This is a genomic window from Marinospirillum celere (assembly GCF_900112235.1).
Classification (GTDB): Bacteria; Pseudomonadota; Gammaproteobacteria; order Pseudomonadales; family Halomonadaceae; genus Marinospirillum; species Marinospirillum celere.
Genome location: NZ_FOLH01000001.1, coordinates 115,344 through 173,014, shown reverse-complemented (window position 1 = coordinate 173,014; position 57,671 = coordinate 115,344). Strand labels below are relative to the sequence as shown.

Here is a 57,671-nt window from a genome sequence, read left to right as displayed (position 1 = left end):
TGCCTTGACGGGTACGGCCACACCCTTGGATTTACCCACGGTACCGGAGGTGAACATCTGCAAGAAGGGGGCTTCAGCATCTAAAATAGGAGCTTCGCAATTGGATGACTGGTCAACGAGCAGACTGGCATAGTGAAGGTCACCCCATTGGCTGGCATCCGCATCGGAGCCCAGCATGACCATTTGCGGCAGATCTTTAATGGGCTTAAATTTCTCGCGGTTCTCCGCATCAGTGAAGACCAATTTGGTCTTGGCCTGAGTCAGGCGGTATTCGATGGCTTCATAACCAAAAGCAGTAAACAGCGGCTGGTAGACAGCACCCAAGCGCCAGGCCGCCAGAATCAGCGCCAGCAAATCAGGTGTCCGAGAGAGCATTGCAGCTACTCGATCACCCTGACCCACACCCTGGCTTTTCATCAGATTGGCTAATTTACCCGACAAGGCATCCAACTCAGCAAAAGTCAGTTGTGTGACCTTACCCTGAGTATCTTCATGAATCAGTGCTGGCTGGTTGGCCTTGCTGCCCTGGGCATGGCGGCCACAGCATTCAACATAGGCATTGAAGCCTGTAGCCAAACTGCCATCTAGCTGCTTTTCCACTTCAGCCAACTGAAAAGACTTCATAAAGGCAGCGTAATCCTGTGCTTCTTGTACTTCGGCCATGGGTCACCTCCAAAGGTCACTTGTTGTTTTTGTATAACCTTGACGTAAACGTCAACTTATCTTTCCAAATAAAGGCGACCCTCAGGTCACCTCTTTTTATAGTTTCCGAGCAAGCGCTCGGTTTTATTTCTTAAGCCTACTCGACTCTTTTATTTCCCGCAAGCGTCTTCACGTAAAACCATGGCGACCAGTTCAGCCGCCAGGTCATCCGGCTCCAATCCGACTCCAGGGCGATACCATTGCACCGTCCAGTTAAGCGCCCCTAGGGCCAGGCGTCTTTGTAAACCCTGGTTACCTTGAATGAGTCCAGCACCATGACATTCTGCGATTACCTGGCTCCAGATACTTTCATAGGCATCACGTAATTTGACCAACTCCTGGCGAGAGGCTTCGGTCAGGCTGCGCCATTCATAGATGGCGACGACGTGGGCATCTCTATCTTCCAGGAGGGTGGAAAGGTGAGCACGAGCCAGGGCCATCAAACGCTCACGAGGCTGTTCCAGCTCACAAATAGCCTGGGTCGCAATTTGCATGGCATGCTGCATTCCCGCTTCTATGACTGAAAACAGGATTTCCTGTTTATCATTAAAGTGGTGAAAGAGGCTGCCGGATTTAATCCCCATGGCATCAGCAAGCATACGCACGGTGGTTGATTCGTAGCCTTGGTCGCAAAAAAGGCGGGCAGCGATCGCAACCAGCTCCTTGCGTCTTTTAGAATTCTTGTTTAAGTTCATCTGCGTTAACTAGCGCTTGCTCGGTTTTATGACTTGCGAGTCACAAACTAACCCTAGCCTTTCGCCAGGTCAAGCGGCACTCTATAGCCATAATAAAATTTAGATCGATAAAGAGGTATTACCATGCAACAAGATCCTATCGTCCTCGTTTCGGGTGCCCGTACTGCCATGGGCGGTCTTCAAGGCTCTTTTGCCAGCCTGACCGCACCTGAATTGGGTGGCTTTGCCATTGCAGATGCAGTTCAGCGCGCTGGCCTGCAGCCTACTGATATTCAAGAAGTTATTATGGGCTGCGTACTCCCTGCCGGTGTCAAACAAGGGCCTGCCCGCCAAGCCATGATGAACGCAGGAATTCCTGTCGCCACGGGTGCAACCACCATCAACAAACTCTGCGGTTCAGGTATGAAAGCAGTCATGCTGGCCCATGATCTTATCAAGGCAGGAACCAATGACATTATGGTTGCTGGCGGTATGGAGAGCATGTCCAATGCGCCGCATATTTTAACCAAGGCACGTAGCGGCTACCGTTTAGGGCATGGTGAGATCAAGGATCACATGTTCCTGGATGGCCTGGAAGATGCCCGTACCGGCAAGTTGATGGGTGTATTTGCTCAGGATATTGCTGATGAAAAAGGCTACACCCGTGAAACCCTAGATAATTTTGCAATCAGTTCCCTCAAAAGGGCCATGACCGCCATTGAGCAGGGTAAATTGAAAGCTGAAACCGTGGCCGTGACTGTTAAAACCCGTAAGGGCGAAGTTGTTATTGAAGATGATGAACAGCCCCATCAGGCCAATATCGAAAAAATTCCCTCACTGCGTCCGGCCTTCAAAAAAGATGGCACCGTGACAGCCGCCAATTCCAGCTCCATCTCTGATGGTGCTTCAGCACTGGTGTTGATGCGTGAATCAGAAGCGCAAAAGCGTGGCTTGAAACCCAAAGCACGTATTGTCGCTCACGCCACCAACTCCCGCGAACCCAGTGAGTTCACTCTGGCGCCTATCGGCTCCATTGAAAAGGTTTTGGAAAAAGCCGGCTGGAAGCTGGATGAAGTGGATCTGTTTGAAATCAATGAAGCCTTTGCTGTGGTCACCCTGCTGGCAATGGATGGCTTGGGCATTCCCCATGAGAAAACCAATATCTATGGGGGTGCCTGTGCCCAGGGTCATCCCATTGGCTCGACCGGCTCACGCATCCTGGTCACCCTTATGCATGCCCTGGAGCAGGAAGGCAAGAAAAAAGGGGTTGCCAGCTTGTGTATTGGTGGCGGTGAAGCTACAGCTGTGGCTATTGAACTCATCTAAGTTGAGCTGAAAGTTCTACTGCCCGGTGATTGGCTACCGGGCAGTTTTTACTTCTCTTGAATCCTGGGTTTAGCTAAGATGCACCTAGCACGACCAAGTAATCCTGGGGCACGAACAAGATGGCAGCTTTGCTTTTCCAAATTCAGTCAGTGATCAGCAAGCGTTTTAGGCCGCTGCTTCTGGCAACAGGTGCAAGCCTGCTGCTTTTTTTCTCCATTGCCTCCAGCACGTCTGCTTTTTTTCCGCCAAAAGATCCAGGATTCCAACCTGACCCCGAAGCAAGGCAAGTATTCACTGAAACCTACCAACAGCTCAAACAAGGTCAACTCCTTGATTTGAGCGAGGTTCTCAACCAGCTTCAACACTATCCTTTAGCCCCCTACCTTGAATATCAGCTGTTTAGAAACCAAATTGCTTATCGTCTTGTTGATAAAGATCAGCTAACCGCTTTCCTGAAACGGCATCCAGATACAGCCTTTGAATCCCGCTTAAAACAGGAATGGCTGGACTATCTGGCCAGTCAAGAAAGCTGGGAAAGTTTTTACGCCTTAACGGGTTCCGAGCCCTTACAAACATCACGCTTGGAGTGTCATCGCCTCCAAGCAGAAGCTGAACTTCATGGGCGTAGTCTCAGCTGGTTGGAAGCCGCTGCTGACTTTTGGCGCCAGCATCAACCCCTGCCTTCGGCCTGTGATCCTTTTAGCCAGTCCTTAAAAGACTTGGGTTTCCTTAATTCAGAAGATTATTGGCAGGTTGCTCTGCAACTGATGCGCGACGAAGAAACCTCTTCGGCTTGGGAGTTACGCCAACACCTTGAAGATGAACAGCGCCAATTTCTTGACTACTGGAGGCGTGGACGCCTAAACCCAGCAAACCGCCTGCAATCTGTGTTAAATGGCCATACAGCCAGCCTGAAGCTTTTTCCGGAGCTTCAGCAAGAAGTTCTCAATGACCTGCTAGTGCAGCATGCTAGAACGCATCCCAGTCAAACACGCCAGTTCAGTCAACAGCTGGCTGACCAAGAACTCATCACCTCAAGCACCTATTACAACGTCTTGGAAACCCTTGCCCTACGTGCAGCCTGGCGCTCAGCAGAAAATACTCTGAGTTATTTTGCCGAAGTCCCTAGTGAACAACGCTCTGCTGAAGGAAAAGAGTGGTATGCACGCACTCACCTGCGACTAGGGAACTGGTCACGCCTGGATTCAGCTATTCATGCACTTCCTGAAGAAATACAGCAAGCCAATGAATGGCGTTACTGGTTGGCTCAGGCGCTGATCAAAACCGACCAACAGTCAGCCGCTCGCGAACTTCTGCAATCCCTGGCCAAGAAACGCAATTATTATGGTTTTTTAGCCGCTCAAGAGTTGGGCAAGCCACCCAGAATGAATGCCAGCCCTGCCCCTTTAATGGCTAAGGATATGGCTGCATTAACCGATCAACCGGGCATTCTGCGAGCTGGTGAGCTTTTTTTTACCGGCTTTCATGAAGATGCACGTCGGGAATGGCACTACAACTTAAGTGGCGCTTCTTCAGCAACCTGGCAGCAGGCTGCTTGGCTGGCCCAGCAGTGGGGATGGTATGATCGCAGTATTAATGCCATCCATAACGCAGGCCATCAGGATGCGCTGGAACTGCGTTTTCCTCTGGCCCATATTGATGCCTTGCAGCCCCTTGCCGAGGAAGCTGGCCTTGACCTGGCTCTGGTTTTAGCACTAATCCGTAAAGAAAGCCTGTTCAATCCTGAAGCTCGCTCCAGTGTAGGCGCTCTGGGCCTGATGCAAGTGATGCCTGCCACAGGCAATCAGGTTTCCAGGCAACTGCAACTGACCATGCATCCAGAGCGGGACTTGCTAAATCCTCAGTATAATCTGCCTGTTGGGGTTCATTACCTTTCGCAACTGATGCAGCGTTACCAAAACGATATTATTCTGGCAGCTGCTGCTTATAATGCTGGCCCAAGCAGAGCCAATGCCTGGCAAACCCGTCTTGGCAAGAACACCGACCCCCAATGGGTTGAGCAAATCACCTTTGCTGAAACCCGCGATTATGTCAAAAGTGTCCTCGCCTTTCGGGAAGTTTATGCTTGGCGCCTTGAGCAGGAATCCAGGTTACAGCTAGCCAGTGATACCCCTAACCAACCCGAAGGTTGATTTAATTTTTAGAGAAAGTCATGTTTCCTCAAGTTCGAATTGTGCTGGTCCAAACCTTCCATCCGGGCAATATAGGCTCAGCCGCCCGAGCCATGAAAACCATGGGGCTGGAAAACCTTTATCTGGTTAATCCGGTTAGTTTTCCTGATCCAGAAGCAACCCAAATGGCTGCTGGTGCCAGTGATTTATTAGAGAAGGCACAGGTTTGCACCAGCCTGGAAGAAGCCGTTGCCGATTGCTCCTTAATCATCGGTGCCAGCGCCCGCGTGCGTAATCAATTATTAAGTGAGCTAACACCCCATCAACTGGGTATCCAGGTTTGTGAGGAAAGTCGCCAGTCTGAAGTTGCGCTGGTATTTGGACGAGAACGCACCGGACTTCATAATGAGGAGTTGGCTTGCTGCACCCATCAGGTTTGTATTCCTGGCAACCCAGAATACAGCATTCTGAATTTGGCGCAGGCCGTACAGGTACTCTGCTATGAGGTTTTTCAAGCCAGTCAGCAGCTTCCTCAAACTTGTGAGCAAGAAGTCCGTCAGTATCCCAGCCTGGAAGAAATACGTGGTTTTGAACAGCATCTGGAAAAGGCTTTGGAAGCCAGTGGCATGCTCAGAGGCGCATCCAGCAAATCCCTAACCCGCCTCAATACCCTATTTCGCAGAGCCAGACCTGATGTTCAGGAGTTGGGGCTTTTGCGCTCGATGGTCAGTCGTATGGAAAAACAGGGGCTGGCCTTACAAGAAAGCCAGAATAAAGATCACTGAGGCTGAATAGTCACCACCCGGTCTTCACCAAAACGACTCAGAGCGCTGACTACAGCTTTTTCAATATCAACACCACCTGGGCAGAGCATGGTGCAGCTACCATGCACCATCTCTATACGAAAGATAGTTGCCTTCTCAGCCAGATCACGGGTCTGGCTGATGGTTTGAAGTATTTGATTTTTTTTAGCGTCAGAAACCAACATGCTGCTTATCTCAAGTATTGGACGTTGTTAAAGATCCACATTCTAACAGGCTTGATGCATCAAAAACTAATGACTCCTATGCAAACTCAGCTTGCCAGCCAACTTCAATCGGCCTATCTGCGCGATTTGCTATGGCTGCTGGAAGCACCGGATTTGATCACCAGTCACTTTGCAGGCAAACCTGATCTAACTTTCCTGGGTTTAGGTGAAATTGAACTGCCCAAGTGGTTTCAGGATCTGGAAAATCGACTTGATGACCTGGAAGCCGGGTTAAAAACAGCTGGCAGTAAACGCCTGGGTGTCTACCATGAAGCCCTATGGGAACTGCTATTGAATGCGGCGCCCAATATTCAGTTATTAGGCCATCACCTGTCTATCAGGGAAAACAAACGGACCCTTGGTGAACTGGACTTTATTTATCGCCAAAAATCGACTGGCGAGATTTATCATCTTGAAGTAGCCATCAAATACTATCTGGGGCTTCCCCAGGGACCAGGAGAGCCTCAGGATTTAGCCCGCTGGATAGGACCCGCAGGCTTGGACAGTCTAGCCATCAAAGTCCAGCATAGTGAGCAAAGGCAGCTGCCACTAAGCGACCTACCCTTGGCAAGACAACAATTGGAATCCGTGATCGCGGCAAGTAAAAAACAAGGCTCCACCCTAGAACCCATCAAAAAACAACTGGCTCTTCCGGGAGTACTTTTTTACCCCTGGCACTCACCCTTGCAACCGCCACTAAGAGCCTCTCAGCATCATTGGCGTGGCTGGTGGCTTTACATCACTGACTGGCCTGATTTTGCCAATCAATTCAACGGAAAGCTTCAGGGTCAGCTACTCAGCAAGCCCCACTGGCTGGCCGCTCCCTTACACTCTGATTTGCTCGATCAGCAACAACTTGAAGCCTTGCTCAACAACCACTTTCAACAACACGGCTGGCCGCTGCAACTAGCACTTTTCTCACCGCAACAAGGCTGGCAGAGAGTCTTTCTGGTCAAGGCCGGATGGCCTCAACTAATCCCCCTATCTCCTTCAGCTCATTCGCAAGCTATCACCAGGGAATAGGTTGCCCATCCCATGCAAAAAAACCGCCAGTTGCCTCAGATTTCAATTGATCTAGAACAGCGAGTAGATAAGCAGCAGACTGATCTGCTGAAAAAAGCTGGCCGGCTGGAACATTTTTTTGGAAGGGCTTCGACAAGTCAGTGGCTGTAGTTCCCGGATGCAAAGCGACACAAACACTCGAAGGATTAAAACGCCTCATTTCAATAGCAAGCGTATGCAACAACTGATTCAATGCCGCCTTACTAGCGCGATAGCCATACCAACCTCCCAGACGATTATCGCCAATACTGGCAACCCGTGCCGATAAAGAAGCCAACTTTAACTCACCTTTTTTATTCAAGAGTGGCTGCAACTGCTTGAGAAGCAGTAAGTGGTTAATTGCATTGGTTTGGAAACTAGTGATTAGCGAGTGGCGATCCAACTGCTCCAGGGACTTTTCAGGCGCAAGATTCAAAGCTTTTGAATGCAAAAGACCCGTGGTATTAATAATCCAATGAATAGGCACTTCCAATTGCTGCGGAAGAGCTTGTAAATCATCATCAGAGCTCAAGTCTACCCTTAACAGCTGCAAGCGCGAATCGCCTACAACCAAGTCTGATAAACCCTGTGATGAGCTGCGATACAAAGCATAAATACGTGTCCAGCGCTCATCACTAAGCAGCCGCTTGGTCAATGCCAGACCGATACCTTGACCTGCACCAGCAATCAAAGCCTGCATAAGCCCCTCCTTTTTAATAAACCTTGAATAACTATACACAAATGATACATTAGTTATCCAATATTTTATTGAGAAAGTGCTATGACAGATTTGCAGCCACGTCTTTATTACGATGCATCCTGCGGTTTTTGCCGTAAAGAAATCGATCACTTGCGCCCTAAGCTCGAGCCTGACGTTAAGCTAATTGATATCAGTGCCAGTCAATTTCAGCCACCTGAAGGCTATTCATTGGATGACCTAATGACCCGAATTCATTATTTTGATGGCCAGCAAATGCAGGTTGGCTTTGCAGCCACTTTGAGTTACTGGCGCCAAGCTGGACTGATAAAAACCGCCCGCCTTTTGAGCTTGCCCGGTATTTTTCATAGCGGTAACTTTGTTTATAACTGCTGGGCGAAGTGGCGCAGGAAACATTCCAGTCAATGCAGGCTGCCCTAATAAGCAAAAAAACCCTGCAACCACCGACTCAAAGCACCTTTCCGGTGCAGGCCTATGGCAGTATCGATTTCACTGGTGATATGCCCGTGACTCTTGGCCCTGGTGGCCCCTCTCTAGGTGGCTTTGTATGCCCCGTCACCGTAGCTAGAGTAAGTTGGTTAACAGGGTTATTGCTTCAAACATAAAAACCTATACATTTTCCAGTGCAGATACTGTACAGTTATTGTTAACCGTGCAAACTGGAAGGCTAAAGATGGCAAAAACTGGGCTTTACCTTTTCACACAGGATTTACGCCTAAGCGATAACCCTTTATTGCTCCGAGCAGCTCAAGAAAATGACTACTTGCTGCTGGTGTATGCAGTGGATCCAAATCATTTTAAGCCCAAGGCCTTTTCACTCAAACGCCTTGGCCAGCATCGTTGGCGCTTTCTATTGGATGCACTGGATGAACTTAACCACCGACTTCGGGGCCTCAACCAGCACCTACAGCTTCTTTTTGATCAACCCTTAAGGGGGCTCAGCCAATTAATTGATCAGCACCAAGTCGGCAGCTTTTATATTAGTGAGCAAGTTGGCTACTATGAAAATCAGCTTATCAAGCACCTGCAAGCTAGGTTCACAGACCTTTCTATACAGCAACTGAATACCCAACGCATTTGGGATCTCGACGAAATTCCTTTCTCCCTTTCGCAGCTTCCAGGTACTTTTACACAATTTCGTAAGCAGGTTGAGCAACTCAAGATTGAGTCCGCTTTTGAACCTATTACTGAATTGCCACCATCACCCAAACAGGGCTCACTAGGTCTACAGGAGTTACCCAACTCCAGCCAGGCAACTCAACCTCTGACCACGGGCGGTGAAGTGTCAGCTCAAGCACATCTTGCCGAGTATTTTTCCACTGATCAGCCTTCAACTTACAAGCAAACGCGCAACGCTCTTCAAGGGCGGTTTCAATCGACCGGCTTTTCACCCTGGTTAGCCCAGGGGTGCTTATCACCTCGCCAAATCCTTCAAGAGCTTGCGAATTATGAAGCTTCTAAAAAAGCTAATGAATCCACCTATTGGATTTTCTTTGAGCTCATGTGGCGGGAATACTTCCAACTCTATGCACTAACATACGGAGCTCGCCTCTTTCATTTTCAGGGTATTCAAGGCCGTAAACCACTCACCAGCTTTTACCCGCAAAGGTTCAAAGCTTGGTGTGAAGGCGAAACACAGTGGCCCTTGATTAACGCCTGCATGAAACAACTCAAAGCAACGGGCTGGATGTCAAACCGCGGGCGCCAACTGGTTGCCAGCTGCCTGGTCAACGAATTACAGCTTGACTGGCGATATGGTGCAGCCTGGTTTGAGCAAGAGCTGATTGACTATGATGTCGGCAGCAATTGGGGCAATTGGCAATACTTGGCAGGCGTGGGTGCTGATCCACGCGGCTCCAGGCATTTTAATCTGGAAAAACAGGCTGCCCTCTATGACCCTGATGGTGACTTCACCCGACTTTGGCAAGGCGACGCAACTTCGGGCGTTCCCCTTTACTCCGTCGATGCGGCTGACTGGCCTTTTCTGAGTAGCGGCTCTGAGTAGCGGCTATGCAAAAATGTTTTTTTGCGCTAAATTAGGTAACCAAAGAGTAACATCTAGCCAATCAATACTTAATTTCATGGGCAGCTCTTAATGCTGACACTATCTCCCCGAAACAAGCTTTCAGTGGCTTATACGCTGATAGCACTCTGGCTAGCCTCCACAGTTTTTGCGTTCTGGTGGTTTCAGTTTCGCCATCAGTTTGCTTTCAATGAAAACACTCAAGTCCTGGAAATTCCTGATGACTTCAAAGAAAAGCTGCACCTAAGTTCTGAAGAACAGCATGCTTTAGTCGTTCATTTCTTCGACAAGGACTGTTTGTGTAGTCGCTTTAATCAAGCCCATGTCCAGGAAATTATCAATAATTACTCGACTCTCGGCGTAGATTTCAGAATTGCTGTTCCAGATGCATCGCAAATTAAGATTGCCGAAGAAACCTTTGGCCAACCGGCATTTGTTGCAAATAATCTGGAGTTCGCAGGCAGCCCCCTCGCTTTGGTTTTTAATCAACAGATAGAACCTGCCTATCTAGGGGCTTACAGCGAAAGCATCTACTGCTCATCCACCCCCGGCCAAAATGTGGAAACAGTACTGGATCAGCTCATCAAACAGGGCAGGCTTTCGACCCAGCTATCCTCCTCAAGAGGATGTTTTTGTCCCTGGGAAGCTGGCCAAAAAACTTAATGACTTTCTATATCGAACAAGAGTACTAAAACCATGCTCAAACCCAGCTTAAAAAATACCGAAGCCTTCAGCATGCATGGCCTCCACAGCTCCGGCGATTATTTAATGGTCTGGGTACAGTGGCTGCTTTTCTTGATTGCTTTGAGTCTGGCAAGTTGGTATGGAACCTGGACAGAAGCCCTGATTATTGGCTTGCCTGCTGCACTGGTTCCCAGTGTTTTGACCTGGATGCTGCCAGGTAACAGAATTACACGTGTTAGCCAAGGCTTAGCTTTCATGGTGTGGGCGGCTCTCCACATTCATCAAGCACATGGTTTGATTGAAATGCACTTTGGAATTTTTGTGTTACTTGCTTTCCTTCTTTATTATCGCGATTGGCTACCCATAGTTGCTGCTGCTGCTTTAATCGCTATCCATCATTTAAGCTTTAACTTCTTGCAGGAAGCAGATGCCGGCGTTTATGTTTTTGAGCACCATACAGGCCTTGGCATAGGATGCTTCACGCAGGCTTCGTCGTCTTCGAAACCTTTATACTCGTCATCATGGCCATCAAAGGCCAGCGTGACGGCAAACAGGCTGAAGAAATTGCGCAGCTAACTAATCAGATGGATGTGATTGACGGTAAAGTTTATTTACAGACTTCCACTACCCAGGCACATAGCCGAACAGGTCAGGGTATTAGCTCTTTTATTCAACAGCTGCACTCGACGCTTTTTCAAACCCAGTCAGCCAACCAACAGTTAACGCTTGCACTACCTGACAACCTGAAAAACCTGGAAAAATCTGCTGAACTGACCCAGCGGCAACAAGCCGAATTGAATCAACTGATTTCAGCAGTGAATGAGATGACCGCTTCCTTCCGTGAAGTTTCACAAAATGCCCAAGAAGCGGCAGATAATGCCAGTCAATCCGAAGAGCAAGCCCAACAAGGGCAAGAAAACCTCAATCTAACCATTGCTGCCATCCGGCAACTGGCTGAGCAAATCAGCCATACCGGCCTCTCTATCGGTGAACTCAAACAGGATTCAGAACAAATTGGCAGTGTGCTAGATGTCATCAAACAAATTGCCGAACAAACCAACCTGCTCGCCTTAAATGCCGCCATAGAAGCTGCCAGGGCTGGTGATAGCGGACGTGGTTTTGCGGTGGTTGCTGATGAAGTGCGCACCCTGGCATCCAATACCCATCAATCAATTGAAGAGATCAGTCAGATTATTTCAGGCCTTCAAACACGCAGCCAGGATGCCGTAAAAGAAATGCAAACCAGCCAACAGGAAATGGCTGAAGTTCTGAATCGCATTGAAACCACTAGCCAAGCACTAGCCGAAATCCTTGAAGGAATCAGTAATATCAATGGCATGAATGTGCAGATTGCCAGCGCAACAGAAGAACAAAGTGCCGTTGCTGAAGAGATCAACCGCAACATCACTCAAATAGGACAGTTGGCGACGGAAGCAGGTGAAAAAATGCAGATGACTGTTGAGTCCAGCCATCAAATGCAAGCTTTAACTGAAGACCTGGACCATGCGATCAAAAACTTTATTCTTAAATAAACCTTGACGGGAGTATTTAAAAGGCGCACTGTGGGTCTTGTAGGTAGCAAGTCAGTGTTTGGAACAGTTCTGTAGTGATGACCCTTCGGTTTTTCAGCGCTTTATATAGACCTTGCTTGATTCTTGCGACAATGGGCTTGGAAAATATTTTCTAAAAGTTCTGATAAATTTTAAACCAAAGGTATTACGATATGGAAACTGGTACAGTTAAGTGGTTCAACGATGCTAAAGGCTTCGGCTTCATTACTCCTGAAAATGGTGGCAGCGACCTGTTTGCTCACTTTTCAGAGATTCTTGCTGATGGCTTTAAATCTCTGGCTGAAAATCAAAGGGTTTCCTTTGATGTGACTACCGGCCCCAAAGGCCAGCAAGCTGCAAAAATTCAAGTTATCTAATAACTTGTAATTTAGCTTGAACAAAAACCCACCCCTTTTGGTGGGTTTTTTTTGTGCTTGGCATTCAACCCTGTTCCCCCTCCCCATCACACTACCAGTCTCTACCAACTCATCGATCTATCCAGTAGCTATTAATTATAATGCCCGTACCACTACTGAATTTAAACCGATCTTAAAGTAGTGCCAATTCTGCAAAATTTGATTACAATCAACAACAGTAAACCTTTACTTCTCTGGAGGCCGGATGTGACTTCTCTTGAAAAAATACTTTATGTTGAAGATGATCAAGATATCAGGGAAATCTCTTCGATAGCCCTTCAAGATATTGGAGGCTTCAATCTCAAGATCTGTGAGTCTGGCGCCAAGGCACTAGAAGAAGTGGATGACTTTTTACCCCAGTTGATTTTACTTGATGTCATGATGCCGGGCATGGATGGGCCTACCACTCTGGAAGCCCTTAGAAATCAAGGATCAGTTTCAAGCGCTACAGTTGTTGTCTTTATGACTGCTAAAGTTCACTCTGAAGACCTTCAGCGTTATCGTGAGATCGGAGTAAATCACGTCATTTCAAAGCCTTTTGATCCCATGACTCTAGCTGACAAAATCCGCGAAATATGGAGTAAGCATCATGGTTAACTCAAATCCTATCGGCACCCCCAAGGATCGACTAGAAGCATTAAAAGAATCCTACTTATCTAGACTTGAATCAAATCTTAACCATCTGGAGTTACTTGCCGGACGACTGTTGGAGAAAGCCCAGTCTGATGAATATCTAGAGGAGCTTCACTCAACACTGCACTCAATTTCTGGATCCGCAGGCTCTTTTGGGTTTAATCAGGTGGGCCAGCAGGCTAGAAGATTTGAGCAGGCAACCGCAAAAATATTAAACCAAGCAAACGCCCCCGATGAACCCCTTCCAGCAAGAGAGTGGATTGCTCAACTACGCGCTTCGCTTGAATCCGATAAAAAACAAAAAGCTTCTGCTAGCATTGAGTCCAGTTCAACAAGCAAGGCAGATGGCAATACCTGCATTTGGCTGATCGAGAGAGACGCCATTCTCGCTGAGTTTACTGCGCAGCAGCTGAAAAGTTTTGGTTTTGAAGTTCACCATATTACTGACCTTCAAGAGTTAAACAACCCTTCCAAACCTGCACCAGATTTATTACTCATCGACCATCGCGCCAATCAAACATTATCAGCCAAACCTGAACACTTAGGTTCCTGGAAGACCCTTCTGAAAGACTTCACTTGTCCTAAGTATTTTTTTGGAGCAGAGGATACATTTGATGCCAGACTGCAGGCTCTACGCAATGACGGCAAAGGCTACTTTGTCAAGCCGCTAAACATGATTAGCTTGACAAGACATATATCAGAACTATTTCAAGTAGAAAGCTCTGAGCCGGGACGGGTTATGATTCTTGAAACAAATTCCCGTCTCTCACAAACACTTCAAACTGCCCTTGAACAAGCGGACATGCTGGTCTATTCACTCAGTGAACCCCAGCAATTATTTGAGTCATTGAATGAATTTAATCCTGAATTGATCTTGCTAGACCTTTGGCTCACCGAGGTGAATGGTCAGGAATTAACTGCTCTACTTAGCCAAGTAGAACGCTGGGCCCATTTACCTATCATTTACATTGCGAATGAGTCCAACAGCAGCTTGAAAAACCAAGCGCTGTTAATGGGTGGTGGTATTTTTTTAGAGCAGCCAATCGACACTGAGCTTTTGGCTCGCTTATGTAAATCACAAGTGCATAAATTACGCCAACTCGAGGCATCGCGCAGCAAAGATGCCCTGACAGGACTTTTGAAACACGCAAGTATCAAAGAAGCAATACAGAGCCACTGGAACTACGTTCAACGCCAACCACAAACATTCAGTTTAGTGATGCTTGATATTGATCATTTTAAACAAGTGAATGACACCTACGGTCATCCCGTTGGAGACTTAGTCATTTCTGCGGTGGGAACGCTACTTCGCCAGCATTTTCGAAGTACAGACAAGCTAGGGCGTTATGGCGGAGAAGAGTTCACTCTCTTGCTTGTTGATTGTGAAGCTGACGATGCCTTCAAAATGGTTGATAATCTGCGTGAAGCTTTTGAGGCAATCAAATTCTCCTCTGGCGATACCTACTTCTCCTGTACCCTTTCGGCCGGGGTGCTCGATAACAAGCAGTTTTCTGATGCAAGTGCTGATGCCTTGATAGAGCACGCCGACAAGGCACTTTATCAGGCAAAACAGAGTGGTCGAAATAGGGTTTGTCTGGCTTGTGCCTGAATGCAACAATCCACGTAACTCGGTAAAGCTCTAACACGGGAAAGCCTTGTATGCTAACACCACCGACTCCAAAGAATGAGCACGAGCGCCAAAGAGCACTGAATGAGAGCTGCCTTCTTGATTCTGGAGCTGAACCGAGGTTTGATCGGATTACACGTCTTGCTCGCCAAGCCTTCTCCATACCTATAGTGCTCGTTTCTCTAATTGACCGAGATCGCCAGTGGTTCAAATCCCGTCAAGGTCTTGATGCCGAAGAAACATCACGAAATATTTCCTTTTGTGGCCACACGATTCTTACCAGGAAGCCTTTCATCGTCGAAAATGCTTTGGAAGATTCTCGTTTTGCTGACAACCCCCTGGTAACTGGCGCCCCTAACATTCGCTTTTATGCTGGCGCAGCTATCTACACCTCTAGTGGTTACCCTATTGGCACCCTCTGCTTAATAGACACCAAACCAAGAAGCTTTTCTGATGATCAAACCGCAATACTGCTCGATTATGCTGCCATGGTGGAAGAGCTCGTCCAAGCAGATGAGTTTCGCCGGAGAGCTGCATCAGGCCTGGAAGCAGAGTTATTGGCTAGTCAGGATGAAATGGCATCCCTAATCGAAAACTTGCCCGGAGTCACCTTTCGCTGCCTGGCAGATGAGCACTGGAGTATGTTGTACATTGGTGGAAAGGTGAGCGAGATAACCGGTTACACTCCCGAGGATTTGATCGATAACAAACATATTACTTATGCCAGCTTAATACACCCGGACGATACCTCACGAGTTTATGAAACAGTCACTCAAGCGATGACAGACAATTTTGAATGGCGCCTGGAGTACCGCATTCAGCATCGTGACGGAGTATGGCGGTGGGTTGAGGAACACGGAAAGTGTGTAAACAGTAACACCGGCCTGCCCCAAGTACTTGAGGGCTTTATTGTTGATATTACGCGCGAACACAATACAGCCAGCCAATTGAGCCAACACCAGGATGCTTTGGTCTTACTCAATGAAGTCGCTTTTACCAAGCAAGAATCCCTGGACACTAAAATCGACTATGCCCTGTCTGTAGCCAGAGAATACATGCAATCAGATATGGCTATTCTCAGCCAGATTGATGGTGAAGTCTATATAGCTCGCTGGGTCAATTCCAAAGCAGGCACGGTAGTAGAAGCAGGACAACGTTTCTCTCTAGATCAGACCTGGTGCCAATTACTGGTTTCAAAGGAAAGAATTAAAGATAAAGAGCTGTATATAGCCAACACTGAAGATCCTCTTCATAGCGAACTTTTTAGCCATCCCTGTTATCAAGCCAATCCTCTGGGTAGCTATGCAGGCATAGTTATTGAAGTTGAAGGAAAACCTTTCGGCACTCTGAACTTTTCTTCTAGTCAAGCCCGCGCAGAAGCTTTTACTGAAAGCGAGCAACTCTTTGTGCGCCTATTGGCACACTGGTTGGCTGATACCCTCACTCAAAGCCTAGTGAATGAGCGGCTAACTAAGCTAATGGCTCAACTCCCTGGAGTTACTTATCAGTTTCGCAGATATCTTAACGGCCATATGACCTTCCCGTTTAGTTCACCTCAAATTCAATCATTATATGGCTTAACTCCAAAGCAGGCTGCTGAGGATGCTAGTCCTGCGCTTCAATGCATACACCCTGATGACATGGGATTCGTTGCTGAATCCATAGAGCACTCAGCCAATACACTCGAATACTGGCAAGCAACTTACCGAGTAAGGCAGGCGAATAAAGGCTATCGCTGGATTATTGGTCAAGCCAAGCCTGAAAGACTAGCTGATGGCAGCACTCTTTGGCATGGATACCTTCAGGATATTCATCAACAAGAAGAGTCCAGGCTTGCACTGGAGCAAAATGAAGCACGTTTACGAGGCTTATTCGAATTCTCTCCTATCGGCATCGCACTCAATGACTTTGAAACTGGAAAGTTTATTGACTTAAATGATGCACTGCTTGCACCTACTGGCTACACCCGCGATGAGTTTACATCTCTGAGTTATTGGGATGTTACGCCAAAAGAATATGCTCCAGAAGAAGAAAAAGCTTTGGCTAGCATGATAGCTAGAGGGCGTTATGGCCCTTTTGAAAAAGAGTATATCCGTAAAGATGGCAGCCGCTATCCAGTACGCTTACAAGGCATGGTCAGCCAGGAGAAAGATGGACGCAAAGTGATCTGGTCGCTGATAGAAGATATTAGCGAACGGCGCAAACTGGAAAAAATGAAAGATCAGTTTATTGCTACCGTCAGTCATGAACTGCGCACCCCATTAACCTCGATTAGCGGCTCACTACTGTTATTGATTGGTGGGGCAGCAGGTTCACTTCCAGATAAAGCAAAAACACTGCTCAGCACCGCTGATCGTAATGCACAGCGTTTAACTGCGCTTATTAATGATCTGCTGGATATGGAAAAACTGGTCGCTGGTAAAATGCCCATGCACCTTACTAGTCAGCCACTTGCACCTTTGATTGGCGAAGCTGTGGACTCCATGAATAGCTATGCTTTACAGCACCAGGTTGGCGTTAGATACTCTAAACCCTTACCAACTTGTCAGGTCAATGTTGATGGCCAACGCTTGATACAGGCCCTCACGAACCTCCTCTCTAATGCGATTAAGTTTTCACCTAAAACCGAGTTTGTTGAATTAAAGGTTCAACTAAAAGAAGCCCAGGTTGAAATAGCTGTGCGAGATAAAGGCCCTGGTGTCGACCCTCTCTTTCGCCACCAGCTATTTAAGCGTTTTTCTCAAGCTGATAGTAGTGATACCCGTAAGCTCCCAGGTAGCGGCTTGGGCTTAGCTATTACTCGCGAAATCTGTCAGCAACTTGACGGCAAAGTGGGTTATCGTGATGCCAAAGACGGTGGTGGTGAGTTTTTCATCCTCTTACCAAGGGAAGCTTCCTGATGAACCTGTCACTGAGTTTGCGCATTATGCTTCTCGTTCTGGTGACTAGCTGCACTTTGGTTGCTGGTATGCTGCTAACCGTCTATCAACTGGAAGTAGCTAACTACGAGCTGGTAGTTACTGAACGTAATCTTGCAGAAATAAATAGGCTGTCCACTGAGCTTGAGCTAACACAACAACATCGGGTACTTGGCTTAGAAGCTTTCGCAGCGCGCTTGCTAAACGCGAATGGAGAGCTGTTGAGCAAAGAGGCAATGCAACATCTTTTGCGTCAACCCTCTGTTGCCAAAGACCTCTTTCCTGATGGCTTAATTGTATTTGATTCCAAAGCTACGGCCATTGCTGAAAGCCAATTTGCTGAAGGCCGCTTAGGTACTAACTATGCAGATCGCCCACATTTTCGCCGCGCTAAAGAAACTAAAGAGTCTGTAATCTCTGAGCCAATTCTTGGCCGTGTAACTGGCTTACCACTCCTCTCTTATTTACATCCAGTGCTATCTGTCGATGGCGATATTCTTGCCTATGCAGGAGGCATACTAGATCTTGCTAACACCCCGCTTCTAGAAGAGGCAAAGGGCGTCGAAACCAAAACTAGTGCTACCACTTTAATTATCGACCCAGAACACCGTTTATTTGTCTCCATGCGTGAACGGTTTAATAAACCTCAACCTCTTCCTGAAGAGGGGAAAGACCCGTTAGTTGATGCGGCCTTGTCGCTTACACCACCTGGCTCCTTAGTTAACTATCAAGAACAACAATACCTGGTTGCCAGCATGCAGTTAGCTTCTCCCAAATGGATTGTATTACGTGCTCTTCCTTACAGCGAAGTTGTAGCACCAGCTCGCAAAGCTTTTCTTCAGTTTTTATCTATCGCCCTAACCTTAACACTTTTGATCGCAACGCTGGGTATCTGGGTTGCTCGCAGTTTGACTCAGCCACTGGTAGAAATGACAAAACGCATTGACGAAATGGCTGATGCGGGACGTATTGAAAATGACTTCAAGGAAGTAGGAAATACTGAAGTCTTTGCTTTGGCCCGGGCTATGAATCGTCTAGCAAGTGAACAAAAAGCAGCCAATCTTGCAGTGCGTCAAGCAGAACGCTTTTTGGCTAATGTGCTGGACTCAGCATCTGAAATATCCATAATCGCAACTGATACAGAGGGTTTGATCACTGCCTTCAATAGGGGTGCTGAAAGGATGCTGGGTTACAAAGAAAGCGAAATGGTAGGGAAACAAACCCCTGCCGTAATGCATTTGGATGCCGAGATTGAGGAACGCGCTGAAAGACTAAGTCAGGAGCTAGGGCGCCCTATTGAAGGCTTTAGAGTATTTGTTGAAAAAGCTGACCAGTTTGGTTCAGAAAAGAGCGAATGGACGTATCTTCACAAAAGCGGTTATCCTATCTCCGTATCTTTGGTAGTAACCACCTTGCGAAATGATGCAGATGAGGTTACTGGCTACCTGAGTATTGCCGAAGATATTACTGAACAAAAACAAATAGACAAGCTAAAAAGTGAGTTTATCTCTACAGTTAGTCATGAATTGCGCACTCCTCTAACTTCCATCTCTGGTGCTTTGGGCTTAATTGTAGGTGGCACTTTTGGTGACTTGCCTGAGAAAGCTAAAAATTTAATAACAACAGCCTATCGTAATAGCCAACGATTATCCTACTTAATTAATGATTTGCTTGATATTGAAAAAATTGCTGCAGGAAAATTGCATTTTGATATGAAAGTTCAGTTTTTGATGCCCTTAATCGAGCAGGCCCTAGAATCACACCGAAACTATGGAAGCGACCGCGGAATAACGCTTAGAGTCGCTGGTAATACTCCAGAAACACTGGTTCGGGTAGATAGCCAACGTTTGATGCAGGTTCTCGCCAACCTTATTTCCAATGCAATTAAATTCTCACCTGATTTTGAGGAAGTAACACTAGACATCGAATCAGACAGTGACAAGGTTACAGTAAGCGTTATTGACAAAGGTCCCGGCATTGCAGATTCATTTCGGGACAAAATATTTCAGCGTTTTGCTCAAGCAGATGCTTCAGATACGCGAGCAAAAGAGGGAACCGGTTTAGGCCTCTCGATATCCCGCGAACTGATTGAAAAAATGGGAGGTCGTATTGATTTTGAATCGACGGAAGGCAAGGGCTCACGCTTCTTCTTTGAATTACCCTTGCACCAATCCACTACTAATCGCTCTCTTGTCACTACGCAAGCAACAGAGAATAAGAAACCTCGCTTACTGATAGTTGAGGATGATCCTGATGTTGCTAATCTATTAAGCATAATGCTCAACGAAGCAGGCTATGAAGTGGAGACTGCTTATACAGGTAAGGATGCCTTAAACAGTATAAAAACAGTGTCTTATGACCTCGTTACTCTGGATATTGCGTTACCAGATATCTGTGGGCTAGATATTATTCAACAGCTGCGAGGTGAACCAAAAACAGCACACTTACCTATTATTGTCATTTCAGCCAAAATCGAAGAGGGTAGGCTTGCAATCAATGGCGATCTACTCAACATTGACTGGCTAACCAAGCCAATTGACCAGGGCCGCCTGACGAATCTGGTACAAAAGAACCTATCCGAACATCAGCATCAAAACCTGCGCATATTACATGTCGAAGATGATATCGACCTGCATAACGTGATCTGCAGTATGGTAGGTGAACATGTTAATTTTAAAATGGCAGCTAGCCTTAAAGACGCAAGAAGAGCGCTAGCTACAGAAGATTTTGATTTTATACTCCTTGACCTAGGCATGCCGGACGGTTCTGGCTGGGATTTGTTACCGGAAATCCGACACAGCCACCCCAATGCAAAAGTGGTTATCCTGTCAGCTTCAGACTTGACTCAAGAAGAGTACAATACAGTTGAAGCCGCACTGCTAAAATCGCGCTTATCGCCAAAGCAGTTGATTGACGAAATAAGCACACGCACAGTCAAACCTCAATCAAAAGCAGAGGACTAGTGAATTAATATCCTCAATCTACTGCCTTGCCAAGTAGCCTGGCTTTGCATTGGGCCTAAAAGACCGTCTTTAAAAAAGTCCTGAAGGACACTTTTCAATAAACGATAGGTGTCAGGATCAAAAAACTCCGGCGTGGCTTCAGAATTTTTCCAGGCTTGAACTACTGTTGACGCACTGCCTAGGTACTGCCAAGAGTTAACTGAATGATACTCCTTGCCACCTGCACCTTTTTCCTCAATCAAGACCGCCCCTTTCCAAGGCCAGTGATGGAATTGCCAGTCTTTTAAGCAGGCTTCCAATCGTTTTTGATGTTCCTCTTGGGATTCCTTACCGCAACAAGCACCCTGACAGCGTCCCAATTGATAATTAAAACAAGCTTGGCCGTTTTGATGATCTTGCATACCAAGAAGAGATGGACAGAGCCGATTGACTTCTAACTCTTTTTCTAGTTTCTTTCTTGCCTGACGTGCCGTTGTAAAGATTCCCCAAGCTTGACCAGGCTTCGACCCTAGGCATAGGTTAAGAGGCTCCAGCTTTAACTGGGAGCCAGGCTTGTGTTGCCACCAGGTTAATAGCTTTTTTTGTCGTCTAAGCCGTCTATTGAGCAATGGTTGGAATTGCTTAATCAGCTGAGCTTCTTTCAACTGAGCGCCCAAATCACCGGCAGCAGTTACCCAGTCAAGCGCCTGAACCTTCTGAGCAATTCGTAAAGCTTTACTACTACGCTGGTCTGCACTGAAATGCGATTTAACCCTTGTTCGCAGGTGAATGCTTTTCCCAATATAAAGAGGCAGTGGCGGTTTGCCTAAAGAGTCAGACGCAGGATACATCAAGTAAACGCCTGGAGTATCCGGTAAACGATTTAGTTGCTCAGGCTTAAGGCGAACAGGAAGTAAGCGTTCCTGATATTGTTGCTTCAGCAAGTCAGGAAGCTGTTGGTTGATTTGTTTCTGCCAGCGGAGAAACAGCTGCCAGAGTATAAGCAGGCGATCAGGTGCACGCCAGGGACGGAGAACGACAAGCTTTAGGTAATCAGCCAATTCCAGAAGCCCAGCCTGCTTCTTTGAGCAGCTAGGTTCCAACTGGGTGACTGCTTTTTGCAGACAAAGCCTTCGACCTGTCTTCAGCTGAATACCCGCTGCTCTTAGAAAGGCTAACTGCTCACGAAGGCCGAAACCAACAACTAACTGGTCTTCACATACAGCATCTAATTTGCTTTGTAGCTGCTGAATGGAAATAGCTTGATCCAGATCTTTAGTAGTTATACCCAACTGAAAGATGCTACTGGACGACAAACTTTCCGGTTCGATAATTCTATACCAATGCTCTTGCATTTGACCTTTTTCAATGCTTGCCAAGCTTACCTCCAGAATTTGATCTTTCAAAAGCGTCGGGCCTGTTGTTGTCAAATACAGTAAAACCATTTTAGGAAGTGTTGAACAAGGTAAGGATTTAGAAGCAGACATAGCTAGTTGCTCATCGTTATGGTATAAGTATCGTATCGATACTGTAACAATAAAATAGAATGAGTCGCCATGCACAAAAAGCTTTTTTTACCTGAAAAAGTTTGTCCGATCTGTAAGCGACCTTTTGCATGGCGCAAGAAATGGCGCAACAACTGGGAAGCAGTCATCTACTGCAGCAAAGCCTGTCGTGGCAAAGCGCGTGCTTGCGACCAAGAGGCAGAAACTAATGGCTAAAAATCTTCGGTTGCTTTTAGGTGACCAGCTGAATTTGAACCATTCCTGGTTTCAACAACAAAACCAGGATGTCGTTTACCTGATTGCTGAGTTGCATCAGGAAGCGGGTTATGTTGTTCATCATATCCAAAAGCTGGTTGGTTTTTTTCTTGCGATGCAGGAATTTGTAAGGGAGTTGCAGGAAGCTGGGCATCAAGTCGATTACTTGACTCTGGATGCGACTCAAGCTTATCAGGACTTGCCTGCACTTATCCAGGCTAAAATGGCTGAGCACCAGGCCAGCGTGTTTGAGTATCAGCTGCCGGATGAGTACCGCCTCGATCAACAGCTGAAGCAACTGGCCCAGCAGCTTAATGCAGCGGTACAGGCTGTTGATAGTGAGCACTTTCTGACCAGCAGAAATGCCTGGCAGGAGTATCCCAACCATCGCATGGAATACTTTTACCGGCAGCTACGCAAAAAGTACCAGGTGTTAATGGATGCTGATCATCAGCCACTGGGCGGTCAGTGGAATTATGATCAGGACAACCGCCAAGCCTTACCCAAGGACTTACAGCCACCCGAACCCTTACTGTTTGCTCACAATGTCGAGCCCATTGTCGAGCGTATTCAGCGGCATGCCCTAAAAACACTGGGTAGCATTGATGCAGAAACCTTTATCTGGCCGGTGACACGCAGTGAGTCGCTAATACTTTTGGACGACTTCCTGCAACGCCTCCTGCCTAACTTTGGACGCTATCAGGATGCACTAACTGGCCGATGCTGGAGCCTTTATCACAGCCGCATCTCTTTTGCTTTAAACACTAAAATGCTGCATCCGCTGGAAGTGATTCGTTCAGCTGAAGAACACTGGCAAGCCAACTCGCAGCAGATTACTTTGGCGCAGGTTGAGGGCTTTATTCGTCAAATCCTCGGTTGGCGCGAATTTGTACGTGCGCTCTACTGGGAAAAAATGCCGGATTACGGTCAGCTGAACCATCTACAGGCAAACCGGGATTTACCGAGTTTTTTCTGGGACGGGCAAACGCAGATGGCTTGTATGCGCCAGGCAATCGATCAATCTTTGGAGTTTGCCTATGCCCATCACATTCAACGTCTAATGGTGACCGGTAACTTTGCATTATTGGCGGGGCTGGACCCAGAGCAGGTTGATGCCTGGTATCTGGGTATTTATATTGATGCCATTGAATGGGTGGAGCTGCCTAATACTCGGGGAATGAGTCAATATGCCGATGGCGGCTTGATGGCCAGTAAACCCTATGCTGCTTCTGGCAACTACATCAACAAAATGGGCGATCACTGCAAGGCCTGTCATTACAAGGTGAATGAAAAAACCGGCCCTAAGTCCTGTCCTTTTAATAGCCTCTACTGGCACTTTCTACAGCGTCATCAGGCTGAGTTGCAGACCAACCCACGCATGAAATTTCCCTATGCCAGCTGGCGAAAAATGTCTTCTGAACAACAAAGCCTGATTTTGGAAACCGCAGAGGCCTATTTGAGCAAGATTAATCAGCTGTAGATATCAATAGATAGCCCACTCACATTGAGTAAAAGAACCAACCACCCTTGCCAAGTATGGAGTTTAAAAATGACCAACCGCCCTATGAGTCGCCTAAACTCTGGCCGCTTAAGCCGCATGAGCCAACTTGGTCGCTTGGCTGGCGGCATGGCTGGGAGTATTGTCACCGAAGGGGTAAGACGTTGGCGAAGGGGTGAAAGCTGGGACTTACAGCAACAGGCATTGACACCTGCCAACCTGTCTCGGCTCAGTAACCGTTTGTCACAAATGCGCGGCGCTGCCATGAAGCTAGGTCAATTATTGTCTATGGATGCAGGGCATCTAATGCCGCCCGAACTGGCTCAGCTTCTAGCTCGACTGCGTAACGACGCTCATTCCATGCCTCTCTCACAACTTGAGCCCGTTCTTACCCAGGCTTGGGGCAAGAATTGGCATAGAGAATTTAAGCTCTTCAGTTATCAACCTCTTGCCTCTGCTTCCATTGGTCAAGTGCATAAAGCCGTAACCAAAAATGGGCAGTGCCTTGCAATCAAAGTGCAGTACCCAGGTGTCATCCAAAGCATTGAAAGTGATCTGGATAATGTGGCAGCTTTGTTGCGTTGGAGCCGTCTTTTACCCGAAAAGCTGGATATTGGTTCCCTGCTTAAGGAAGCCAAGGCTCAGTTAACGCTGGAAACTGACTACCAGCATGAAGCCGAACAATTGGAGACTTTTAAGCAGCTTCTGAGCGAAACAAATCATTTCATTCTACCTGAAGTAAACTATGAATTGAGCAAGAGCAACATTCTTGCTATGAGCTTTTTGCAGGGCAGCCCCATCGAGCAGCTTGAAAACAGTTATCCTGAAGAACGCCAGCGTTGGGTTCGGGCCCTCTTCGAGCTTTTTTTCCGCGAGCTCTTCGAATTTAAACATGTCCAAACTGACCCTAACTACGCCAACTTTCTTATTGATTCAGAAACACAGCGCCTGGGTCTGATCGACTTTGGAGCTGCGCACCGCTACCCTGAACCGATTACAATCGCATATCGCGACCTACTTAAAGCTGCCCTTAGTAAAGACGAGCCAGCCATCTGCCATGCAGCCCATCTCCTTGGCTACTTTGCTAGCGATACTACAGCTAACCAAAAGGCCTCGGTTATACAGCTATTTTATCTAGCTACGGAACCACTTACGCAGCCAGGACTTTATGACTTTGGAGCATCAAATCTTCCAGATCGGCTCAGAGAAGCCAGCCTAAAGCTTAGCTTCGAACAAAATTACTGGCACGCACCGCCCATCGAAGCTCTTCTTTTACACAGAAAGCTAGCTGGCCTTTTCTTACTCGCACAACGTCTAGGGGTTAAATTGGATATCACTGCAATTGCTGAGCCTTATCTTGAGTACTAGAGCTTTAGCCAACTTTCTAACATCAAGAGCACAGTATGTCTTTTAAAAAAGCCACCCTATCAGAAGCTGAACGTTCGCGAATTATTGAAATGGCCTGGGAAGATAGGACACCCTTTGAGGCTATAAAAGAGCAGTTCGGCTTGAACGAGAAAGAAGTTCGAGTCTTCATGCGCCAATCACTTAAACCTGGCAGTTTTAAGCTCTGGCGCAAGCGCGTTTCAGGCCGAGCCACTAAACACCTTCAACTTCGTAGTCCTGAAGTAAGTCGCGGCTACTGCCCTACCCAGTACAAACAGCGCTGACAAACTTACTTACAACTTAAATTGTGGCTCATGAGCTCGGTAAAGAGTCCCACCGCCGCAGGCATCTAAGCACACCAGGAAATCAGTGCAGGAGGGTTGACGACAGCGGCTGCTTTTTCATAATAAAAATTTCAAGAACCAGATTTTGAACTAGCAAACCCAACGAACGATTCGACTTTGCACACCCGGAGGAGCTCAGGCGCCATCGGGCAAGGCTGTTTCTTTACCCTTGCCTTCAAATTAGATACTCACTGCATGAACGCAGAATCCGAATCCGTTAACACTTTATTACATTCATATACATTGGTATTTCTTTAAGCTACTTAATGCCTTACTATGGTGCAAAAATAGCTGACCAAAAAGCTCCAGGTGTTCCGTAACTTTCCCCTTCGCTAGCGGCTAACGAATTAGCATTGTTCTCTGGCGAAGTGAGCCTAACCGCTTGAAAAGATAGTTCAGAAATTCAAGCTTTGATTAAAAACGCAAACAACATCAAAAGGATTAGTTTTCCATGTTCAACGCCCACTTAAAACAACAAGTGCGAGAGCTAAAGGCTCAGATGGATAGCCAGATCAAGGAATACCAAGCGCAATTAGCTGAAAAGGATCACCTCTTGCAAGCCAGAGATGCTGAGCTACAGACACTGAAAGCGGAATCTCAAAAGCACGGCCAAGCCCAAGGTATGGCAACTTCTTTAAGAGGCGGCGTGATGCTGCAAACAATTCGCGAGGGCATGGCGGCCAGCTCGGCAGCTCTAGTTGAAGAGCGAAAAGCACTAAAATTGTTGGACGATGTTTTTTCTCAGACACGTGCTGCAGTTAGTAAACTTGAAACCCGTTCGGAAAGCATCAAACAGCAAGCAAGCAGCAGTTCACATGAAGCAGAAAAGCTTGAAGCTACCGCTCAGAGCATCGGGCAGTTAATTTCTAGTATTCAGGAAATTTCTGACCAGACCAACCTCTTATCACTCAATGCAGCTATTGAAGCAGCTCGAGCAGGCGAACATGGCCGCGGCTTTGCAGTTGTTGCCGACGAGGTTCGTCAACTGGCTAACAAGGCAAAAGAAGCCAGTGAACAAATTGACCATTTGGTTTCAGACATTGTTTCTCAGGCCACTCATATAAAAAAGAGCGTCGATGGTAACCTGCTCGGCGCAGAAGAAGTTTCATCTTCATCCAATCAAATTGATGCCATGGTTGGAGAAGTCATTCGTCGCTCTGAACACATGCAAAGAGTGATCTATGAGACCACAACCATTTCTTTTTTAAATACTGTAAAGCTGGATCATGCCGTTTGGAAAAATGAGGTTTACCAACGCATTTATCAACAACGCTTTAGTGAACTGATGGTTGATCACTGCAACTGTCGCTTGGGCAAATGGTATTTTGAAGGCTATGGATCGCGTAAATATCAACACCTGCAAAGCTTCCAGGATATGGATGTGCCTCACAAGGCCGTCCATACCTATGGCAACCAAGCTTTGGAAGCCGGTGGTTACGGTGACTTTGAAGCCATGGCAGCCGCTTTAGAAGCTATGGAGGATGCCAGTCAGCAAGTTGTTCAGTGCCTTGATCAGCTCGAACAGGATATTGTTCAGGGATAGAGCCATCATTAGAAGAGAAACAAATGCATACAAACCCAGATCAGAAAAATGAACACCTCTGGCATGCTGTATTGGAAGGCACGCAAACCGGGGTCTGGGACTGGAATGCCGAAACCAACAAGGTTTACTTCTCGCCAACCTGGAAGTCCATGCTGGGGTATGCTGAAGATGAGGTGGGTGATTCGCTGGATGAGTGGGACTCGCGCATTCACCCGGAAGACAAGGACGCTGCCTATGCTAATCTTGAACGGCATTTTTCTGGGCAAACACCGCTTTATGAGAACACCCACCGGGTTCGCTGTAAGGACGGTAGTTACAAGTGGATTTTAGATCGTGGCAAGGTCTTTTCCTGGAATCAAGACGGTCGCCCGTTGCGTGTGGTCGGCACCCATACCGATGTTACCGAAGACTATGAACTGAAAACCAATATTAACCGCCTGGCTGCCAACGTGCCAGGAGTACTCTATCAATACCGTCTTTACCCTGATGGTAGCAGCAACTTTCCTTTTGCCACCCCTTCTTTAGAAAAAGTGTATGGCGTTAAGCCTTCTGATGTGAGTGAGGATGCTACTCCGGTTTTTAGTGTTGTACACCCGGACGATCTGCCGAAAATTGCTGCCAGCATTGAAGAGTCTGCTCAAGAACTCTCCACCTGGAGTGCCGAGTACAGGGTGTTTTTACCGGGCAAGGGAGAGCGCTGGTTGCAGGGCCAAGCACAGCCGGAACGCCTGAGTGATGGCTCCACCCTCTGGCATGGCTATATTACCGATTTTACCGATGCCAAAACCCAGCAGCTTCGCCTGGAGGAAACCGAAGCTCGTTTCCGACTGACCATGGAAGCTACCGATACTGGGCTCTGGAGTTGGGATCTGCTCACCAACGAAATGAACTGGTCTGATGAGGCCTTCATCCAGCTAGGTTATCAGCCGCATGAATTCCCCATGAGCCTGGAGGCGTTTCAAGAGCTGATACACAAAGATGATCGTGAACAAACTTTCGCAGTTATTGAGCAGCAGATGGCTCAGCAGCAAAGTTTTGAAGCGCAATTTCGGCTTAAGAACAAACAGGGTGACTGGACCTGGATACAAGGCCGAGGCAAGGTGACCAATTACACGGAATCGGGCCAGCCCAAATTCATGATGGGCACTCACTTCAACATCACTCGCATTAAAGAAACTGAGGCGGCACTTGAAAAGGCCAGGCGTGAAGCCGATTTAGCCAGCCAGACTAAATCGGATTTTCTGGCCAACATGAGCCATGAAATCCGCACCCCCATGAATGGCATTATCGGCCTCAGTGAACTGGGTGCCCGCGAAAAAGATCCTACTCGCCTGCGCGATCAACTACGCAAGATCAATCAGTCCGGGCGCTTATTGTTGGGCATCCTTAACGATATTCTGGATTTCTCCAAGATCGAAGCGGGCAAGCTACTCATTGACCCCCAGCCTTTCTTTCTGCCCCAGTTACTGGATGAACTGCATAGTCTCTTTGCCCAGCCAGCTTCCGACAAGGGTTTACGCCTGTACCTAGAGGTTACTGACGAAGTAGCCCAGGCCTATCATGGTGACGCCTTGCGAATCCGGCAGATTCTTACCAATCTTTTGGGTAATGCCATCAAGTTCACTGCGCAGGGTGAGGTACGCGTTACACTGGGTTTAAAACAAAGCGATCCAAATCAAACGCACTGGGTCACTTTTGTTGTTGAAGATACCGGCATGGGTATCAGCCAGGAACAGCAGAAAAAACTGTTTCAGGCTTTTTCCCAGGCTGACAGTTCTATCGCTCGTCAACATGGCGGCACAGGGTTAGGCTTAATCATCAGTCAACGGCTAGTAGAAGCCCTGGGTGGACAGGGTATTTATTTGCAAAGCCAACTTAATCAAGGCTCCTGCTTTAACTTTGAGTTACCCCTGGTGCCCTGCACCCTTGCTGAGCAAGCCACGCTCAGTGAAAGCCTCTCCTTCACTGCAGAAAAATTGGCTTCCATCCATGGTCGTGTTCTCCTGGCTGAAGACAATGCAATCAACCAGGAAGTTGCCCAGGCCCAGTTGCAAGGCATGGGACTGGAGGTCACTCTGGTCGAAAATGGTGAAGAAGCAGTTGCAGCAGCTTCTGCTCAGAGCTTCGACTTGATTCTGATGGATATTCAAATGCCCGTCATGGATGGTTATGCAGCCACCCGGGCGCTGCGTACTCGCAACAACATCACGCCCATCATCGCTTTAACCGCTGCAGCCCTAGCCGAAGACAAGCAAAAAGCTCTGGATGCAGGCATGAATGGCCACCTGGCCAAGCCAATCGAAACACCGGCCTTGTACCAGGTGGTTAAGCAATATATGCAGCTGGATGCACCCATGAAGCCAACTACAGATAAATCCCAATGGCCTTCTCATTGGCAAAATATTGACCCTGGCGCAGGCCTGGCCTTATTGGGTGGTAATCAGGCGCTCTACTCACGCCTGCTCAGCCAGTTTGCCGAGCAACTGGAAAAAGACTACCGGCCTTTGGTCGATCAGCTTCAAGACTTGAATGACCAGAGTTCACCCGAAGACTTTTTAACGGCCCAGAAACTGGCCCACAGTTTAAAAGGCGTGGCTGGCAACCTCAGCCTGCCACCCCTGGCCGAGCAGGCTACTCATCTGGATGCCTTGCTGAAGAAACAGCAGGCACCCAGTCACCAGGCTATCCAAACTTTCCAGCAGGCGCTGGATCAACTTCAGGTTGAGCTCGCTGCTTACCTGGAAGAAAGTCAGCAACCGTCGCAGAACAGCTGTTCAGTTCAGTTCGGTCCTCAAAAGTCCAGCACGGATTTGTTTCAACAGCTCGAGCACTTGCGCGAAGCCCTACGGCAAAGTGAGTTTATTGATGAGGCCTGGCTGCAGGAGATGGATCAGGCTTTTCAAGGCAGCCTATACCAGGCAACCTGGCTGGAATTGGTCAGTGCGCTGGATAACTTCGACTATGATCAAGCGCTGCATTTGTGCCAGCGTTTAATAACCGACTTATAAACGACCCGGAACCCTGCATGCGCCAACCCTACCGTAGTGCCCTCAGCAAACGCCTGCTATGGATCAATATCGCCTCCATTCTGGTTGTCGCCGTCACCCTGGCCTTACTGGTTGATTTTCTGATTTATGATGCCAGCCAGGAGCGCGCCATTAGCCATCAGCAAAGCTTTACCGAGCTGGTTGCCAAGCGTATGGATAGTGATCTTAAAGAGCGCAAGGAAACCCTGGAGCGCTTGGTCAACCAGTTGCATGATGGTCACACTCTGCATGGTCTTGAGCAAATTCAGCAGGTGCTGGACTCGCGCATTATGTTGCATGAGTTTTACAACAACGGCCTGATGGTCGTTGATGAAGAAGGGATAGTTATAGCTGATTCTCCCGCCGGCGAAGGCCGTGTTGGATTGAATATGCATGTCAGAGATCATTATATGAAGGTGCGTGAAGGTAAAACGGTTATCTCCCCTCCTTTTATCGGTCGCAGTAGTAATGAAGCAATGTTTTTGATTCATACACCTATCCTGAATGATCAAGGCGCTTTTGTAGGAAGTGTATTTGGGTCAATCCTGTTGGCACAAGATAATCTAATGCTAGAGGTTGCCCGAGAAACGCTTGGTGGACATGGGCACCTGTATGTTTTGGATCGCTCACTTGACCTAGTAATAACATCAAGCGCAGTTGATCATGTGATGCAGCCTTTAAACGACCTGGGACAAACGCAGCTGCTGGAAGCTCTGGCGACAGGTCAGCATCAAGGGCTGATTCAGGCTAGTGATGGCGAACAGAAGGTGTTTACTTCCACTCGCCTGGAAAATATGGATTGGCAGGTCGTCCACTCCTTGCCTGCCCAGGGTTTGCTGACGGCAACCCAGCAGCTGATCTGGGTGATCAGCCTGGCCACCCTGGCTTTATTAATCCTCGGCAGCCTGGTTTCCAGCTATTTTATTCGCCGCCACCTTAAGCCGCTGGAGTCAGCAGCCAGAGCCCTGGCCGAGCGTCCGGTAACGAGTGACGACTTTCAACCACTAGCCATCGAGCGGGATGATGAAGTGGGCTTTCTGGTGCGCACCTTCAATATCCTGTTTGAGAAACAACTACAACAAAGCCAGGAGCTCCGTGCTTCCAAAGAGCAGGCAGAAGCGGCCAACAAGGCTAAATCCCAGTTTTTGGCCAATATGAGCCATGAAATCCGCACGCCCTTGAATGCCATCCTGGGTCTGACCGAGTTGCAGCTTGAAGAAAAAATGAACCGCCAGTCCAGCCAGCGCCTGGAACAAGTTTATCGTTCCGGCAGGCTCTTGCTCGGAATTGTTAATGATCTGCTGGACTTTTCCAAAATTGAAGCCGGTAAGCTCACCACGGAGCAGGTGCCTTTTGAGCTGGATGCCGTTGGGCAACACCTGGTCACTCTGTTTGACCTGCCAGCCAGCCGCAAGGGCCTGGAATTGATTGTTAACCTGCAGCCCGATCTTCCGCGTTACCTCAAGGGGGACTCGTTACGCCTGGGACAGGTGCTCACAAACCTAACCGCCAATGCCATTAAGTTTACCGAGCAGGGTTTTGTGGAAGTTGCCATCAGCCAGCAGGCACAAGATGAACAGAGCCTGACCCTGAAATTCAGTGTGCGTGACTCGGGCGTGGGAATCAGTAACGAGCAGCAGCAACACCTCTTCCAGGCCTTCCAGCAAGCCGATGATTCCATTACCCGCAAATTTGGTGGCACTGGGTTGGGCCTGGTCATCAGCCAGCGCCTGGTGCAGTTGATGGGCGGCTCGGGTATTCAGCTGCAAAGCCAGTTGGGCGAAGGCAGCTGCTTTTCTTTTGAGTTGGCTTTACCCATCGTTGAAACCTCATCCAGCTTTGAAGCTGTTCCTAGCTGTAGCACTCCGGTATGTCGTGCACTGGTGGTTGATGACCAGCCCATTGCTCGGGCCGTACTACGCGAAATTCTGCAAACCTGGGGTTATGAGGTTCTGGAAGCCGAAGACGGTTACCAGGCCCTGGATATTGTTGAGCAAGACCTTCAGCAAGGACGTGTACTTTCCATGATCCTGATGGACTGGGAAATGCCGCGCATGAATGGTCTAAGTGCCTTGCATAAAATTCAAGCCTTGTTCGAAACCCAGCCAGAAAACGTCCAGACACCGGCCTTGCTAATGGTATCCGCACATGACCGTGCGGAAATCATGGAAGAGGATGACAGCATCCCCTATCTGGCCAAACCGATTCAGCGCTCCAACCTTTATAACGCCTTGAATCATCTGCAAAAACCAGTGCATAGAACAGGAGCTGGGGATATCTTCTTAGGCCAGCGGGTGCTGGTGGTCGAAGATAACCGCATCAACCAACAGGTCGTGCAGGAACAGTTGGAACAAATGGGCTTGCAGGTTCAGATTGCCGAAGATGGCCAACAGGGAGTTGAGGCCGTGCAGGCCGGTGGCATCGATCTGGTGCTGATGGACATTCAAATGCCGGTCATGGATGGCTATGAGGCGACCCGCCAGATCCGTCAGGAATTTCCTGACCTGCCAATTATTGCCCTGACAGCCGCAGCGCTATTTGAAGACCGCCAGAAGGCGCTCAAAGCTGGCATGAATGACCATCTTGGCAAACCTTTCACGGGTGAGCAGTTGTTTGCAGCCCTGAAGCCCTGGCTGGAAACACGCCCCCAAACAACGCTGGCAGCTACAGCGCCCCAGCAGCAAGCCAATCCCACAACAGCCAGGGAGCAGCGCCCGCTAGAGAAAAAGCAGCCCAGCATTTTGATCGTGGATGATCAGCCAGCCAACATCAAGGTATTAGCCAGCCAGTTAAAAGATGATTATCGCATTCAGGTCGCCAACTCTGGCCATCGTGCCCTAAAAATAGCCCGCAGCAAAGCGCCACCCGACCTGGTTCTGCTGGATATCATGATGCCGGAAATGGATGGCTATGAAGTCTGCCGTGAGCTGAAGCATGACCCCCAAACCAGCAATCTGCCCATAATTTTCCTCAGTGCACTGAGTGAAGCAGAGGATGAAGAAAAGGGCCTGAACCTGGGGGCCGTGGATTACATTGCCAAGCCTTTTCACCCAGCCATCGTCAAGGCGCGTATCCGCAACCATATGAACCTGAAAATGAAGACGGACTTGTTGGAAGACATGTCACATCTTGATGGTTTGACACAAATTGCCAACCGCCGTTTTTTTGATAGCACCCTCAAGCGCGAAGCAAGTCGTCTGGCCAGAAGTGGTAAGCCGCTGGGCCTGATCATGATGGATATTGACTTCTTCAAACCCTTTAATGACCACTATGGCCACGGCAAGGGCGATGAGTGTTTAATCAAGGTGGCGGCTGCCCTGCAAGCGGTGATCAAGCGCCCCGGCGACCTCCTGGCTCGTTATGGCGGTGAAGAATTTATTGCTCTGCTGCCAGAAACGGATCTTGAGGGTGTTAAGCAGGTCGCCGAAGACCTTCGCCTGGCCGTCGAACAGCTTGATTACCCCCATGAGTATTCCCAGGTTGCCCCACGGGTCACCTTGAGTGTTGGCGGGGTATCGGCTTTAGCCAGTGAGCTTTCTGAAGCAGAGCTCCTTAAACAGGCGGATGAGGCCCTTTATGAGGCCAAGAAAGCGGGTCGCAATCAAGTTTGTGTGCGCTAAACTGATATCAAACATCCATAGGGAGGCGGACAATGTCTAAAACTTCTATGCACCCAGAACAGGGTTTTCGCTTTCGCTTACTGCTGGTTGATGACCAGCCCTCCAACCTGCATGCTTTGGGGAGCCTGCTGTCAAAAGACTATGATCTGGTGGTGGCAACCAGTGGGCCACAAGCACTCAAGATTGCTCAGGGAGATCAGCGCCCTGATTTGATTTTGCTGGATGTGATGATGCCGGACATGGACTGGCCGTTGAAGATACCGGTATTGGCATATCCGAAGAAAACAGCCGCGACTCTTTCAGCCTTTGGCACGCCAGAGCTTTGGAGCATTAGTTCATTCCAGGCCTTGCAGAAATTAGCAGACAAAAGTGGGCAGAATAAGGAATTAGCTGGTTTGTAAACAGCTATTCAGGCATTTCAATTCAAGAGTGCAGAGGAGAAACTACAAAGCGGGCTCCAGGACTTTAAATCACTCTTTGGTGATTAGGTGCAGCAAGCGCCGTATCTGGTTAACCAGCTCAGTTCCTTTGAATTGATTTTCGAGGTAACTTACCAGCAGCTTTTTTCGTTCGAGAATAACGGTTTCACTAGCGTGGATGTAGCCCATTGACCAGTCTTTGAATTACGCGCCTTCAGGGGCGCAACTCCAATAAGAAGACAGTCGGTGTGGCGCTCATCTTCCAAAATTCGCAAGTAGCTTCCCAGAACATTTTGCTAGGGCACCTCTAGACCTTGAATGAAACGTCCACCACCAGAGCAAAGCACCCGGTAATATCTTCCTTGAGGTTATTGGATCGAGAAACCTCCAGAACAGCCTGGATGTCAGTGTCTGTCATGGGCCAAGCATTGCTGACATAAAGTAGCGATAAAAGATCTTTCATGGGCAAAGCTCCAAAGCAGTTAGTGTTACTGCAGCCACAGGGGTTCTTTCAACCAGCCTTCCCGCCAGAGAATAAAGTCTTCTGCGGGCAGTGGCCTGGAAACACCATAGCCCTGCACTTGCACACAACCCAGTTCCATTAACTTCACACTATGCAGACGGGTTTCTACCCCTTCAGCAATAACTTTTAGCTTGAAGGCGGCGGCCATACTGATAACCCCCTGAACGATGGCCAAGTCATCAGAGTCATCCAGTAGATCACGCACAAAGCTTTGATCGATTTTCAAAGTATTAACCGGTAGGTGCTTCAAATAACTTAAGGATGAGTAGCCGGTACCAAAATCATCAATCGAGATTTGCACACCCAGTTTACGAATGCCTTGCAAGGCCCGGGATACCGTGAGCATATCTACTACAGCGGTGGTTTCCAGAACTTCAATTTCCAGGCTCGCCGGATTGACTTGTGGGTAACCATCCAATAGCTCTTGCAGCTCATCCAAAAAGCCTTCTTCCTGAATCTGGGCTGAGTGCAGGTTAATACTCAAGGGGCATTGGATATTGGCAGCCTGCCACGCATCCAGTTGCTGCAGGGCGGCTTGCATCACCCAACGACCCACCTCTAACATCACCGGGTGATTTTGAATGATTGGCAGAAACTGTCCAGGGGCCAGCAATCCCTTTACAGGATGCTGCCAACGAATCAGGGCTTCAGCGCCGATGATTTGATGGTTACCCGAGTGAATTTTAGGTTGATAATAGAGTACCAGCTCACCTTGCTGCAGGGCTTTTTCAACTTCTTTACCCTGTGCATAGAGGTAGCGCAGGGACTTATCTTCCTGGGGGTCAAAAAAACTAATACAGTTTTTGCCTTCCTGTTTGGCGATCGCCATCGCCTGATCAGCATGGCGAAGCAACTGCTCAGCATCAGCTGAATCTGTTGGGTAGAAGGTAACACCTATGCTGGCCGTAACCTGAAGCACTAAATCGTCAACAATGTAAGTATCCGCAATAACCTGGAGCAACTCATTCAGCAAAGGCTCGCTATCGCTCTTGCAAACGAGCGGATTCAGCACCAGAACAAACTCATCACCACCCACTCTGGCCAGAATATCGCTACCCTTGGCCTGGGCCACCAGTCGCCTGGTTAATTCCAGCAGGAACCTGTCGCCGATTTCATGGCCATGCTGTTCATTGATGCTTTTAAAGCCATCCAGATCCAGCAAAGCAACAGCCAAAAAATGCCTGTTGTTGTCGACATCAAGAATGGCTTGTTGCAGCCGCTCAATAAGCAGCAGCCGATTGGGTAAACACGTCAAAATATCATAGTGAGCCAGGCGCTCAAGCTTGGTTTCATTATCCTTGAGGCGTGTTATATCAGAGATTAAAGCCAGGTAGTTTCTCACTTGCCGAGGCTGCTCATCATCATAGAGGGCACTGATCGTCAAGTTGACGGCATAAATCTCACCGCTCTTGTTGCGATTCCAAAATTCACCTTCCCAGTGGCCTTGCTCATTCAGTGCCTGCCACATGGCCTGATAGACTTCGGGGCTCTGGCGACCCGAGTTCAGAATGCGCGGGTTTTTGCCCAGCAGCTCCTCTTTTGAGTAACCAGAAATTCGCTCAAAAGCCTGATTGGCATTAACAATACGAGCCTGGGCATCGGTAATTAAAATCCCTTCATAGGAATTATCAAAAACCTCTGCAGCCAGCTCCAGCTGCTGCTCATATCGGTGACGTTGTTTTTCTTTCTCTCTTTCTCTAAAGAACCCTGCCGATAAGCCAACAAAGCCCAGGAACCAAACCCCCAGGTGAGTCAGGTAAAGCTCATTTTTCCTACTGGCATAACGTGCTAGATAAGGCGCAAGGGGTACAGTCGAACTAATACCGCCGCGTATTTCACCAATCTGGTAACCCTGATGGGCATGGCAACTCATGCATGAAGGGTCAACCACAAAGGGCTGAATCTTGCGTAAATGGGGTTGCCCCTCGAAGTCGGCAACTGTGCTAATCGGATCCAGTTTCTGTGCAAACTCCTGGAGTGCCGCAGCTTCCCAGGTGTCGGCCTGATTAACTGGGTTTAAGGGGTTAAGGCTGATCAGTCGGGTTTGCACGCCATAGAGATCCGGTGCCTGCTCCTGGAGGTCACGCATCATGTAAGCCGGATTGATCAGCGTCAGTTCCAGCCCTTCTTGCGTGGTGAGATCACGCCGTGGATGCTGGAGGTAGGGGTTGGGGGGCGTGGTATCCGTGGGTGGAATATAAACACCACCCTTGTCGGCGGCCCAGTTACGGATACTGAGATCGCGGCTAATGGTCGCCTGAGCTGCGGCTTCAGCCGTTGTCAGCATATCCTGGCGGGCACTAGAGATATTGAAAGCTAGCGAAGCCAGGATGACAGCAAGCCAGAATCCCTGCAAAAACAACAGGGTTCTCAGCAATCTTTTGTGGGCCAGCAGCTTAAGCATGTGTGCCTTGATTTTCTGTGCAATTGCATCTTCAGGAGTTAAGTGCACCCATGATAAAGATTCTTTTGAATTACATCAAAGCTTATTTAGCCCCCACCCTAGCAACTATTGTATAGCTTCCGCATAGAAAACAATACCCATAGCAGTACAGGGTCTAGCTCTGAAACTGAAGTCATGCAGAACCAACAGCACGAAAAAAGGGCTTGCAAAATCCGACTGATACATTTCTGTTACATTTAAAAATTATTGTAAAAACCTTTAAAGACAAGGCACTAAATAAAAAATATGTCATAGATTGATTTGGTTTCGCAGACCCCAGGCCGCAGCAGCTTGCCTTCCTTTGGTGCAAAGCATGATATATGCAAAGAACCTAATATTCGATTACAACTACAATTAAAGTTGAGGGAGCAACTTGTATGAGCAACAACCAACCCATCACTCAGCAGGAATACCCCGTCCGCTCTGACTGCGCGATTATTTCGCATACCGATGCCAGGGGCCAGATCACTTACGTCAATGATGAGTTTGTCGAGTACGCAGGCTTCACCCGCTCAAGGTTTTCAAGGATAACTAAGGGTTCTTCAACAACCTGGATGACGATGAAATCAATGAATATGAACAGCGTTACCCAGAGGAGAAACAGATTATGGCTGGATTTGCAGAACGCTATATAGAAGAAGGTATCGTTAAAGGTGAAACCCAAACACTACTCAAGCAAATTAAGCTCAAGTTTGGCAACCCTCCTGCATGGGTCGAAGCCAAACTGAATGACGCCAATACCGATCAACTTGATCGCTGGGTGGCAGGCATACTCACGGCCAACAATCTCGATGAGCTTTTTAAGGACTAAGCACCACTCTTCTTTTCCCTTGTACCTCGACTAGAGCCAAACAGCAATCTGCTGGAGGTTTATAGTTGGCGCAGAAGCTAAGGTTTGGTGGTAGCCAAAACCAAAAAAACCAGCCCGAAGGCTGGTTCTTAGAATCTGGAGCGGGAAACGAGATTCGAACTCGCGACCCCAACCTTGGCAAGGTTGTGCTCTACCACTGAGCTATTCCCGCTTGGCGTCCCATAGGGGGTTCGAACCCCTGTTACCGCCGTGAAAGGGCGGTGTCCTGGACCACTAGACGAATGGGACAGATATCACTGAATTAAAAGCAAACTGGAGCGGGAAACGAGATTCGAACTCGCGACCCCAACCTTGGCAAGGTTGTGCTCTACCACTGAGCTATTCCCGCTTGGCGTCCCATAGGGGGTTCGAACCCCTGTTACCGCCGTGAAAGGGCGGTGTCCTGGACCACTAGACGAATGGGACGTGTTAGCTGCTCCGTTCAGGATGGCGCGTATCTTAATGAGCGTTGCTAAAGCTGTCAACACCTCTTTTCAACTTAAGTCGTTGAAGCGCCACTAATCTGACCTCTTTTATAAGTCTTTTATTGTCAGTGACCTAAGCTTTGTTAGATACTACCTACTTTTAGGGTAAACACGGGTTTCATGGGAAGTCCCTGCAGGAGCTTAGAATGGTAATTGTGCTTGTTCTGGTGGGTATTTTTATTGTTGCGATAGGGCTGATGCTTTTTGTCTTTGCCCACCAGCAGAATGAGAAGAAAAAAATTGAGATCCAGCGCCGGATCAGAATCCTGGCTGACCGGGGTCGTCAGATTCAAATACTGCTGGATGAAATTCCTGCTCACTATCTTTCCCAGGATTTTCGTATTTTTCTGGCTACTCAGTGGATGGAGCTGCTTCAAGAGCAGCAGGAGCTGGGACAAAAAGATAACCGCATCAAATCAGAGATGGAGTCTGCTCAGCAGCGTATGGAAAGCATACGGAGCAACGCCGCTCAACCTGAACCTGTTGGCGATATCAAAATTGCCAATGGCATCAGACGCAATCTTAAGCAGCTAAACAAGGTCGTGGTCAATCTGTACCAGGAAAAAAAGGTACCTCACAGGATGGCCCAAACCTACCTTAACGAGATCAAGCAAGGCTTCACCCAAACCCTGGTTGAAGTCTTCAAATCTTCTGCCCGCAAAGCAGAAGTGGAAGGCAACCTACGTATCGCTGTCGTTCACTATAAACGCATCATGAGTGAGCTGAACCGTAATAACCCTAATGGCATCCATAACCAGACGCTCCTTGAGTGCCGCGAAACCATTCAGAATCTTGAAGAGAAAATCGCTCTGGAAGCAGAAAGCGGCAACAACGAGCTGGCTGAAAGTGTTGATGAATTGATTGAAGAAGCCGATAGCTGGAAAAAGAAGCAACTCTATGACGATTAATTGGTATCCGGGCCATATGCACAAGGCCCGTAAAGAAATCAAGAAAGCACTGCCTGAAGTTGATGTTGTCATAGAGATGCTGGATGCCCGCCTCCCCTTTTCCAGCGCCAATCCGGTTTTGGGAAAACTGGCTGTTCACAAGCCCACGCTCAAGCTACTGTCCAAAAGTGATCTGGCAGATCCTGCTATCACCCAGCAATGGATCGAGTTCTTTGAGCAACAAAGCCATATCCGGGCCCTACCTATAGTGACCACAGATGCCAAAACTCTAAGGCCCATTGCCAGCACCTGCCAACAACTGGCTTCACAGGTGCGGGAAAGCCGTTCAGTCAAAGCCTTGGTTATGGGAATTCCCAATGTTGGCAAATCCACCCTGATCAATTCCTTGGCTGGTAAAAAGATCGCCAAAACCGGTAATGAGCCAGCAGTCACCCGACGTCAACAAAAAATCCAGGTGGGCGAGCGTTTGCAAATCATTGATACACCTGGTGTTCTCTGGCCGCGTATCGAAAATGCCGAAAGTGCTTACCGGTTAGGTGCCTCAGGCGCCATTCGGGATACGGCCATGGATTACGAAGAAGTGGGTTTCTGGGCGGCTGCGGACCTGCTGATACGCTATCCTCAGGCACTGATTGCACGCTACAAACTGAAAGAAGTGCCAGAAAACGCTGAACAACTCCTTAAAGCAATTGCTCAAAAACGCGGTGGATTACGTTCCGGTGGTGTTATTGATTATCACCGCGCCTGCGAAGTACTTCTGCATGATTTGCGTGGCGGGCAATTGGGTTTGGTTTCGCTGGAAACCCCTCTGGATATCCCCTTGGATGACGAAAGTGAAAAAGATCAGGTAAATGAGTAACAAAAACTTGTGCAGAATCAACGCAAGGCGCTTACTCTTAACCTAACATTGCATTCTTTTTCAAACACCCTTAGCAGGAGTGCACTCAGTGGCCAGAGATGAGCGCAGACGTCACCAGCTAGCTATACGCTGGAAAAACCCCTGGGAACCCCAGTGGATGCCAGCCAGTCTGCGCGATACGATCAACAATCGCTACCACTCCCGTGATTTCAACTATGCCCGAAGTGAGTATCTTCGCACGCGTATGCTCTTTGTCGGCCTGGTATTCACCCTGCTCGCCCCTCTCTGGCTGCTGGTTGACTACCTGCTCCTTCCTGTTGAACTGATGACGTCAGTAGCCTATGGCCGCCTTGGCTTGATGCTGGTGCTCCTGGGTGTTCTCTATGCGGCCTGGAACAGTCAGCACAAGCTCAGCAGACTCAGAAACAGCCTCGCTGCAATGATGTTGGCTCCAGCCCTTTTTTATGGCTATTTGGTGATCATGTATGGTGATCAACTGAACTCCCTGGTTGGCTATAGCTTCATTCCCTTGCTGATCATTGCTTTTTTAAGCGTCTTCCCTCTAACTCTGATTGAAAGCTTTGGCATAGGCTTCCTGGTGCTTCTCACCCAGGTAATCGCACTAACCCTAACCGGTGAATTGACCACAGCTTATGGCTGGCAGGACCTTTGGCTGCTTTTCACTCTGCTGGGCATTTCCCTTTGGGCTAATCATTCACAAGTCAGCGCACTGCTAAGACTTTATCGTCAGGCCAGTATGGATAGCCTGACCGGCCTCTTGAACAGGGGCATCCTGCTAAAGCAATTAGAACAACTCTACCTGGAACACCAAAAACAGCGGGATAGCAAAGAGCCCTCCAGCCCTATTACCCTGCTGATGTTTGATTTGGATCGCTTCAAAAAGGTCAATGATACCTATGGGCATTCTATAGGTGACCAGGCCCTTCAAGTGTTTGCACAAATTCTTCGCTCTGAGCTGCGTAAAAATGATTTGGTCGCACGTTATGGGGGTGAAGAATTCATGGCGGTTCTTCCCGGAACCCCCAAGCAAGATGCCTTGGAAGTTGCTGAACGCATCCGCGCTCAGTGTGAGCAAGCCTTTGTTTTGGCGCATGATGGCCAACGTGTCCATTTTACGACCAGCATCGGCATCACCCAAGTGCGTGCTCAGGAAACCTTGGAGGATGCCTTAAAGCGTGTTGATAGCCGTCTTTACATGGCCAAACATCAGGGTCGTAACTGCTACGTCGATGCTGATTTGCCACCTGGCACGAGTCCTGTTTATTCCTAACACTTACCCGGAGTTTTTTTTACGCTGCCTAGCAGACAAAAAGCTGTTAGCTTGGTAACCTTTCGCCTCGCACCAATTGGCAGCTTTTGTTAATGGAACTCCTGGTATGCAACCAATTCGCAAGTCCAACAAACTTCACCATGTCTGCTATGACATACGTGGCCCTGTTCTTCAGGAAGCCAAACGCCTAGAAGAAGAAGGCCATCGCGTTCTCAAACTAAACATCGGCAACCCTGCACCCTTTGGTTTTGAGGCCCCCGATGAGATTCTTCAGGATGTGATGCGTAACCTGGCAACCGCTCAGGGTTACTGTGATTCCAAGGGGCTCTATTCTGCCCGCAAGGCCGTCATGCAAGAATGCCAGCGCAAAGAAATTGCGGGCGTAGAAATTGAAGATATTTATTTAGGCAATGGCGTCAGTGAGCTGATCGTCATGGCGATGCAGGCTCTACTCAATGACAATGACGAAGTCCTGATCCCGGCTCCGGATTATCCCTTGTGGACTGCGGCAGCCCGCTTGGCTGGCGGAAAAGCCGTTCATTATGTCTGTGATGAACAAAGCGACTGGTATCCTGATATTGATGATATCAAGCGCAAGATCACTGACCGCACCCGGGGCATCGTGATCATCAACCCCAACAACCCCACCGGGGTGGTTTACAGCAAAGAGTTACTGGAACAGATTATTGAAGTGGCACGCGAACATAAGCTGGTAATCTTTGCCGATGAAATCTACGACAAGATTCTTTATGACGGCACCGAGCATACCGCCATAGCCAGCCTGGCTGATGATCTGTTGTTTTGCACCTTCAACGGCTTATCTAAAAGCTATCGGGTTGCTGGTTTTCGTTCCGGCTGGTTGATTCTTTCTGGTGCTAAACACCTGGCTCAAGACTTCAATGAAGGCTTGAACATGCTGGCTTCAATGCGCCTTTGTGCCAATGTGCCTGCTCAGCATGCGGTACAAACAGCTCTCGGCGGCTATCAAAGCATCAATGATTACATTCTGCCGGGTGGCCGTCTGCTGGCCCAACGGGACCGTGCCTATGAATTGATCACCCAGATTCCCGGGGTTAGCTGTGTCAAACCCAAGGGCGCACTCTATATGTTCCCCCGGCTCGACCCCAAGGTGTTCAATATTCAGGATGATGAAAAGTTTGCCCTGGATCTGCTACTCCAGGAAAAACTGTTGGTCGTTCAGGGTACAGCCTTCAACTGGGGACAACCTGATCACTTCCGCCTGGTGACGCTACCACGCGTGGACCAGTTGGAAGATGCGATCGGCCGTATCGAGCGCTTTTTGTCCCGTTATCGTCAATAGGCTTGAAACCTAACGCACCAACCCCTATCTAATAAGGGGTTTGATACTTTCTCAGGAGTTGCAGTCAAATGATGCGAATCGGCTTGTTTCTTTTAACCAACCTGGCAGTCATCGTGGTTGCCAGTATCACCCTGAATATTCTGGGTGTTGGTCGCTATCTGGATGCATCCGGCGGCCTTAACCTGACCAATCTGCTGATCTTCTGCTTTGTTTTTGGCATGATCGGTTCAGGCGTGTCCCTGCTGATGTCGAAATGGCTGGCCAAAAAGGGCACCCGTACCCAGGTCATCACTCAACCACGCAACCAGCAGGAACAGTGGCTGATGGATACCGTGGCTGACCTGTCGAAAAAAGCAGGGATAGGTATGCCCGAAGTAGGCATCTTCCCTTCTCAGCAGTCCAATGCTTTTGCGACCGGCTGGAACCGTAATGACGCCCTAGTTGCTGTATCCAGTGGCTTGCTTCAGCGTATGCGTCCAGAAGAAGTGCGCGCTGTCCTTGCCCATGAAATTGGGCATGTAGCTAATGGCGACATGATTACCCTGGCTCTGGTACAAGGAGTGGTCAACACCTTTGTTATGTTCTTTGCGCGTATCATCGGACATACCGTTGATCGTGTGGTCTTTAAGAACGAAGGCGGTCATGGCATCGCTTTTTATGTCACCACCATCTTTGCAGAAATCATCCTGGGTATTCTCGCTTCCGGTATTGTCATGTGGTTTAGCCGCTTCCGTGAATATCGGGCTGATGATGCCGGTGCTCGCCTTGCCGGTGCTGGTGCGATGATCAATGCGCTTGAGCGCTTGAAAGCTGAACAGAACATCCCTAACGAGATGCCTGACACCCTGACAGCCTTTGGTATCAACAAAGGTCAAACAACCAGCATGATTCAGAAATTCTTCTCTAGCCATCCTCCACTGGATGATCGCATCGCCGCTCTACGCAATAAGGCGTATGCCTAAAAGCATCAATATCCGCTAAAATAGCGAAAACTCTAAAAGGGCTGGGTTAACCAGCCCTTTTTTAAGACAAAAAAGACGAACACCCTCCCTACTTGGGTGCCTTTGCCATTCCGTGTATATGCCTGGTTAAGGTTGCGTCGAATATCAACAGCCCATGCCCTAGGCCGCATGACGAGCCTTTTACCAAGCTTTCCTATATCGCCTCAAGGTATAAGAGCCTAAGATGCCAGAGTAAAGCCCAAAGCCTTCAGTGCTTGGGCTTGCTCAAGAGTACCAGGCACAACCCTGAGTGATGAAAACTCACGGCGCTGCGGGTAGTTTTTTCTAAGCTGTTGATAAGCCTGTTTAGGAGGCAGTTGGTTTAAAGCCCTTAATAAACGAGCCGCATCCTCTCTGGGATCATAGACCAGCAAGGCAGCACGACGGCAGGCCTCTTCAGCAGACCAGCCAGCATTGAGCTGCAGACAGTCTACTGGGGGCGGTGGTAAAAAAGTGTCCAGATGTTTAGCTGCCTTTCTGCCCAGATACTGGCACCAGGCCTGATAAATAGCTTGAGTACCCCGGCTCTTACCTTCCAGGCTGTAGCCAGCAATATGCGGTGTCGCCAATTCCAATTGGGGTATCAACACTGGGTCCAGCTCAGGCTCACCGGCAAAAACATCCAGTAGCAGCCTGGGCGCCTGTCCTTCGTTGATTACCTGTTGCAGCCCTTTCGGATCGATCACCGCCCCGCGTCCGGCATTCAGCAGTACCCGCCCCTGGAGGCGACGCAGGGTAGCGGCATTAATCAACCCTTCGGTGGGAAAAGGGCCTTCCCGGATCAAAGGCGTGTGCAGGCAGAGGATATCAGCTCTATCCAGTAAGTTTTCCAGCGGCAGAAAACCGGGCTCGCCAGCAGCTTCTCGAGGCGGGTCGTTCAGTAGTAGCCGACAGCCGTAGGCCTGCAAGCGCTCAGACAAACGCCCACCGACATTACCCACGCCAACAATGCCGATAACCTGTTTCTGAAGACAAAACCCTTTTTCCTGAGCCAACCACAGCAAATTACTCAGCACATAATCCACGACTGAGTCAGCATTACATCCAGGTGCGCTGGCAAAAGCTATACCAGCTTTTTGCAGCCAATCCCGATCAACATGATCTGTGCCTATGGTTGCCGTACCCACAAAAGCGACTGAGGTGCCCGCCAGGAGCTGCTGATCAACGCGCGTGACCGAACGCACCAAAAGGCCATCCACTCCCTGCAGACTGGCTGGGGTTATCGATTGCCCAGGGAGGCGAATCACCTCGGCCGTGTCGGCAAAAAACTCTTCAACAAAGGGTAGGTTTTCATCAACCAGCAGGCGCATTTGGTTATTTCCTTGCCAGGGCTTTCTAGATAGAGAAAAAAAGGTTTACAATCCGACAGTTATTTACCGCCACCTTCAGAGGCCATCTTGATTATTCGCTGGGAAAAAGGCCAGGACTATTATCTGGTTCATGTGCATCAGGACATGTTTGGTGACTGGCTGGTAACCCGTGTCTGGGGCATCAGTGGCACCCAATATGGCGGTCTCAAACATACCCTGGTCAATTCACCGGAAGAAGCCGCTATCCTGGTTGACGATGTCCGCCATATCCAGGAAAGCCGTGGCTTTCACAAAGTTCTGGAAGCCCAGGACCCGCAGGAAATACCTGCGGACCTACAAAACACCATGAAGGGTGAGCTACCCTTTGGGGATTAATCCAGATTTCTTAGCATTTTATCTGCTTGATCCAGCCTTCCAACTCCTCGGCCGTAAACGGCCAGCCAATTTCACCACCGCAAGGGCTAGCTACCACGGGGATGCGTTCGCCATAACGCGCCATTAGTAAGTCATCTTCAGCAATATCCACCTTGGCCAAGCCGTAACCCCGTTGTAGCCAGGGCTCAAGCAGGGCCAAGGCTCTTTCGCAGAGATGGCAGCCTTCCGTTGTATAAAGAGTGAGCTGTTGACTTCCCTTGGGTGCTGAATTCATAGCGGTCGATTCCTAATTTCAAAACACTGGTGAATGCGCTGATTACGCTCAAAATCCGGGTCCAGAGTTTGCCGGGTAATATTGCGGACTTCATAGTTACTTTCAAGCTCAGGGCTTATTTTAAAGCCCCGCAAGTTATTGGAAAAGATCAATAGGCCATCGCTACTGAGCCGGCGCATGGCCAGATCAACCAACTCTACCTGGTCACGCTGAATATCCAACACCCCTTTCATACGTTTGGAATTGGAAAAAGTCGGCGGGTCCATAAAAATAAGATCATAGCTGCCTTGATCCTGTTTCAGCCACTCTCGACAATCAGCCTGTTCCAAGCGATGTTTATTGGCATCCAGGCCATTGAGTTTCAGGTTTCTTTCCAACCAGCCCAAATAGGTTTTGGACAGGTCGACACTGGTGGTTCTGACGGCGCCACCCTTGGCCGCCTGAACCGTTGCAGCACCGGTATAACAAAAAAGATTCAAAAAACGCTTGCCCTGAGCTTCATGGAACAAGCGCAGACGTACCGGACGATGATCAAGAAAAAGCCCCGTATCCAGATAGTCATCCAAATTAACCAGTAGCTTGGCTGAGCCTTCTGTGACAGGAAAATAAACCCCTTTGGCCGCCATTTTTTCATACTGCTGCTTACCTGTTTGCCGACGCCGCTGTTTGAGATGGATAGCATCGGCATTAACATTCAAGGCTTCAGGAAGGGCCAACAAGGCTTCAGCTAAACGCTGATTGGCCTTGTCCGGATCTATCGTTGCTGGGGGTGCATACTCCTGAACGTGAACCTGATCACCATAGAGATCTATCGCCAGAGCATACTCGGGTAAATCAGCATCATAAACCCGGTAGGCTTGAATTCCTTCACGCTTAACCCAGCGTGAAAGCTTTTTCAGGTTTTTCTTCAAGCGATTGGCCAGCATTTGCCCACCTTCACTAAGTTCAGCGGTCGGTTGTTCCGGCTGGCTGGCTCTTTCCTGCTGTTTGCGGGCAATGGCCGCCACCTGGGGATCTTCAACCCCGGCTTCCGGCAATTCAAACAAGTACAGTTGGCATTCCAGGGAAGCATTTTGCAGGGGGTAGGTTTTGTAAGGCTTTAAGGGAATTCGAAAAGCCAGCTCTTTATTCACCGTAAAGAGGGCCAAGCGCCAGCCAGGATAGCCTTCCAGCAGTTTTTGTCCCAGTTGGGCGTAGAGGGGTAGCACACTGGGCAGATCTTCCAGGCGCTCGCCATAGGGAGGATTGGTAATCACCAGCCCCTTTTCAAAAATCGTTGCGGGTAACTCAATAACCGGTCGCTCAAAGACTTCCAGCTCATCGGCCAGCCCTGCTCTTTTCAGGTTCCCCCTGGCTGCTTCCACAGCTCTGGAATCAGCATCTGAGCCAGTAATATGCAAAGGCAAGTCTGCACTAGCCGCCCTGCGTTCTTTAGCCTCTTCCAAAAGTTCTTGCCAAATACTGGGACGATGGCCCAACCAGGTCTCGACACCATGCCAGGGACGCAATAAACCAGGTGCAACATCTCGTGCGATAAAGGCCGCTTCCGCCAAGAGAGTTCCCGAGCCACAAAAGGGGTCCAGCAGTGCATAGCCTTGTTGGGCTAGCTCTGGCCAGCCGGCACGATACAAAAGACCTGCCGCCAAGTTTTCTTTAAGAGGGGCTTTGGCCGCCTGTAAGCGATAGCCGCGCTGGTGCAGGCTGCCACCTCCCAAATCCAGACTCAACTGGCCTTTGCCTTTTTCCAGGCGCAGATGCAAGCGCACATCGGGCCTTTCCCTATCCACGGAAGGCCGTTGACCCTCGCGCTGACGAAACCAGTCAGCTATCGCATCCTTGACCCTCAGCGCTGTATCGTGAGTATTGCGCAACTGGGGCGTTGTCCCGCTGGTATCTATCAGCAGGCTACCCTCAGCCAGCAGGTGCTCACTCCAATCGATACCCGTTAGCCAGGCATTCAAATCCTCGGCATCAGAAACAGGTGCTTCATCCAGCTGCAAATGCAGACGGTTTGCCAAGCGTGACCAGATTAGAGCCCGGTAGGCCTCAGTCAAAGTGGCCTGACCCAAAACCCGGCCAACCCTGGGGCGGGCCGACTCAAAGCCCAGCCCAAGCAGCTCTTCAGCAAGCAGTTGTTCCAGTCCGCGCGAGCAGGTGGCATGAAGGGTATAAACTTGATTCAGTAGTGGCATCTAAAAATATTGACCTTGATTATGAGTGGTTATCAGATCCGGCGTAACGATAAATAAAAAAAGCTGTCATTCACCTGTCAACTAGCCTACAAATAGAAGTGAGGCACTCGCCAGCCTGGTGACCTGCCGTAGATCTTAAGCTGTATCTTAACAATAAAAGGTGCTTCAGGCTGGTTAATTCCAAAACTTCTGGTTAAGCCTGGGTTCCTTTAAAAGAAGAGAGGCCGTAATCTATGAAGAGTCAGAAAAGAGACCGTGCTCAGCGCGTTTACACACGTGGTTATCAAGCGGGTCTAAAAGGCCAGTCACGTGAGAAATGCCCTTCCCTGCCCGATGAACTTCACACCAACTGGATGAGTGGCTGGCGCGAAGGCCGGGAAGATATGTGGTCCGGTATGCGGGGTGTATCTGCTATCCACAAAAACCCAGCTGTGGTAGCTGGAGCCTCCTGAACTTTTCTTACCAGTTAAGTTTACTACCCAGACCCGTGCCATCCCGCACGGGTCTTTTGCTTTATGGTCTTTGTCTTTGGCTGGCTTCACACATCAGGATCAGGGATAATACCCAGCTTATTTTTCTCAAGGATTCCTTAATGTGGTTTAAAGCCTTACGTATCTACCAGGCACGTAACGATCAGGCCTGGACGACCGAAAAACTACAAGTCGCTCTCGCCAGCAAACCCTTTCGTCACTGCTCCAGCCAAGAAGAAATGTCAGCTGGCTGGGTTTCTCCCAGCGGCACTAGTACCCTGGTTCACAGCCAGGGTGACCAGTGGTTGTTAAAGCTAAAAATTGAAGAGAAACTTCTTCCCGCTTCCGTCGTCCGCGAACAGGTTCAGGAAAAGGTGGAAGCCATAGAAATGGCTGAGAGTCGCAAGGTGGGTCGCAAAGAGCGCCAAAACCTCACGGATGAACTGCGTCTTGAACTGCTCCCCCGTGCCTTCACCCGCTCGCGTTCGGTCTGGGTCTGGCTGGATGGACGCCAGCAGCGTATCCTGCTGGACAACACCACGGATAAAGTCTGTGAACTGGCGCTTAACCTTTTAAGAGAAGGCTTGGGAAGCCTGCCGGTTGTCCCCTTGGCAACTCAATTGCCTCCCGGCCAGGTCATGACCCGCTGGCTGGAAGAGCAGCCAGCATCCGGTTTGGCCTTGGAAGACACCTGTGAACTGCGTGACCCTGATGATGACAAGGCCGTAGTTCGAATTAAGGGACAAGCACTCACCGGCGAAGAAATTACCCAGCATTTGGCTGCAGGCAAACGCGCCACTCAACTCAGACTCAATTGGCAAGATCAGGTAACTTTTAATTTAACTGATACACTGATACTGAAAAGCCTGAAATATGCTGAGGAATTACTGGAAGAGGCCGAGGATGTAAACCCAGACAGAGACCCTTTGATTGCTTTGGATGCTGAATTCATTCTACTGAGCAATACTCTGTCCAGCCTGGTAGACCAGCTGATCAGTCTGCATGACGGACTGAGCAACCAGCAAACTAGTGACCAAGAATAATATTGAGGCCCAGCATTACCCATGGAAACCCGTTTGATGAATGTCTCACCCGAGGCTTTTGATGCCATCCGCCCTTACCGTGATGAAGAAGTGGAAGAGGTTATGGCGCGTTTGGCCGAGGATTCTGAATTCCTAACGGCGCTTTTGAGATTCAAATTTCCACGCCTGACATCGAGTATTCTGGCTCCTGCGGCTAAATTCTTTATCAGCCGCACCATCAAAAAGCACGCCGCCAAGATTCATTCAGTGCATGACCTTCAACTCTACGTCGAAGGCTATATGGCTCGTATGTTGGCCACTACGACCAAGGGCCTCACGGTCGATGGTCTGGAAAACCTGGATCCCAAACAGAGCTACTTGTTTATCAGTAACCACCGTGATATTGCCATGGACCCGGCCATGGTCAACTATGCCCTGCATACCAACGGCATGAATACGGTCCGCATTGCTATCGGTGACAATCTGCTAAAAAAGTCCTGGGTCACTGATTTAATGCGCCTCAACAAAAGCTTTATTGTCCAGCGCTCGGCTAAAGGCGTTCGGCAAATGATGGCCTCTTTCAAACTCTTGTCGGAATATATTCATCACAGCCTCAAGGAAGAAAATCACTCCATCTGGATTGCCCAGCGTGAAGGCAGGGCCAAAAATGGGATTGACCATACCGATCCAGCCATCATCAAAATGTTCTATATGGCTGAAAAAAAATCAGACAAATCCTTTGCTGAAGTGATTGGCAGTTTGAACCTAGTGCCCGTCGCACTCAGTTATGAATATGATCCCCTTGATGTTCAAAAAGCCAGAGAGCTGGCCACCAAAGAACAAGAAGGCGAGTACGCGAAAAGCGAATTTGAGGACATTCAAAGCATTGCCCAGGGTATTGCCGGCTTTAAAGGCCGCATCCACCTGGCTTTTGGTAAGCCCTTACAAGCTGAAGATCTGGAAAATGCAGATGTAGCGGCCAAAGCTGTCGATGCCCAGATCCGTAAGCTTTACCGCTTATTTCCCAGTAACTACCTGGCTCTGGAAGCTCTGGGCGAAGAAGACGATATTGCCTTTCCTGAGTTTGATACAGCCTGCAGTGCCGACTTCAATGAACACCTGGCTGCTTGCCCCCCTGAATATCGCAAACACTGGCTGACCATGTACGCCAACCCGGTCAAGAACTACCTAGGACGCCTTTAGCCATGATCCCAGCTTCTGCCGACAGCAAGGCCAATCTTGAATTATCAGAAGCCAGGGCGGCCAAAAAAGTCACTTTAATCGGTGCCCTGGTCAACGCCCTCAATGGTGTTATTAAGATTCTGATCGGCTTCTGGGCTAACTCCCATGCCTTGATTGCTGACGGTATTCATTCCCTTTCAGACCTGTTCAGTGATCTTTTGGTGCTGGCTGCCACCCACTTTGGCCGCCAAAAGCCTGACCAGGATCATCCCTATGGTCATGACCGCTATGAAACGCTAGCGACCCTCTTACTCGGTGCCCTGCTTATAGCTGTTGCAGGCGCTCTGATCTGGGACAGTATTCAGCGTTTACGACAGCCGGGAGACCTGGTTATTCCTGGCGCTGTTGCCTTGGTGGTTGCTCTGGCCTCAATTGCCAGTAAAGAATGGATTTATCACTATACCCTGCGCATTGCCCGCAAAATCAATTCCAAGTTGCTGGAAGCCAATGCCTGGCATCATCGCACTGACTCCCTGTCCTCCATCGTCGTTTTTATTGCTGTGGGTGGCGCTCTCCTGGGCTTTACCTGGCTGGATCAGGCTGCGGCAATCATTGTCGGTCTGATGGTCGCCCGCATTGGTATCAAGTTAATCTGGAACAGCTTGAAAGAACTTGTGGACACCGCCCTGCCCGAGCAGGAAACAGAACAAATACGCAAGGCTGCTCAGAGCATTCCCGGTGTTCGTGATGTTCATCACCTGCGTACCCGAACCATGGGCAGCCGCAGCCTTTTGGATATTCATCTGCAGGTTGCACCCCATATCAGTGTTTCCGAAGGGCATGAAATTGGGGTTTGGGTTGCTCGTCATTTACGCGATCAGTTTGATCATATTTCTGATGTAACCTTTCATATTGACCCGGAGGACGATGCTGAAACGGATAACCCTGACCCAGACAAGATGCTACCGTTACGACCTGATGTGCAAACCCTTTTGCATGAGCGCTGGGAGGGTGAAGACCACTATGAAAAGGCTCACCAGACCACTTTGCATTATCTTGATGAGCAGATAGATGTCGACCTCTTCTATCGGGTTGATCAACTACCGATTGAAGAGGTTGAACACTTGGAGGTCCGACTCAAGGCAGCGGCCAAGGATCTAGCTTGGCTACGCCGTGTCAGGGTTTGGGTGGGGGGTTAATCCCCCAGGCCCGGTTTAATTTCGGCTCTCGATAACAAACCATGTATTCACCACGGCCAAGTGCAGTTCATTCAAACCCAGCTGAAGCTCATCAATAAAGGCATGCAAGTTCTCGGGTTCAACAGCCAAGGCATCAACATCGGCTGCAATCAAAAGTTTAACCAACTCATCAACTTGGGGTTGCACCTCTTCATGCCGGGGAAGCTGGGCCAGCGACTGGGAAATTTGCCGAAGACAAAAGGCCACAGCCCTCGGAAACACCTTATCCTGCAGTAAAAACCTCAAAACGTCAGGCCCTCTGACTCTTAAGCGCACCTGCTGGCGATACATTTGATAACCCGTCAAAGACTTCAGCAAACTCATCCATTGCAGGTTCTCAAAAGGGGTTAATTCTTCCGCTGTTTTGGGCAAGAGGTTGGCTGAACGCACATCCAAAATGCGCGTGGTCATATCCGCTCTTTCCAGGTGGCGACCCATTTCCAGGAAAGTTTTTACCTGTGTATGGCTTAACGAACCTTCCAGCAAACCGGTTACTACTTGACAGCTACGAATCACTTTTTTAAGAAAAGCATCCCGGTTTCGGGGCAGAATTCCGGTTGCTACCTGTTTCCTGACTTCCAGATAAAGCCGGTTTACCTCTTCCCAGGAAGATCGTGGCATAACTTCCCGTGTGGTGCGTAGGTTTTCTCTAGCAGCGGCCAGGGAGGATAAAATAGAACCCGGATACTGTTGATTACCGCACAAAAACTGGAGGACGTTGGTTTCATCCCTTGTATCATAAAGAGCATCAAAGGTTTCGGCCGTGCTGGTAATTTCGATCAGGGAATCCCAGCCCAAACGGGTTCTTGCTGGAAAGTCCAACAGTAAATGTGAGTTCACACTAATCAGGCGAGCGGTATCCTCGGCTCTTTCCAGGTAGCGCGCCAGCCAATAAATATTCTCAGCAACTCGCGATAGCATGCTTAGTGCCCTCCCTGATCTGTGGAATCCTGTCCAACAATCCAGGTATCCTTACTGCCACCGCCTTGGGATGAATTAACCACCAGAGAACCCGCTGTTAGCGCAACCCGGGTCAGGCCACCGGTAGTCACTGAGGTTTCTTCTCCAGAAAGAATAAAAGGCCTTAAATCAACATGTCTTGCTTCCAAACCTGTTTCACACAGGGTTGGTGTTGTCGATAAAGCCAAAGTTGGCTGGGCCATGTAGTTGCGCGGGTTAGCCTGAATCAGCTCAGCAAATTTCTGTTGTTCTGCCTTGGTCGACTGGGGCCCAATCAGCATGCCATAGCCACCCGACTCATTGGCGGGTTTGACCACCAGCTTATCGAGGTTATCAAGAACATAGCGTCGATCATCCTCTTTCATGCACAAGTAGCTGGGTACATTGGGCAAGAGAGGCTCCTGGTCCAGGTAGTAGCGAATCACTTCCGGCACCAGGGCATAAACCACCTTGTCATCCGCCACTCCAGCACCAGGTGCGTTGACCAGGGAAACCTTGCCCTTACGCCAGGCACGCATCAATCCAGGTACACCCAATTGGGAATCAGGGTGAAAGGCTTCCGGGTCCAAAAAGAGATCATCAACTCGCCGATAAATCACATCCACCCGCTTGGGGCCATCAATCATGCGCATGTAGACACAGTCATCGTCATCTACAAAAAGATCCCGCCCTTCGACCAGCTCAACACCCATTTGCTGGGCCAGATACGAGTGTTCAAAATAGGCGGAGTTGTAGATACCCGGTGTTAACACAACGATTTGTGGATCATCACCTGGCCTAGGTGACATATAGGCCAGCATTTCATAAAGCTGTGAGCAGTAATCATCAACCGGCTGAATATTTCCTGTTGCGAATAGATCCGGCAGGATACGTTTGGTGACATTACGATTCTCCAGCATGTAGGAAACACCGGAAGGAACACGCAAATTGTCTTCCAAAACATAGAGGGTGCCATCCTTGTCTCTAACCAGGTCGGAGCCACAAATATGCGCCCAGGTTTGGTGCATGGGTCGAATTCCAACACACTGAGGGCGAAAATTAGCCGACTCAGCAAGGATTTCCTGAGGGAAAACACCATCCTTAACGATTTTTTGATCCTGGTAGAGGTCATCAATCAGCAGATTCAACGCCAGCACCCTTTGTTTGAGACCCGCTTCGGTGCGTTTCCATTCGTCCAGGGGAATGACTCGGGGCAGGATATCAAAGGGCCAGGCGCGGTCAATTTGCGTGCCTTCAGAGTAAACGGTAAAGGTAATACCCATGACCTGAATGGCAACCTCGGCAGCCAACTGATGCTGTCGAAGGTCACTGGCATCCAGTTGCGCCAAGTAGTTGCAGAGTTCACGAGCAGCAGGATGAGGTACATTCGGGGCTTGTATTAGCTCATCATAAAAGCCCTGGCTGGAATAGTTCTTCCAATTAATTTTGCTCATTTAAATGCCCTGACTTTTTCCGGTAATACAGTTACATAGCAATTCCCGTACCAGCTAGCAGGAACTTGCATGAATAATCCGGTGAATCAAACGCAACTTATTAATTGCTGCGGGTGGCAGCACAAAAGGATACAAGGGTGAGTGCCCCATACTGCGACTGAGACTATTTAGAGCATAGGTTAAAGGCAGCCATTTTTCGACCAGTTCATCAAGGCTTTCAACCAGATAGGGATTGAAGGTTTGATGTAGCTGCATATTCGGGGTATTGGGAATAAGCGGTTGAATTCCTATCCCAAATTGCCAGGCCGTTTCCAGGGTATCGAGTAGATGCAAATAATGAGACCAGCTTTCGGCCCAGTCTTCCCAGGGGTGGCTACTGGCATAGGCAGTCACATAGTATTCTTCCCAGCCTTCTACCGGCCCCTGTTCATAGTGATACTGCAAGGCAGCGGAATAATCTCTGCGCTCATCACCAAATTGCTGACGAAATGCATCCAGCCAAGGGGTGTCCTTTACCAAAAGGTCCCAGTAATAATGGCCGGATTCATGCCGAAAATGGCCTAACAGGGTTCGGTAGGGTTCAGCCATTTGGCTGCGCTGTTGCTCACGCACCACTGGGTCAGCTTCAGCAACATTCAGCGTAATGATGCCCTGGGCATGTCCGGTCATTACCCGTCCGGTTTCATTAAACTCCAGAATATCTTCAAGAAAATCAAAGGCAAGACCTGTCGGTGTTAACCAACGTGGTTGTACAGGTAAGCGTAACTGCAACAGGCTGTAGACCAACCGGCGTTTTTCAGTTTCCAGTTGCGCCCAAAAGCCATGATTTTCCTGCTTATCCAAGTTTGGCAGCGTGCGGGTCAACTGGCAGGAGACACAAAATTTCTCTGGGTCATCACTGGGCAGCATCCAATTGCAGGTTCCTTCAACGGCATAATTGTGACACTGACGAAAGGTTTTTGCGTTATCCTGCTCATCAAGGGGCTGCCAAAGCTGCTCACCCAGAGATTTAAAGGCCCGCAGTTTCAGACTGGCTGGATCAAAACCCAGCAGAGCCCCACATCGGGTACAGCTGGTGTTTTCAAAATAAACCAGCTGACCACAGTTACCACAGGCAAAGAGCTTCATCTTTTTTTCCTCAGGAACCTGATCCGGATGTCCAATCTATCTTCATACAGTCAAGCACTGCAACAACTCTTGAATAGCTATGCTAGCGATCAGGGAAGGGATGAGTTGTTCAATCAGGATGGACAACCTGACGTTCGCTGGCAACCTGTACTTCAGGTATTGGAAGAATTAGGACTTGATGGCCTAGCAGAACGCCATGAAGAAGTGCAACAACTCTTGCATGAAAATGGGGTGACTTTCAATGTTCATGAAGATGATCTGGGCCAACTACGCTCTTGGGAGCTGGACCCGCTACCCTATGTGATTGCCGGGCATGATTGGGACCTATTGGAAGCTGGGCTTATCCAACGTAGCCGTTTGCTTCAAGCCCTGGTAGATGATCTCTATGGTGAACGCCAAGTCATTCATGAGGGCCTACTGCCACCGGAACTGGTTTACACCCACCCCTCCTGGCTCTTTGCAGCAGCAGATGGCAACCAGCGCCCTGAAAAACCCAGAATCATTTTTCAGGGGATGGATGTTTACCGGGATCTACAAGGCCAATGGCGCCTGCAGGGTGATTGGACTCAAGCCCCCTCTGGTGCTGGCTATGCACTGGAAAATCGTATCCTGCTTTCACGTACCCTTTCCAATCTTTATCGTGAAGCGCCGCTAAGACGTCTGGCTAGTTTTCTACAGGCCCAACATCGTTGCTTGGCCTCTCTGGCCAGTGATCATCGTGGTGAGCCCAATCTGGTCTTACTGACACCCGGTCCTGGTAGCCCTGGTTATTTTGAACATGCCTGGCTGGCTAACTATATGAACTTCTCACTGGTTGAAGGTGATGATCTGGTGGTGCGTGATGGTCAGGTTTCCATGCGCACCCTGGGTGGCCTCAAACGTGTTGATGTTCTGGTTCGCCAAGTCACTGACCCCTGGTGCGACCCCTTGGAACTTTCCAGTGACTCCCTGCTGGGTGTCCCTGGCCTCATGCAAGCGGCGCGACGGGGGGAAGTTGAAATTGCCAATGCTTTGGGCGTTGGCGTTCTTGAACATCCAGCCTTATCACTCTTCCTTCCCAAGCTATGTCAAAGGCTTCTGGGCGAAGAACTGCTACTGGCTGGACCCGAACTCCGCTGGTGTGGTGAAGAAGATCACTTAATTGAAGTCCTTAATAACCTGGAAGCCTGGCAGCTCTACCCTATTCATCAACCAGGACAACTGCTGGACCCCAAACAGCTATCATTAGATGAACAACAAGCCCTGACCACAGAAATTCGCCAGTCGCCCTGGCTATTTACCGCTCGAAAACCGGCGCAGGCATCAACAGCACCCAGTTTTGATGCACGTAACCAAGTACTTTATCCTGCCAGTATCAACCTGCGCTTTTTTTGCCTGACCGACCCTGAAGATCGACAAAGTCGTGTCATGCCCGGTGGTTTAGCCTGGGTCGGTGAGCCAGGAACCCCGGTCATGCAAAGTCAGACGGTAAAGGATATCTGGGTACTCGCACCCGTGCCTCAACCCCATGTCAGCCTGCTTCGCCAAGCTCAAGGCCCCATTCTGGTCACCCGTGATGGGCGCGACCTTCCCAGCCGGGTTGCTGACAGCCTCTTCTGGATGGGCCGCTATGGTGAGCGCTTGGATACCAAAGCCCGGCTACTCAGAGAAACACTGGGACAGCTGTTGGATGACGGTCAACTGCCACTGGAAACCACGCTCCTCCCGGATTTGTTTACCGCTCTTAAGTTGCCTCTTCCTCCAGAACAGCCGCCTTTAGCGGCAGCCCGGCAATTTATTCAGCTGCGCGAATGGCTGATGACCCTGTTTACTGATCAGGCGGTTGATAACCTACCCTGGTTGTTCAGTCAGTTTTTGCGCAACAGCCGAGCCGTGCGTGATCATCTGGGCGACGATGCCTGGCGGGTTATTAATAATTTACGCCAGAAATTCAATGGCCTTAATGGCAACCTGGGTGTTAATAGTGCCCGCCGCCATCTGGAAGATCTGCTCGTTCAACAAGCTGCCTTTTTTGGCTTTTGCAACGAAACCATGCCCCACCACTATGGCTGGCGCTTTATGGATTTGGGTCGCTTTATCGAACGTCTGCTGTCCAGTCTGGAGCTCTTGAAGTTAGCCCTGGTGACAGCTCGCCAACCAGGCATCCCCCTTTGGGAGGTGGTTTTGGCAACGACGGACAACCTAACGGTTTATCGTCGCAGGTATCGTTCGCAGCTCCATCCTTCAGCAATTCTCGATCTTTTGCTGTTTGATGAGAGCAACCCCCGCTCTGTTGGTTTTATGCTGAAAAGACTCCATCAGCAGTTGGAAGAGCTTCCCCGTCAGGAGGGCTCACCTTTCCGTAGCCAGGAACACCGTCTGGTCATAGAAGCCAGCAGCCACCTGCACCTGGTGGAT

General features: G+C 49.0%; 47 protein-coding genes, 4 tRNA genes and 2 pseudogenes (2 of these 53 cut by a window edge). 36 read left to right on the top strand and 17 right to left on the bottom strand.

All coding sequences use genetic code 11. The features are described from left to right. Both BM185_RS00770 and BM185_RS00765 read right to left on the bottom strand, forming a co-directional pair. Positions 1-663, bottom strand: partial view of an AMP-binding protein gene (locus BM185_RS00770; RefSeq protein ID WP_091957841.1) — the 5' end (the start) only. Its footprint begins 1,002 nt before the window's first position; 663 of the gene's 1,665 nt are visible here — the first part of the coding sequence; its start codon is at positions 661-663; the stop codon falls past the left edge of the window. Between the two features lie 149 nt (positions 664-812). Next, the gene (locus BM185_RS00765; protein ID WP_091957839.1) at positions 813-1,397 is read right to left on the bottom strand and encodes a TetR/AcrR family transcriptional regulator; all 585 of its coding nucleotides are present in this window, start codon (positions 1,395-1,397) and stop codon (positions 813-815) included. A 123-nt stretch (positions 1,398-1,520) separates the two neighbouring features. Between BM185_RS00765 and BM185_RS00760 the strand changes: the two genes are divergently transcribed. The 3 genes from BM185_RS00760 to BM185_RS00750 all read left to right on the top strand — a co-directional run bounded on the left by BM185_RS00760 (position 1,521) and on the right by BM185_RS00750 (position 5,619). Beyond that, positions 1,521-2,702: an acetyl-CoA C-acyltransferase gene (locus BM185_RS00760; protein WP_091957836.1), complete on the top strand. Its 1,182-nt coding sequence runs from the start codon at positions 1,521-1,523 to the stop codon at positions 2,700-2,702. A gap of 119 nt (positions 2,703-2,821) precedes the next feature. Continuing rightward, positions 2,822-4,855, top strand: a complete 2,034-nt coding sequence (locus BM185_RS00755; protein ID WP_091957833.1) for a transglycosylase SLT domain-containing protein — start codon at positions 2,822-2,824, stop codon at positions 4,853-4,855. A gap of 20 nt (positions 4,856-4,875) precedes the next feature. After that, complete coding sequence (locus BM185_RS00750) at positions 4,876-5,619, top strand: RNA methyltransferase (protein ID WP_091957829.1); 744 nt, start codon at positions 4,876-4,878, stop codon at positions 5,617-5,619. Here BM185_RS00750 and BM185_RS14625 read toward each other — a convergent pair. Further along, the gene (locus tag BM185_RS14625; protein WP_177203424.1) at positions 5,613-5,822 is read right to left on the bottom strand and encodes a hypothetical protein; all 210 of its coding nucleotides are present in this window, start codon (positions 5,820-5,822) and stop codon (positions 5,613-5,615) included. The genes BM185_RS00750 and BM185_RS14625 overlap by 7 nt on opposite strands. 78 nt (positions 5,823-5,900) lie before the next feature. Here BM185_RS14625 and BM185_RS00745 point away from each other — a divergent pair, with 78 nt between their 5' ends. Continuing rightward, entirely contained in the window at positions 5,901-6,884 is a 984-nt protein-coding gene (locus BM185_RS00745) for a DUF1853 family protein (RefSeq protein WP_177203423.1), read from the top strand. On the opposite strand, the gene BM185_RS00740 is transcribed toward BM185_RS00745, so the two are convergent. Beyond that, positions 6,871-7,602: an SDR family NAD(P)-dependent oxidoreductase gene (locus tag BM185_RS00740; protein ID WP_091957823.1), complete on the bottom strand. Its 732-nt coding sequence runs from the start codon at positions 7,600-7,602 to the stop codon at positions 6,871-6,873. The genes BM185_RS00745 and BM185_RS00740 overlap by 14 nt on opposite strands. Before the next feature lie 81 nt (positions 7,603-7,683). Here BM185_RS00740 and BM185_RS00735 point away from each other — a divergent pair, with 81 nt between their 5' ends. The 11 genes and pseudogenes from BM185_RS00735 to BM185_RS00685 all read left to right on the top strand — a co-directional run bounded on the left by BM185_RS00735 (position 7,684) and on the right by BM185_RS00685 (position 20,434). After that, positions 7,684-8,040: a thiol-disulfide oxidoreductase DCC family protein gene (locus BM185_RS00735; protein WP_091957821.1), complete on the top strand. Its 357-nt coding sequence runs from the start codon at positions 7,684-7,686 to the stop codon at positions 8,038-8,040. 50 nt (positions 8,041-8,090) lie between these two features. Continuing rightward, positions 8,091-8,213: pseudogene (locus tag BM185_RS15030) on the top strand (hypothetical protein); the annotation flags it as partial. A gap of 80 nt (positions 8,214-8,293) precedes the next feature. Continuing rightward, complete coding sequence (locus BM185_RS00725; RefSeq protein ID WP_091957816.1) at positions 8,294-9,625, top strand: DASH family cryptochrome; 1,332 nt, start codon at positions 8,294-8,296, stop codon at positions 9,623-9,625. Positions 9,626-9,715: 90 nt separating this feature from the next. Then, positions 9,716-10,306 (top strand): DUF6436 domain-containing protein, encoded by a 591-nt coding sequence (locus tag BM185_RS00720; protein WP_091957813.1) that lies wholly within the window; start codon positions 9,716-9,718, stop codon positions 10,304-10,306. Positions 10,307-10,339: 33 nt separating this feature from the next. Then, entirely contained in the window at positions 10,340-10,903 is a 564-nt protein-coding gene (locus tag BM185_RS14575; RefSeq protein WP_143089456.1) for a hypothetical protein, read from the top strand. Beyond that, on the top strand, positions 10,801-11,859 hold the full coding sequence (locus BM185_RS14770; RefSeq protein ID WP_091957808.1) for a methyl-accepting chemotaxis protein: 1,059 nt from the start codon (positions 10,801-10,803) through the stop codon (positions 11,857-11,859). The genes BM185_RS14575 and BM185_RS14770 overlap by 103 nt, the downstream gene beginning before the upstream one ends. A 191-nt stretch (positions 11,860-12,050) precedes the next feature. Continuing rightward, positions 12,051-12,254, top strand: coding sequence for a cold-shock protein (locus BM185_RS00705; RefSeq protein WP_091957805.1), 204 nt, complete (start codon positions 12,051-12,053; stop codon positions 12,252-12,254). 246 nt (positions 12,255-12,500) lie between these two features. Then, on the top strand, positions 12,501-12,890 hold the full coding sequence (locus tag BM185_RS00700; RefSeq protein ID WP_091957802.1) for a response regulator: 390 nt from the start codon (positions 12,501-12,503) through the stop codon (positions 12,888-12,890). Then, on the top strand, positions 12,883-14,535 hold the full coding sequence (locus tag BM185_RS00695) for a diguanylate cyclase (protein WP_091957799.1): 1,653 nt from the start codon (positions 12,883-12,885) through the stop codon (positions 14,533-14,535). Before BM185_RS00700 ends, BM185_RS00695 begins: the two co-directional genes overlap by 8 nt. A 50-nt stretch (positions 14,536-14,585) precedes the next feature. Continuing rightward, positions 14,586-17,453 (top strand): PAS domain-containing protein, encoded by a 2,868-nt coding sequence (locus BM185_RS00690; RefSeq protein ID WP_091957797.1) that lies wholly within the window; start codon positions 14,586-14,588, stop codon positions 17,451-17,453. After that, positions 17,453-20,434 (top strand): response regulator, encoded by a 2,982-nt coding sequence (locus tag BM185_RS00685; RefSeq protein WP_245751642.1) that lies wholly within the window; start codon positions 17,453-17,455, stop codon positions 20,432-20,434. The genes BM185_RS00690 and BM185_RS00685 overlap by 1 nt, the downstream gene beginning before the upstream one ends. Here BM185_RS00685 and BM185_RS00680 read toward each other — a convergent pair. After that, positions 20,431-21,975: a 3'-5' exonuclease family protein gene (locus BM185_RS00680; RefSeq protein ID WP_143089455.1), complete on the bottom strand. Its 1,545-nt coding sequence runs from the start codon at positions 21,973-21,975 to the stop codon at positions 20,431-20,433. The genes BM185_RS00685 and BM185_RS00680 overlap by 4 nt on opposite strands. Here BM185_RS00680 and BM185_RS14905 point away from each other — a divergent pair. From BM185_RS14905 to BM185_RS00640, 9 genes and pseudogenes are all read left to right on the top strand, one after another. After that, positions 21,970-22,134 (top strand): DUF2256 domain-containing protein, encoded by a 165-nt coding sequence (locus BM185_RS14905; protein WP_091957788.1) that lies wholly within the window; start codon positions 21,970-21,972, stop codon positions 22,132-22,134. The two genes, BM185_RS00680 and BM185_RS14905, sit on opposite strands and share 6 nt — an antisense overlap. Then, the gene (locus BM185_RS00670; protein WP_091957785.1) at positions 22,127-23,653 is read left to right on the top strand and encodes a cryptochrome/photolyase family protein; all 1,527 of its coding nucleotides are present in this window, start codon (positions 22,127-22,129) and stop codon (positions 23,651-23,653) included. The genes BM185_RS14905 and BM185_RS00670 overlap by 8 nt, the downstream gene beginning before the upstream one ends. 69 nt (positions 23,654-23,722) lie before the next feature. Continuing rightward, entirely contained in the window at positions 23,723-25,039 is a 1,317-nt protein-coding gene (locus BM185_RS00665; RefSeq protein ID WP_091957782.1) for an ABC1 kinase family protein, read from the top strand. A 35-nt stretch (positions 25,040-25,074) separates the two neighbouring features. Next, positions 25,075-25,341 (top strand): TIGR03643 family protein, encoded by a 267-nt coding sequence (locus BM185_RS00660; RefSeq protein ID WP_091957780.1) that lies wholly within the window; start codon positions 25,075-25,077, stop codon positions 25,339-25,341. 511 nt (positions 25,342-25,852) lie between these two features. Then, positions 25,853-26,518, top strand: a pseudogene (locus BM185_RS15000) (methyl-accepting chemotaxis protein); the annotation flags it as partial. A gap of 15 nt (positions 26,519-26,533) precedes the next feature. Then, on the top strand, positions 26,534-26,944 hold the full coding sequence (locus tag BM185_RS14995; protein ID WP_425434190.1) for a CZB domain-containing protein: 411 nt from the start codon (positions 26,534-26,536) through the stop codon (positions 26,942-26,944). A gap of 23 nt (positions 26,945-26,967) precedes the next feature. Then, positions 26,968-29,952 carry a PAS domain-containing protein gene (locus BM185_RS00650; protein ID WP_091957773.1) on the top strand — a complete coding sequence of 995 codons (2,985 nt, stop codon included), beginning with the start codon at positions 26,968-26,970 and terminating at the stop codon, positions 29,950-29,952. A 17-nt stretch (positions 29,953-29,969) separates the two neighbouring features. After that, the gene (locus tag BM185_RS00645; protein ID WP_091957770.1) at positions 29,970-33,590 is read left to right on the top strand and encodes a response regulator; all 3,621 of its coding nucleotides are present in this window, start codon (positions 29,970-29,972) and stop codon (positions 33,588-33,590) included. A gap of 32 nt (positions 33,591-33,622) precedes the next feature. Next, positions 33,623-33,991, top strand: a complete 369-nt coding sequence (locus BM185_RS00640) for a response regulator (RefSeq protein ID WP_218149355.1) — start codon at positions 33,623-33,625, stop codon at positions 33,989-33,991. Positions 33,992-34,316: 325 nt separating this feature from the next. Here the strand turns inward: BM185_RS00640 and BM185_RS14570 are convergent, their stop codons facing one another. Beyond that, positions 34,317-34,472: a BLUF domain-containing protein gene (locus BM185_RS14570; protein ID WP_143089454.1), complete on the bottom strand. Its 156-nt coding sequence runs from the start codon at positions 34,470-34,472 to the stop codon at positions 34,317-34,319. A 25-nt stretch (positions 34,473-34,497) separates the two neighbouring features. Further along, positions 34,498-36,936, bottom strand: coding sequence for an EAL domain-containing protein (locus BM185_RS00635; protein ID WP_143089453.1), 2,439 nt, complete (start codon positions 36,934-36,936; stop codon positions 34,498-34,500). 646 nt (positions 36,937-37,582) lie between these two features. On the opposite strand from BM185_RS00635, the gene BM185_RS00630 reads away from it, so the two are divergent. Beyond that, complete coding sequence (locus tag BM185_RS00630; protein WP_091957765.1) at positions 37,583-37,786, top strand: hypothetical protein; 204 nt, start codon at positions 37,583-37,585, stop codon at positions 37,784-37,786. 136 nt (positions 37,787-37,922) lie between these two features. Here BM185_RS00630 and BM185_RS00625 read toward each other — a convergent pair. The 4 genes from BM185_RS00625 to BM185_RS00610 all read right to left on the bottom strand — a co-directional run bounded on the left by BM185_RS00625 (position 37,923) and on the right by BM185_RS00610 (position 38,251). Then, positions 37,923-37,997: transfer RNA gene (locus BM185_RS00625), tRNA-Gly, on the bottom strand. Position 37,998: 1 nt separating this feature from the next. After that, positions 37,999-38,074 (bottom strand) — tRNA-Glu (locus BM185_RS00620). A gap of 25 nt (positions 38,075-38,099) precedes the next feature. Then, positions 38,100-38,174 (bottom strand) — tRNA-Gly (locus tag BM185_RS00615). Position 38,175: 1 nt separating this feature from the next. Beyond that, positions 38,176-38,251: transfer RNA gene (locus BM185_RS00610), tRNA-Glu, on the bottom strand. A gap of 205 nt (positions 38,252-38,456) precedes the next feature. Here BM185_RS00610 and BM185_RS00605 point away from each other — a divergent pair. The 5 genes from BM185_RS00605 to htpX all read left to right on the top strand — a co-directional run bounded on the left by BM185_RS00605 (position 38,457) and on the right by htpX (position 43,651). Next, positions 38,457-39,218: a hypothetical protein gene (locus tag BM185_RS00605; RefSeq protein ID WP_091957761.1), complete on the top strand. Its 762-nt coding sequence runs from the start codon at positions 38,457-38,459 to the stop codon at positions 39,216-39,218. Beyond that, entirely contained in the window at positions 39,208-40,077 is an 870-nt protein-coding gene (gene ylqF, locus BM185_RS00600) for a ribosome biogenesis GTPase YlqF (RefSeq protein WP_091957759.1), read from the top strand. The genes BM185_RS00605 and ylqF overlap by 11 nt, the downstream gene beginning before the upstream one ends. Positions 40,078-40,165: 88 nt before the next feature. Next, complete coding sequence (locus BM185_RS00595; protein ID WP_091957757.1) at positions 40,166-41,368, top strand: GGDEF domain-containing protein; 1,203 nt, start codon at positions 40,166-40,168, stop codon at positions 41,366-41,368. A gap of 106 nt (positions 41,369-41,474) precedes the next feature. Continuing rightward, positions 41,475-42,689 (top strand): pyridoxal phosphate-dependent aminotransferase, encoded by a 1,215-nt coding sequence (locus BM185_RS00590; protein WP_091957755.1) that lies wholly within the window; start codon positions 41,475-41,477, stop codon positions 42,687-42,689. 68 nt (positions 42,690-42,757) lie between these two features. Next, positions 42,758-43,651 carry a protease HtpX gene (gene htpX / locus BM185_RS00585; RefSeq protein WP_091957752.1) on the top strand — a complete coding sequence of 298 codons (894 nt, stop codon included), beginning with the start codon at positions 42,758-42,760 and terminating at the stop codon, positions 43,649-43,651. Positions 43,652-43,869: 218 nt separating this feature from the next. Here the strand turns inward: htpX and BM185_RS00580 are convergent, their stop codons facing one another. Continuing rightward, positions 43,870-45,000 (bottom strand): 4-phosphoerythronate dehydrogenase, encoded by a 1,131-nt coding sequence (locus BM185_RS00580; protein WP_091957750.1) that lies wholly within the window; start codon positions 44,998-45,000, stop codon positions 43,870-43,872. Positions 45,001-45,087: 87 nt separating this feature from the next. Between BM185_RS00580 and BM185_RS00575 the strand changes: the two genes are divergently transcribed. Continuing rightward, on the top strand, positions 45,088-45,375 hold the full coding sequence (locus BM185_RS00575; RefSeq protein ID WP_245751641.1) for a hypothetical protein: 288 nt from the start codon (positions 45,088-45,090) through the stop codon (positions 45,373-45,375). Positions 45,376-45,385: 10 nt separating this feature from the next. Here the strand turns inward: BM185_RS00575 and BM185_RS00570 are convergent, their stop codons facing one another. Next, positions 45,386-45,649, bottom strand: a complete 264-nt coding sequence (locus BM185_RS00570) for a glutaredoxin family protein (protein ID WP_091957747.1) — start codon at positions 45,647-45,649, stop codon at positions 45,386-45,388. Further along, positions 45,646-47,841 carry a bifunctional 23S rRNA (guanine(2069)-N(7))-methyltransferase RlmK/23S rRNA (guanine(2445)-N(2))-methyltransferase RlmL gene (gene rlmKL / locus BM185_RS00565; RefSeq protein ID WP_091957745.1) on the bottom strand — a complete coding sequence of 732 codons (2,196 nt, stop codon included), beginning with the start codon at positions 47,839-47,841 and terminating at the stop codon, positions 45,646-45,648. Before rlmKL ends, BM185_RS00570 begins: the two co-directional genes overlap by 4 nt. Before the next feature lie 233 nt (positions 47,842-48,074). Between rlmKL and rmf the strand changes: the two genes are divergently transcribed. From rmf to BM185_RS00545, 4 genes are all read left to right on the top strand, one after another. Next, positions 48,075-48,293, top strand: a complete 219-nt coding sequence (rmf, locus tag BM185_RS00560; protein WP_091957742.1) for a ribosome modulation factor — start codon at positions 48,075-48,077, stop codon at positions 48,291-48,293. 140 nt (positions 48,294-48,433) lie between these two features. Beyond that, positions 48,434-49,354, top strand: coding sequence for a recombination-associated protein RdgC (locus BM185_RS00555; RefSeq protein WP_091957739.1), 921 nt, complete (start codon positions 48,434-48,436; stop codon positions 49,352-49,354). A gap of 21 nt (positions 49,355-49,375) precedes the next feature. After that, entirely contained in the window at positions 49,376-50,536 is a 1,161-nt protein-coding gene (locus BM185_RS00550) for a 1-acyl-sn-glycerol-3-phosphate acyltransferase (RefSeq protein WP_091957738.1), read from the top strand. A 2-nt stretch (positions 50,537-50,538) separates the two neighbouring features. Continuing rightward, complete coding sequence (locus tag BM185_RS00545; RefSeq protein ID WP_091957735.1) at positions 50,539-51,714, top strand: cation diffusion facilitator family transporter; 1,176 nt, start codon at positions 50,539-50,541, stop codon at positions 51,712-51,714. Between the two features lie 15 nt (positions 51,715-51,729). Here BM185_RS00545 and BM185_RS00540 read toward each other — a convergent pair whose 3' ends face one another. The 3 genes from BM185_RS00540 to BM185_RS00530 are packed head-to-tail and all read right to left on the bottom strand — an operon-like array spanning position 51,730 to position 55,274. Continuing rightward, complete coding sequence (locus BM185_RS00540) at positions 51,730-52,674, bottom strand: alpha-E domain-containing protein (protein WP_091957732.1); 945 nt, start codon at positions 52,672-52,674, stop codon at positions 51,730-51,732. Between the two features lie 2 nt (positions 52,675-52,676). After that, positions 52,677-54,146: a circularly permuted type 2 ATP-grasp protein gene (locus BM185_RS00535; RefSeq protein WP_091957730.1), complete on the bottom strand. Its 1,470-nt coding sequence runs from the start codon at positions 54,144-54,146 to the stop codon at positions 52,677-52,679. Positions 54,147-54,200: 54 nt separating this feature from the next. Continuing rightward, a complete protein-coding gene (locus tag BM185_RS00530; RefSeq protein WP_091957727.1) occupies positions 54,201-55,274 on the bottom strand; it encodes a zinc-binding metallopeptidase family protein in 1,074 nt (357 codons plus the stop codon). A 27-nt stretch (positions 55,275-55,301) separates the two neighbouring features. Between BM185_RS00530 and BM185_RS00525 the strand changes: the two genes are divergently transcribed. Further along, positions 55,302-57,671 carry the 5' portion of a circularly permuted type 2 ATP-grasp protein gene (locus tag BM185_RS00525; RefSeq protein ID WP_091957725.1) on the top strand. It continues 165 nt past the right edge of the window, so 2,370 of the gene's 2,535 nt are visible here — the first part of the coding sequence; it begins with the start codon at positions 55,302-55,304; its stop codon lies beyond the right edge, outside the window.

Excerpts from the sequence above, each read along its gene's own strand:
- BM185_RS00570 (WP_091957747.1), bottom strand. The coding sequence starts at position 45,649 with ATGAATTCAGCACCCAAGGGAAGTCAACAGCTCACTCTTTATACAACG.
- BM185_RS14570 (WP_143089454.1), bottom strand. The coding sequence starts at position 34,472 with ATGAAAGATCTTTTATCGCTACTTTATGTCAGCAATGCTTGGCCCATG.
- BM185_RS00760 (WP_091957836.1), top strand. The coding sequence starts at position 1,521 with ATGCAACAAGATCCTATCGTCCTCGTTTCGGGTGCCCGTACTGCCATG.
- ylqF (WP_091957759.1), top strand. The coding sequence starts at position 39,208 with ATGACGATTAATTGGTATCCGGGCCATATGCACAAGGCCCGTAAAGAA.
- BM185_RS00650 (WP_091957773.1), top strand. The coding sequence starts at position 26,968 with ATGCATACAAACCCAGATCAGAAAAATGAACACCTCTGGCATGCTGTA.
- BM185_RS00690 (WP_091957797.1), top strand. The coding sequence starts at position 14,586 with ATGCTAACACCACCGACTCCAAAGAATGAGCACGAGCGCCAAAGAGCA.
- BM185_RS00530 (WP_091957727.1), bottom strand. The coding sequence starts at position 55,274 with ATGAAGCTCTTTGCCTGTGGTAACTGTGGTCAGCTGGTTTATTTTGAA.
- BM185_RS00685 (WP_245751642.1), top strand. The coding sequence starts at position 17,453 with ATGAACCTGTCACTGAGTTTGCGCATTATGCTTCTCGTTCTGGTGACT.
- BM185_RS00725 (WP_091957816.1), top strand. The coding sequence starts at position 8,294 with ATGGCAAAAACTGGGCTTTACCTTTTCACACAGGATTTACGCCTAAGC.
- BM185_RS00580 (WP_091957750.1), bottom strand. The coding sequence starts at position 45,000 with ATGCGCCTGCTGGTTGATGAAAACCTACCCTTTGTTGAAGAGTTTTTT.
- BM185_RS00555 (WP_091957739.1), top strand. The coding sequence starts at position 48,434 with ATGTGGTTTAAAGCCTTACGTATCTACCAGGCACGTAACGATCAGGCC.
- BM185_RS00670 (WP_091957785.1), top strand. The coding sequence starts at position 22,127 with ATGGCTAAAAATCTTCGGTTGCTTTTAGGTGACCAGCTGAATTTGAAC.
- BM185_RS00720 (WP_091957813.1), top strand. The coding sequence starts at position 9,716 with ATGCTGACACTATCTCCCCGAAACAAGCTTTCAGTGGCTTATACGCTG.
- BM185_RS00645 (WP_091957770.1), top strand. The coding sequence starts at position 29,970 with ATGCGCCAACCCTACCGTAGTGCCCTCAGCAAACGCCTGCTATGGATC.
- rmf (WP_091957742.1), top strand. The coding sequence starts at position 48,075 with ATGAAGAGTCAGAAAAGAGACCGTGCTCAGCGCGTTTACACACGTGGT.
- BM185_RS14995 (WP_425434190.1), top strand. The coding sequence starts at position 26,534 with ATGGTTGGAGAAGTCATTCGTCGCTCTGAACACATGCAAAGAGTGATC.
- htpX (WP_091957752.1), top strand. The coding sequence starts at position 42,758 with ATGATGCGAATCGGCTTGTTTCTTTTAACCAACCTGGCAGTCATCGTG.
- BM185_RS00750 (WP_091957829.1), top strand. The coding sequence starts at position 4,876 with ATGTTTCCTCAAGTTCGAATTGTGCTGGTCCAAACCTTCCATCCGGGC.
- BM185_RS14625 (WP_177203424.1), bottom strand. The coding sequence starts at position 5,822 with ATGTTGGTTTCTGACGCTAAAAAAAATCAAATACTTCAAACCATCAGC.
- BM185_RS00745 (WP_177203423.1), top strand. The coding sequence starts at position 5,901 with ATGCAAACTCAGCTTGCCAGCCAACTTCAATCGGCCTATCTGCGCGAT.
- BM185_RS00550 (WP_091957738.1), top strand. The coding sequence starts at position 49,376 with ATGGAAACCCGTTTGATGAATGTCTCACCCGAGGCTTTTGATGCCATC.
- BM185_RS00635 (WP_143089453.1), bottom strand. The coding sequence starts at position 36,936 with ATGCTTAAGCTGCTGGCCCACAAAAGATTGCTGAGAACCCTGTTGTTT.
- BM185_RS00605 (WP_091957761.1), top strand. The coding sequence starts at position 38,457 with ATGGTAATTGTGCTTGTTCTGGTGGGTATTTTTATTGTTGCGATAGGG.
- BM185_RS14770 (WP_091957808.1), top strand. The coding sequence starts at position 10,801 with ATGCTTCACGCAGGCTTCGTCGTCTTCGAAACCTTTATACTCGTCATC.
- BM185_RS00765 (WP_091957839.1), bottom strand. The coding sequence starts at position 1,397 with ATGAACTTAAACAAGAATTCTAAAAGACGCAAGGAGCTGGTTGCGATC.
- BM185_RS00630 (WP_091957765.1), top strand. The coding sequence starts at position 37,583 with ATGGCTGGATTTGCAGAACGCTATATAGAAGAAGGTATCGTTAAAGGT.
- BM185_RS00695 (WP_091957799.1), top strand. The coding sequence starts at position 12,883 with ATGGTTAACTCAAATCCTATCGGCACCCCCAAGGATCGACTAGAAGCA.
- BM185_RS00660 (WP_091957780.1), top strand. The coding sequence starts at position 25,075 with ATGTCTTTTAAAAAAGCCACCCTATCAGAAGCTGAACGTTCGCGAATT.
- BM185_RS00535 (WP_091957730.1), bottom strand. The coding sequence starts at position 54,146 with ATGAGCAAAATTAATTGGAAGAACTATTCCAGCCAGGGCTTTTATGAT.
- BM185_RS14905 (WP_091957788.1), top strand. The coding sequence starts at position 21,970 with ATGCACAAAAAGCTTTTTTTACCTGAAAAAGTTTGTCCGATCTGTAAG.
- BM185_RS00755 (WP_091957833.1), top strand. The coding sequence starts at position 2,822 with ATGGCAGCTTTGCTTTTCCAAATTCAGTCAGTGATCAGCAAGCGTTTT.
- BM185_RS00735 (WP_091957821.1), top strand. The coding sequence starts at position 7,684 with ATGACAGATTTGCAGCCACGTCTTTATTACGATGCATCCTGCGGTTTT.
- BM185_RS00640 (WP_218149355.1), top strand. The coding sequence starts at position 33,623 with ATGTCTAAAACTTCTATGCACCCAGAACAGGGTTTTCGCTTTCGCTTA.
- BM185_RS00540 (WP_091957732.1), bottom strand. The coding sequence starts at position 52,674 with ATGCTATCGCGAGTTGCTGAGAATATTTATTGGCTGGCGCGCTACCTG.
- BM185_RS00740 (WP_091957823.1), bottom strand. The coding sequence starts at position 7,602 with ATGCAGGCTTTGATTGCTGGTGCAGGTCAAGGTATCGGTCTGGCATTG.
- BM185_RS00590 (WP_091957755.1), top strand. The coding sequence starts at position 41,475 with ATGCAACCAATTCGCAAGTCCAACAAACTTCACCATGTCTGCTATGAC.
- BM185_RS14575 (WP_143089456.1), top strand. The coding sequence starts at position 10,340 with ATGCTCAAACCCAGCTTAAAAAATACCGAAGCCTTCAGCATGCATGGC.
- BM185_RS00545 (WP_091957735.1), top strand. The coding sequence starts at position 50,539 with ATGATCCCAGCTTCTGCCGACAGCAAGGCCAATCTTGAATTATCAGAA.
- rlmKL (WP_091957745.1), bottom strand. The coding sequence starts at position 47,841 with ATGCCACTACTGAATCAAGTTTATACCCTTCATGCCACCTGCTCGCGC.
- BM185_RS00705 (WP_091957805.1), top strand. The coding sequence starts at position 12,051 with ATGGAAACTGGTACAGTTAAGTGGTTCAACGATGCTAAAGGCTTCGGC.
- BM185_RS00665 (WP_091957782.1), top strand. The coding sequence starts at position 23,723 with ATGACCAACCGCCCTATGAGTCGCCTAAACTCTGGCCGCTTAAGCCGC.